The organism is Tenacibaculum sp. UWU-22, from assembly GCF_041021355.1.
GTDB lineage: Bacteria > Bacteroidota > Bacteroidia > Flavobacteriales > Flavobacteriaceae > Polaribacter.
This window is the reverse complement of sequence record NZ_JBFNGP010000001.1, coordinates 230,686-288,356: the sequence shown is the minus strand read 5'-3', so window position 1 is coordinate 288,356 and position 57,671 is coordinate 230,686. Positions and strand designations below refer to the sequence as shown.

The window sequence follows — 57,671 nt, the reverse complement described above, 5'->3', positions numbered from 1 at the left end:
AAGAAATATAAATTAAAAATTAACTTTGTCGATTAAATAAAGAACTAATTAATAATAACGTTAAATAATGAAAATACAAAAAGTACTGGTTGCAAATAGGGGAGAAATCGCTATCAGGGTATTTAGAGCTTGTGTAGAAGTTGGTATAAAAACGGTAGGTGTTTACACTTATGAAGATCGATATTCTTTACATCGTTATAAGGCAGATGAATGTTATCAAATAGGTGATGATAATGAACCTTTAAAACCGTATTTAGATATTGATGTTATTATTAAGGTTGCCTTAGAAAATAAAGTAGATGCTATTCATCCTGGATATGGATTTTTATCTGAAAATGCAGAATTTGCTCAAAAATGTGAAGATAATGGTATTATTTTTATAGGTCCTAAAGTTTCTGTTTTAAAAGCGTTAGGAGATAAAATAACAGCAAAAGAAGTTGCGGTAAATAATAATATACCAATTATAAAAAGTAGTGAAGAAGATTTAACTTCTGTAGAAATAGCATTATCAGAAGCCGAAAAAATAGGCTACCCTGTTATGTTAAAAGCTGCTTCAGGTGGTGGTGGTAGAGGAATGCGCGTAATTCGTGATCAAGAAGAACTAAAAAAGGCTTATCCAGAATCGAGAAGAGAATCTTTAAATGCCTTTGGAGACGATACGGTGTTTTTAGAAAAATATGTAGAAAACCCCAAACATATTGAAATTCAAATTGTTGCCGACTCTCATGGCAATATTGTGCATTTATATGAAAGAGATTGCTCGGTACAAAGACGTTATCAAAAAGTAATAGAATTTGCACCTTCTGTAGGATTATCAGAAGAAATTAAAAACAAACTATATCAGTATGCGATTGATATATGTAAAGCAGTAGATTATAATAATATTGGTACAGTTGAATTTTTGGTTGATGATGATGGTAGTATTTATTTTATAGAGGTTAACCCACGTATTCAAGTAGAGCATACGGTAACAGAAATGATAACCAATATTGATTTGGTAAAAACTCAATTATTTGTTGCTGGAGGATATAAATTATCAGACAATCAAATAACAATACCAAGTCAAGAAAACATTACTATTTCGGGTTATGCGTTACAGTGTAGGGTTACAACCGAAGATCCAGCCAATAATTTTAAACCTGATTATGGAACTGTAACTACTTATAGAAGTGCCTCAGGTTTTGGTATTCGATTAGATGCGGGGAGTATTTATCAAGGTGTAAAAATTTCACCTTTTTTCGATTCAATGTTAGTTAAAGTTTCTGCTAGAAGTAGAACATTAGATGGTGCTTGTAGAAAAATGATGCGTGCCTTGATAGAATTTAGGGTTAGGGGTGTAAAAACAAACATAGCTTTTTTACAAAATATATTACAACATAGTACCTTTAGAAAAGGTGAGGTTACTGTTAACTTTATAAAAAACGAACCCAAGCTTTTTAAGTTTACAGAACCTAAAAATAGAGCGAATAAATTAATTGATTTTTTAGGGGAAGTAATTGTAAATGGTAATCCAGATGTAAAAAAAACAAATCCAAGTCACCAATTTTCACTTCCTGCAGTACCTAAATATCCTAAATTAGAAAAATATCCCTTAGGAACAAAAGATAGATTAACGGAATTAGGACCAGAAAAATTTGCACAGTGGTTAAAAAATGAGAAAAAAATTCATTTTACCGATACCACTATGCGTGATGCGCACCAAAGTTTATTAGCTACTCGAATGCGTACTATAGATATGCTAAAAGTTGCAGAAGGGTATGCAAAAAATCATCCAGAAGTATTTAGTATGGAAGTTTGGGGAGGTGCTACTTTTGATGTTTGTTTACGCTTTTTACAAGAAAACCCATGGGAGCGTTTAGCTTTATTAAGAAAAGCGATGCCAAACCTATTATTACAAATGTTAATAAGAGGTTCTAATGGAGTTGGTTATACGGCTTATCCAGATAATTTAATTGAAAAATTTGTAGAAAAATCGTGGGAAACAGGAGTAGATGTTTTTAGAATATTTGATTCGTTAAACTGGATGAAATCTATAGAACCTTGTATTAACCATGTAAGAAAAAGAACACAAGGTTTAGCAGAAGGCTCTATTTGTTATACAGGAGATATTTTAAACCCTGCAAAAACAAAATACGATTTAAAATATTACTTACAACTAGCTAAAGATATTGAAAATGCAGGAGCTCATATATTAGGTGTAAAAGATATGGCTGGGTTGTTAAAACCTGAAGCTGCTTACGAATTAATTAGCGCATTAAAATCAGAAATTAATATACCTATACATTTACACACTCACGATACTTCATCAATTCAATCAGCTACCTATTTAAAAGCAATTGAAGCAGGAGTAGATGTGGTTGATGTTGCACTTGGTGGGTTATCAGGTCTTACCTCACAACCAAACTTTAACTCGTTAGTTGAAATGTTGCGATTTAATTCGAGAGAAAATAAGATAAACACTCAAAAACTTGCTGAGTACTCAAATTATTGGGAAACCGTAAGAGGGTATTATTATCCTTTTGAATCGGGCTTAAAATCGGGTACTGGTGAAGTATACGAACATGAAATACCAGGAGGGCAATACTCTAACTTAAAAGGGCAAGCCATTGCTTTAGGATTAGAAGATAAGTTTACTGAGGTTACTAAAATGTACGGAGAAGTAAATAAACTGTTTGGCGACATTGTTAAAGTAACGCCAAGTTCTAAGGTGGTGGGCGACATGGCGCAATACATGATAAGTAATAATTTAACGGTTCAAGATGTGATGGAAAAAGGCGATACCATTTCGTTTCCTCAATCTGTAATCAGTTTCTTTAAAGGTGATTTAGGGCAACCTGTTGGAGGGTTTCCTAAAAAACTACAAAAAATTATCTTAAAAAATGAAAAACCATACACTAGTAGACCAAACGCTCATTTAAAACCAATAGACTTTGAAAAAGAATTTAAAGTATTTAAAAAAGAGTTTGCAAAAGGTATGGGGCGCGATTTAGAAATTACCGATTTTCTATCGTATAAACTATATCCAAAGGTGTTTACCGATGCTTACAACAACCATTTAAAATATGGTAATGTAATGAATATTCCTACAAAAAACTTTTTGTTTGGAATGAAGGTCGATGAAGAAATAATGATTGATATAGAACCTGGTAAACGAGTGTTAGTTTCACTGGTGCATAAAACTGAAGCAGATGAAACAGGGCATGCAATGGTTTTCTTTAAAGTAAACGGGCAAATGCGAACAGTTTTAATAAAAGATAACTCTGTAAATGTCGAAAAAATAGAAAATTTAAAAGTAGATACTACCGATAAAAAACAAATAGGGGCACCTTTACAAGGATTATTATCTACTGTATTAGTTAAAAAAGGAGATCAAGTTAAAGAAAATCAACCTTTATTTATTATTGAGGCTATGAAAATGGAAACGACTGTAACCGCTGTAAATACAGGGGTAATAGCCAAAGTACAATTACCAGCAGGAACTTTAGTTGATGCCAACGATTTGATTATAAAATTAGAATAATACAAGTTCGAATAGTCGATTAAAAATGTTAGTTTTGCAGTTTAAAAATAACATGTAATTATGACAAAAGATTTATTTGAAAGAATTAGACAAGATAAAGGGCCATTAGGTAAATGGGCAAGTGAAGCAGAAGGATACTATGTGTTTCCTAAGTTAGAAGGACCTATATCTAACCGAATGGGTTTTAATGGTAAAAAAGTAATTACTTGGAGTATTAATGATTATTTAGGTTTAGCAAATCATCCAGAGGTGTTAAAAGTAGACGGAGAATCGGCTGCAACCGATGGTATGGCATACCCAATGGGGGCTAGAATGATGTCTGGCCACACAAAATATCACGAGCAATTAGAACAAGAATGTGCTGAATTTGTTGGTAAAGAAGCAGCGTATTTGGTTAATTTTGGTTATCAAGGTATGGTGTCGGCTATCGATGCATTAGTGTCTAAAGACGATGTTATTGTATATGATATGGATACCCATGCTTGTATTATTGATGGAGTTCGTTTGCATGCTGGCAAGCGTTTTGTTTATAAACACAACGATATTGAAAGCTGTGAAAAAAACTTAATGCGAGCAACAAAAATGGCTGAAAAAACAGGAGGAGGAATTTTATTAGTCTCTGAAGGTGTTTTTGGTATGCGCGGAGAGCAAGGAAAATTAAAAGAAATAGTAGCCTTAAAAGAAAAATATAATTTTAGATTTCTAGTTGATGATGCTCATGGATTTGGAACATTAGGCGAAGGAGGAAGAGGAACAGGCTTTGAACAAGGTATTCAAGACGGAATAGATGTTTACTTTGCAACATTTGCAAAATCGATGGCAGGTATTGGAGCTTTTTTTGCAGGTGATAAAGACATTATACAATATTTACAGTACAACATGCGTTCGCAAATGTTTGCTAAATCATTGCCGATGCCAATGGTTAAGGGTGCATTAAAACGATTAGACATGATTCGTACTATGCCTCAATTAAAAGAAAACCTTTGGAAAATAACCAATGCTTTACAATCTGGATTACGAAATGCAGGTTTTGATTTGGGTACAACACAAACCTGTATTACGCCTGTTTATTTAAAAGGAGATATACCTGAAGCAATGGCAATGGTGTATGATTTACGTGAAAATCATAATGTGTTTTGTTCAATTGTAGTATATCCAGTAATACCAAAAGGTTTAATTATTTTACGATTAATACCAACTGCTCGTCATACTCAGCAAGATGTAGATGATACTATTAAAGCTTTTTCAGCGATTAGAGAAAAATTAGCTAAAGGGGCATATAAACGTACGCTTGTTAACGAATAAGCGTACGTCAATTTTTTGTTAGCATAGTTTAGTGTGTTGTTTACCTAAAATAAATCTGAAGGTTCAATATTTAAATAGGCAATAAAATTTTCAGCATTTTTAATATCGTTATGTAATACACGATCTTCGTTAACTAACGGAACATCCTCTCTAAAAGCTTTAACAAAAGTTTCTAAAAACGGAGAGGTTTTTTCTTTTCTATAACTTAAGGCTTGAGAAGCATTTAATAGCTCAATTGCTAATACTGTGGTAACATTATCAATTACCTTTTTAGCTTTTGTAGCAGCATTTGCTCCCATAGAAACATGGTCTTCTTGCCCATTAGAAGAAACAATAGAATCTATAGTTGATGGGGTGCAATATTGTTTGGTTTGACTTACAATACTGGCGGCGGTATATTGCGGAATCATAAAGCCACTATTTAATCCTGGGTTTGTAACCAAAAATGCGGGCAATCCTCGTAAGCCAGCAATTAATTGGTATATTCTTCTTTCAGAAATAGAACCAAGTTCTGCCACAGCAATAGCTAAATAATCTAAAGCTAAGGCTAGTGGTTGACCGTGAAAATTTCCGCCAGAAATTATAGCGTCTTCTTCTACAAAAATATTAGGGTTATCGGTTACCGAATTTATTTCGGTTAAAAATGTTTTGGTAACAAAGGTTAACGTGTCTTTTGTAGCGCCATGTACCTGAGGCATACAGCGAAAAGAGTAGGGATCTTGTACGTGTGTTTTGGGTTGTGTTATTAATTTACTGTCGGTTAAAAAATGGGTTATACGTTTGGCTGTTTTTAGTTGTCCGTTATGAGGGCGTATTAAGTGTATTAACTCGTTAAAAGGTTCTATTCTACCATCAAAAGCCTCTAATGAAATAGTACCAATAACATCTGCTAAATACGATAGTTTATATGCTTTTAAAAGTGTAAAAATACCATAGGCACTCATAAATTGGGTTCCGTTTAGTAAAGCTAACCCTTCTTTAGATTGTAGGTTTATTTTTTTCCACGAAAATTGCTCAAGCATTTTTTTGGTAGCAAATTTTTCTCCTTTAACATATACTTCGCCTAAGCCAATTAAAGGTAAAGCTAAATGTGCTAACGGAGCTAAATCGCCCGAGGCCCCTAGTGAACCCTGAGTATATACTACGGGTAAAATGTCATTATTGTAAAAATCGATTAAGCGCTCTACGGTACTTAATTGAACTCCAGAATGTCCAAAACTGATAGCCTTGATTTTTAACAATAGCATTAGTTTTACAATCTCTTGAGGTACTTCTTCGCCTGTGCCACAAGCATGACTCATTACTAGATTTTCTTGTAGTTGTTGTAAATTAGTTCCGTTTATTTTAATGTTGTATAACGACCCAAACCCAGTGTTAATTCCGTAGATTGGTTCGCTATGTGTTTTCATTTTTTCATCTAAATATGCACGACATTTTTTTATTTTATTAATTGACTCGTCAGCTAATTTTAATTTTTTATTAGTGCTTGTAATATTATGGATAGCTTCTAAATCTAACCTGTCTGAATTTATGTAGTGATACATGTTTATGCTAGTTAATTTAGGTTGAAATATAAAAATTAATATGTTAAAAAAACAATATAGTTGTCAAGTTATATAACGTTATATAAACCTGCATTTTTAATGGTGCTATATTACTCAAAATTATTTTTATTTTACCAAATAACAAATAGGCCTATTTTCTTTGTATATATTTGTACTTTAAAATATAAAAGATAATGAAAAAAATAGGTTTTATACTTTTAGTGAGTATAGCAATGGCTTCTTGTAAAAAAGAATCGTTAAATAAGTATGTAACATTACAAGGAAAATTTACTAGTAATGCCGATTCGATTATTACCATCTCTGCGAGAGATAATAATTTTTCTAAAACCATAAAAATAAATACAGATGGTACTTTTAAAGATACGTTAAAGGTTGTTAAGGGCGATGTGTATTTTATGCAAACAAATGTTCAAAATAGAGTACCTATTTATTTAAAAAACGGCTATGATTTAACCTTAAATGGTAAGATGAGCGATTTTTTAAATACCTTTTCGTATTCAGGAAATGGTTCAGAGAGTAATAAATTTATATTGGCACAAATAGCTTTTAGTAAAAAAATGGGAAGTCCAATAAATTTGTTTGCCTTAGATAAAGATGCCTTTACTGCAAAAATTGATAAAATTAATAAACAAATGGATAGCTTAGTAAATCGTTATTCTGATGCTGATAGTGTTTTAATATCAAATACAAAGTTACAACAACAACAAATGATTAGTTATTTTAGAAATAATTATGATGTGCAGCATGAATCGGCAATGAAACGAGTTTCGGCTTTAGAAAAACTAGCAAAAGGAAACATTTCTCCTAGCTTTGTAGATTATGAAAATTTTAAAGGAGGAAAAACATCTTTGAGTGATTTAAAGGGTAAATATGTATATATCGATGTTTGGGCAACTTGGTGCGGGCCATGTGTTCGAGAAATACCTGCGTTAAAAGCGCTAGAAAACCAATATCATGGCAAAAATATTGAGTTTGTTAGTATTTCAACGGATAAGAATACAAGAAATGGTGGTAGTTGGGAAAAAGCTCATGATAAATGGAAAAAATTTGTCGCAGATAAACAACTATCAGGTATTCAATTATGGTCGGGTAAAGATTATTCGTTTCAACAAGCATATCAAATTAATTCGATACCTCGTTTTATTTTAATTGACCCACAGGGTAAAATTGTTGATAAAAATGCGCCTAGACCTTCTAGTCCAGAAATTAAAAACTTGTTTAATGAATTAGGTATTTAATAGGAAAGAAAATATTTTTAACCGATTGATAGCATAAAAAAACCTCGAAGATTTAATCTTCGAGGTTTTTTTATAATGGTATAAAAAATTGAAATATTAATTGAATAGTTTGTCTATTTTTTCTTTTTCTTCAGCAGCCAGTGCAGCATCTACTAAAATACGACCACTATGTTCATCGATAGTAATTTTTTTGCGATTTGCAATTTCTAGTTGTACTTGTGGTGGTATGGTAAAGAAAGACCCTCCTGAAGCACCACGTTCAATAGAAACTACAGCAAGTCCGTTTTTTACTTTATTTCGAATTCTTTGGTATGCATTTAATAAATAATCATCGATAGATTTTGAAAACTCTTCAGATTTTTCGTTCAGTAACTTTTCTTCTTTTTCAGTTTCTTTTAAAATAGCATCAAGTTCTGATTTTTTATGTTGTAAGTGACTTTCTTGCTTTGCTAATTTTTCTTTTGTAGCATCAATAATTTCTTTTTTCTGCTCTATTTTTGCTTTGAATTCTTTAATTCTTTTTTCAGCTAATTGAATTTCTAATTCTTGAAATTCAATTTCTTTAGCTAATGAATCAAACTCACGATTGTTACGTACGTTTTTTTGTTGTTTTTCGTATTTTTCTATTAACGTGCCACTTTCGTCAATAGCTAATTTTTTATTTTTTATGTCTGTTTCTAAATTAGTAACATCTTGAGTTAAATTGGTAACTCTAGTGGTTAATCCGGCAACTTCATCTTCTAAATCTTGCACTTCTAATGGTAATTCGCCTCGAACGTTTCTAATTTCATCTATTCTAGAATCGATTAATTGTAAATCGTATAACGCTCTTAATTTTTCTTCTACCGTTATTTCTTTCTTTTTTGCCATTGTTTATAAGTAATAAATTGGATTTGTACTTTTCTCTGATAAAACGATGGCAAAATTAGTAATTTTTTTTGTAAGATACTCAACTAAAAGGTTTTTTGTAAACTGTTCACTTTCGTAATGACCAATATCGGCTAACAGAATACTATTTTCGGCTTTAAAGAACTCATGATATTTAAAATCGGCACTAATGTATGCGTCGGCTTTAGCACGTATGGCGTGGGAAATTGCAAAACTTCCTGCCCCCCCTAAAACAGCCACTTTTTTTATAGGTTTATTAATAAATTTTGAATGACGTACACAACCTGTTTTAAAGGTGTTTTTTATAAATTTAAGAAACTCTTTTTCTTCCATTTCTTTATAAAGCTCACCTAACATTCCCATACCTATATTCTGATTTGAGTTATCTAAGGTAATTATTTCATAAGCCACTTCTTCGTATGGATGGTGTTTAAAAAGGGTGTTTAGTATTTTTTTTTCTAAGTAATCTTCAAAAGTTATGGTAATGCAGGTTTCTTTTTCAAAAATTAATTCTCCTTTTTTGCCAATAGTGGGGTTTGAGTTTTCGTTACCTTTAAAACTGCCTTTTCCTTCTATATTAAAACTACAATTGCTATAGTTACCAATATTTCCACCACCTACTTCAAATAATTGATTGCGTAAAGCATTAGCATTACTTGTAGGTACATAAGTCGTTAACTTTTTAATAACTCCTTTTTTAGGAATTAATATTTGTGTATTGGTTAACTCTAAAACATCACACATTTTTGCTGAAACTCCATTTTTTGAATTATCTAAAGCGGTATGAGTTGCATAAATAGCAATGTCGTTTTTAATAGCTTTTAGCACAGTACGCTCCACATAATTAGAGCCATTTATTTTTTTTAATCCACTAAAAATAATAGGGTGAAAACTTACAATTAAATTGCAGTTTTTAGCAATAGCCTCTTCAACGGTTTCTTCTAAAGTGTCAAGGGTAACTAAAACCCCTGTTACTTTGGTGGTATAGCTGCCTACTAGTAACCCTACGTTATCAAAATCTTCAGCATACGAAAGCGGAGCAAGCTCTTCTATATAGTTGGTAACATCGCGTATAATCATAATTTTATTTTTAGTAAACCTCAAAGTTAAGATTTTTAATTACTTTCGTTGTAATAAATTCGGGTAGTGAAACTACATGAATAAAATTAAATTCCTAATAAAAGGACGTTTAATATTATGAGGCATCAAAAATTATAAATTACATGAAATTTATACGTCTTTTATTATTTCCGTTTGCAATTTTGTATGATTTAATTACTTCTATTCGTAATTTTTTATTCGATAAGCAAATTTTTAAATCTACTTCTTTTAATGTGCCAATTATTGTTGTTGGAAATTTAAGTGTTGGCGGTACAGGCAAAACCCCTCAGATAGAATATTTAATTAATTTACTACAAAACACGTATAAAGTAGCTGTTTTAAGTCGAGGATATAAGCGAAAAACAAAAGGTTTTTTATTAGTAGATCAATCACATTCGGTTGCCGAGGTTGGAGATGAACCCTTACAGTTTTTTAAAAAATTCAAAAATATTCAAGTAGCGGTAGATGCTGATAGAGCTCATGGTATACAGCAATTATTAAATCAAAAAAATAGCCCAGAAGTTATATTGTTAGATGATGCTTTTCAGCATAGAAAGGTAAAGGCTAATTTTTATATTTTGTTAACAAAGTACGACGATTTATATTGTGATGATTTGGTGTTGCCTAGTGGTAATTTACGCGAAAGTAAAAGAGGGGCTAAACGGGCTAATATAATTATTGTTACGAAATGTCCTGAAAATTTAACCGAAAAGCAGCAAGAAAAAATAAAAAACAAACTCAGGGTAAAATCAAATCAGCAGGTGTTTTTTACTACAATTTTGTACGACACAAAATTAAAGGGGGCGCAAGAGTTGGTTTTGGATCAATTAAAATCGTATCAAGTTGTATTGGTTACAGGAATAGCTAATCCGAAACCTTTAGAACAATATTTACAGTCTTTACAAATATCATATCAACCTATGCGTTTTTCAGACCATCATTATTTTTCAGATAAAGATATTGAGGCTATTAAAGAGCGGTATTTAAAAATTGAAGCATCTCGAAAAATAATTTTAACTACTGAGAAAGATTATGTTCGTTTAGAAAAAAAGCTCAAAAATTTAAGTTATATACCTATTAAGACTTTTTTTGTTGACGATAAAAATATGTTTGATACAGCAATAAAATCTTTCTTAAAGAATTGATTTTTTAATAAATGGTATTATTTTTGATTAATAGAAAAATAAAATAATTAATAATGAGAAATATTTTTTTAGTTTGTTTTGTTTTCTTAGCAGGTTTAACGGTAGGTAAAGCTCAAGAAACCTTAGAAAAAACAGATGAAGATATAGAGCAAGTGGTAGATACGGTAGTTGTAGATACTATTGCTGCGATAAAAATTAATTGGGTGTATTCTTATAATGATGCTTTAAAAAAAGCAAAGCAAGAAAATAAACCATTATTAATATATTTTACGGGATCAGATTGGTGTGGTCCGTGTAAAAGTTTAGATAAAAATTTATTTGAAACTGAAAAGTTTAAAGACTATTCTGATAAAAATTTAATTCTTTACATGGCTGATACCCCAAGAAATACAGATTTAATAGATAAGAAGACTCAAAAAGTAAATGATAAGTTGGCTGATAAGTTTGGTCAATCTAAATTTCCTACACTATTGATGGTAGATGGCGATGAAAAAGAATTAGGAATTAGAGAGGGTATTTACTTATTAGATTATTATTATATGTTCTTCGATTCTGTTGTTAACACCTATCATTAACCTATTTTTTTAATACCGTTTAAGTTTATTTGCTGTCTTGTTTATTCAAAAGCAAGATGTATAAAAACACCTCGAGTGCCAAGGTAATTTATTGGGTCAGTCCATTGGCTTGGAGAGGTGTCGTCGTATTTAATTTCGTTGTTTATGGCAAATATTCCTCGAATAGATGGCGAAAACTTAAAATAATATAAGTAAATATCGATACCGATACCAATTTCGTACATAAAATTACTTGTTTGCATTCTAAAGCTACCGCTAAAGTTATCGTCTGGATTTTTTTCATTACTCGTAAAGTTATGATCAAAACTAACCCCTCCAAGTACATAGGGTCTAACATTATCTAGTCTATCAGTACTAAATTTTAAAATAAGAGGTAAATGCAAAAAGGTAGAACCCACATTGTCTCTAATTTTTTCACTATCGGGACCTGTAATATATTCAAAGGTTAGTTTTTTGGAATTGGTTACTAACCCAGGTTCAAAACGTAAATTAATATTTTTATGTAGGCGTAAATCGGCAATTAATCCTACATTAAAGCCTGTTTTTGGTTCTACAATAACGTTTGGGTTGTCGGTAATTGAATTAGGGCGGTAATCTACTTTAAAATCATTTCTATTTAAACCTAAATAAAACCCATAGTGAAACATCAGTTTATCAAAGTTAGGGCGGTTTTCGATACGTGTTCTATGTTTTTGCGAAAAAACACTAAAGGTTAGTAACCATAGAAAACTTATAGTAAGAAAAAATTTCGTCATACTTCTATTTCGTGGCAGTATAAATGGATGCAACTCCAAAAGTTACCGGTTTGTTCTTTGCATTCTTAAACCCATTTTTTTCTAAAATATTGTTGAAAGCCTTACCAAAAGGAAAAGAATTTGCACTTTTAGACAAATATGTATAGGCTACTTTATCTTTAGAAAAGAGTTTACCTATTAGAGGAAGTATAATTGAAGTGTAAAATTGATACCCTTGTTTAAACGGAAATTTTGTAGGGTTAGAAGTTTCTAAAACAACAAAAATTCCATTAGGCTTAAGCACGCGATTAATTTCGGTTAGCCCTTTGTTTAAGTTTTCAAAATTTCTTACACCAAATGAAACGGTAATAGCATCAAAAGTATTGTCTTTGAAAGGTAAATTTTCACTATCGCCAACAAGCATCTCTATGATGTTTTCTAAATTGGCTTTGGCAACCTTTTTTTTACCAACAGCCAACATGCCTTCCGATATGTCTAAGCCAATAATTTTGTCGGGTTGTGTTTTTGAAAGCATAATGGCTAGGTCACCTGTTCCAGTGGCAATATCTAAGATTTGCTTAGGGTTATTTTTACCAACAATTTTCACTACTTTTTTTCGCCAACTTGTATCAATTCCAAAAGAAATAACACGGTTTAATCCGTCGTAATCTTTAGATATGTTGTCGAACATTTGAGTAACCTGTTCTTTTTTGCCAAGATTAGAATCGGTATAAGGTTTTACTATTTTATCCATTTAAAGCAATTACTTCATTAATTTTATTAGGCAGCATTTCTTTTAACATGGTTTCGATACCATTTTTTAAGGTAACGGTCGATGAAGGGCAGCCACTACAAGCCCCTTTTAATATAACACTAACTCGTTTATTTTCTTTATCGTATGACTCAAAAGTAATATTTCCACCATCCGAAGCTACTGCTGGGGCAATATATTGATCTAAGATATCAATAATTTGTTTGGCGGTTTCTGATAAATTTTCTTCTGATGTTTTTTGGTTTTGGGCGCTATTTAAATTAGGTATTTCCGTTATAATTGGTTTACCATCTTGTAAATAAGAACGAATAAATGTACGAATTTCTTGATACATTCCATTCCAATCTGCGGTATCTTGTTTGGTAACAGAAACATAGTTTTTTGCAATAAAAACTTCTTTTACCGCTGAAAAATTAAAAATAGCTTTAGCTAAAGGCGATGATTCATTGGCTTGTTCAATCGTTTTAAATTCAACAGGGGTGTTGGTTAGCATTTTGTTGGTGCCAAATTTCATTACCTCTGGATTTGGGGTTACTTCGGCAAATACTTCTACCGCTTCTTTTTTTGCCGTTGCATTTTTTTGCACAATTGTTTTTTCAGACTGTAAATAGTTTTCTATTTTTTGACGAACTTCTTCTTGTACATCATTCCATTGTACAATATCATATCGCTGTATGGCAATAAAATTTGCCGAGATAAAAACTTTTTTTACAAAGGGTAGGTAAAATAGCTCTTGTGCTAAAGGTGCATTTTTTGCTTCGTCAATATTTGCAAACTCGTAACTTCCGCCATCAATTAAAATGGTATTGCTTACAAATTTTAAAATAGTTGTGTTTGTTGTTTCTTCGATGTTTATTTTAATTGTTTCCATTACTTCAATAAAATGAGTAGCAAAATTACATTAATTTAAAAAGCTAGTACGTAAAAAAAGAAAAAAACCCGCTAAGTATAATTTAGCGGGGTTTTTGGTTATGCTTTTATTACAGGTTAAATGTTAATGTACCTGTAATTCTAGATATGTTGGTGTTTAATTCAGCTGAATTTACATTTACATAAGGGCTATTATATATTGCATAAGGAGAGGTGTAGGTTGAGTTTGAATAGGCAAAATCAAATTTCATGTTTTTGAAACGGTAACCTAACCCTAATGAAAAGCCATCTATATTGTCGGTATCTATAACATCTTTATAAGGAGTTTGTTCGTAATGATATCCGCCTCGTACGCTTAAATTATTAAAAAGCCACTCGGTACCAATATTAATAGCATGTGTGCTTCTAAAGCTATTAGTATAGTTGTTATTTACATCAAAGAAATCTCCTGAAGAAAATCGAGTGTTTTTGTAATTTTTATAACTGTAATCAATACTAATAAGGCCGTCTTTATTGAATATAAATGCTCCGCTTATTGTTAATTTACTTGGTGTTTTTAAATTATATATGTAGGTGCTATAATATTCACCACTATTAATATCGGGCGAGATATTATTCGAAGAAATTTCGGTGTAACCTAACCAATCATCATAAGTACTGTCGTTGGGGTCAAAAACGGCTAAGTTGTTATCTTCGTTAATTTCTTGATACCAAGTGGGCGATTCATAAGAAAGACCAAGTCGAAAGTTTTGTTCTGGTTTGTATATAAACCCTAATCCAAGCGAAAATCCGCTACCTCCAAAATAACTAATTTGTTCGTTATATGCACGTAATGTATTTCCGTTATCATCGTTATTTACTTCGCGTAATTGGGTGGTTTGAGTAAAATGAATATCATGAAAATTTAAAGAAACCCCCAGAAATAACTTATTTAAATGCGCTGCTGAAAAACCAAAACTAAGTGCACTTGTTTCACCATTAGTAATATTGGCAAAACGTTGTTGTTGTGCATTGTTAAAAGGGGTTTTAGGGTCTGAGGTGTCGTTTGGATGCTGGTTAAAAAGAGCTTGTCCACTATTTCCTGCGAGGTTAAAATCACCATCAAAATCGTTTTTTATTCGATAATTAAAAGAAAGGGCAAAACGATTCCAATTTGTTTTGTTGTTGGTACTAAAAGATAAAATACTACCTACTTGCGAAATATTAAAAAAATTGTCTTGAGTGTTTGTTGTATTACCATAATAAGTAGCATCTATGCAGTTGTTTCTATTGCCTAGGGTAATAGAAAATGTACTATTTAAGGCAACAGCTGTACCCGCAGGGTTAATGGCTAATGAAGAAACATCACTTCCTAGTGCTCCAAAGGCTCCGCTCATTGCATTAAATCTTGACGATCCGTAGTTGTGGTCTTGACCAAAAAGAACACCTAAATCGTTGTATCCTAGCGATTGAGAAAATGACGTGAAGCCACTAGCTATTATAATAGCCAATAGTATAATTTTTTTCATGGTATTGCTAATTTATTTTGAAACAAATTTATTAAAAGATTTGGCTCGAAATTATCTTCTAGATCGGCTATTTGAATAACTTCTTGTAGAACTACGACCACTACTGCTAGGGGTGTAGCTTCTTGAACTATTAGAAGATGGTGAATAGCTTCTTGAGCTATTTTCGTAGCTAGGGCTATAACTTCTTGTATTAGAAGGACTGTAATCTCTTTCGTTTGGGGTATAACTTCTTGTATTAGGTGTATAACTTCTAGTGTTTGAGGGGGTGTAATTTCTTGTGCTAGTTCTTGTAGAATTAGTGCTTCTAGGGGTATAGTTTCTAGAAGATGATGTACTTCTAACAGAACTTTGATTGTTGTTTCTTGTAGAAGTTGTTGCGCTTCTAGAGTTTTGAGTAGAAGTATTTACGCTATTACGATTTCTTGTATTGTATCGCGTAGCTTCTCTATTTTGGTTGCTGCTAGTAACTCTATTATTTCTGTAACTAGATGATGAGTTTCTAGTAGAGCTATTTCTGTTGGTAGTGCTATATCTATTTCTTGAGTTTGATGTTACACTATATCCACGACGCGAATCACCACCTCGTCTGTAATTGTAATGGTTGTGATGGTTGTAATAGTATGGATTGTGATAGTAAGGGCGGTAATAATTTCCGTAATAATAACCACCATAATAAGGGTAGCAATTGTAATATCCCCAATTACTGTAAAGTCCAAAGTTCCAATAAGCTCCAGAATACCATGGGTCATAGTATGCATACCCGCCTCCCCAACGCCAAGGTCTGTAATAGTTGTATCCATATCCGTAGTAATATGGATTATACCAGTAAGGGTTGTATCCGTATCCAAATCCAGAATTTATATTGATAACCACATCCGAATTTTGATCGGTATATCCCCAAGGGGCATTGTAATTAATACGGGCTTGAGTGGCATTGTCTACATTTTCGTCTAGGTATTCATCATCATTGTATGATGATTTATAGCTGTCAATATCAGTAATAATATCAGTATTGTTTAAATCGTCTAAACGCTGTAATTCTCTAGTAAAGTAATTTTCATTGTATTGCTGGTATTAGCTACCGTTTGCAACCACAACTTTACGGGTAGGTTGTTCGATATTGTTTGAATATATACCGTCTTCATTTGTTACGCTTTGTGCTGTTCCGCAAGAAACCAAAGTAGTAACCATTAAAAACGACAAGGTGTATATCGAGAGTCTGGTGTTAGCGGAAAGTAACTTCATTTTTTATTGTTTTAGAGTTGTACTATTGTGTTTATGCTGTGAATTTACAAAAAATAAAACCGCTAATAGGTATTATATTCTTTTTTAACGTAGTTTTGTGGCGATTTTTTTAACCGAAAAAACAACTAAATTCATTAAAAAATAGCAACATTTGTGCCAAACTTATTAGTATGAGTAAAAAATTAACAAAGCGTTCTGAAGATTATTCAAAGTGGTATAACGAATTAATCATAAAAGCCAACATGGCAGAAAACTCGGCTGTTCGAGGCTGTATGGTAATTAAACCTTACGGATTTGCTATTTGGGAAAAAATGCAAGCTGTTTTGGATAAGATGTTTAAAGAAACAGGTCATGAGAATGCTTATTTTCCGCTTTTTGTACCTAAAAGTTTGTTTGAAGCAGAAGAAAAAAATGCCGAAGGTTTTGCTAAAGAGTGTGCTGTGGTTACTCATTATCGTTTGCAAAATGACCCTGAAAATGCTGGGAAATTACGAGTAGATCCGCAAGCCAAATTAGAAGAAGAGTTAGTGGTTCGACCAACTTCTGAAGCAATTATTTGGAACACCTATAAAGGCTGGATACAATCTTATCGCGATTTACCCTTGTTAATTAATCAATGGGCAAATGTTGTGCGTTGGGAAATGCGTACCCGTTTATTTTTACGTACAGCTGAATTTTTATGGCAAGAGGGGCATACTGCTCATGCAACGAAAAAAGAGGCTTTAAAAGAAGCACTACAAATGCAAGAGGTGTATGCGGTATTTGCAGAAAAATATATGGCTATGCCTGTAATAAAAGGTTCTAAGAGTGAAAGTGAGCGTTTTGCAGGTGCCGAAGAAACGTATACCATAGAGGCCTTAATGCAAGACGGAAAAGCTTTGCAAGCAGGAACATCGCATTTTTTAGGGCAAAATTTTGCGGAAGCATTTGATGTAAAATATACCTCTAAAGAAGGAAAGCAAGAGTATGTTTGGGCAACTTCATGGGGTGTTTCTACACGTTTAATTGGTGGTTTAATAATGACTCATTCTGATGATTTTGGACTTGTTTTGCCGCCTAAATTAGCTCCAATACAAGTTGTGATTGTTCCTATATACAAAGGTGAAGAGCAATTGCAAGCAATATCAAAAGAAGTAAATAATTTAGTGGTAGCGTTGCAAGGTAAAGGTGTTTCGGTAAAATATGATGATAGAGATACCTTGCGCCCTGGAGCAAAATTTGCTGAATATGAGCTAAAAGGAGTGCCAGTAAGAATTGCGATAGGAAATCGTGATATTGAAAACGGAACGGTTGAGGTTGCTCGTAGAGATACCTTTGAAAAACAAACTGTAGCAAAAGATGGTGTTGTTGACTTTGTTGTTGATTTGCTAGAAAAAATTCAAGAAAATTTATTTACCAAAGCGGTTTTATTTAGAGATGAGCATATTACCAAGGTAGATACGTTTGAAGATTTTAAAGATGTTATAGATAATAAAGGTGGGTTTGTAGCAGCTCATTGGGATGGAACTAGCGAAACGGAAGAAAAAATAAAAGAATTAACAAAGGCAACCATACGCTGTATACCTAACGATGCTAAAGAAGAAGCAGGGCTTTGTGTTTTTACAGGAAAACCATCGCGCAGACGTGTGTTTTTTGCAAAAGCATATTAGGTTGATAGGGGTAAAATAGTTTTCAATTTTTAAAATTTGATAATTGCGTAAAAAAAGTTTTGGTTAGTCAAATTCAGTATTTATATTTGCGCCCCGATAATCATAAAATAAAATGGTCCGTTCGTCTAGGGGTTAGGACGCCAGGTTTTCATCCTGGTAACACGGGTTCGATTCCCGTACGGACTACAAGAGGTGGATTTAATTAAAAAATCTTTTTTTAAACAGATTGTAATTAAAACTATTGCATATAAAAAAAAGAGTTGTATATTTGCACCCGCAATCAAAAAAAGAGATTGTATTTTGGTCCGTTCGTCTAGGGGTTAGGACGCCAGGTTTTCATCCTGGTAACACGGGTTCGATTCCCGTACGGACTACAAGTTTTTTATAAACAATTTAAGAAATTAATATAATGGCAAATCATAAGTCTGCACTAAAAAGAATAAGAAGTAACGAAGCTAAAAGATTACGTAATAAATATCAGCATAAAACTACTCGTAATGCTGTTAGAGATTTACGTGCTACGACTGATAAGAAAGAGGCACAAGAAATGTTGTCTAAGGTTACTTCGATGTTAGATAAATTAGCAAAAAACAATATTATTCACAAAAATAAAGCAGCTAATTTAAAATCTAAATTAACAAAACATATAGCTGCCTTATCATAGTGTAGGTTATCGTTTATACAAAATACTAAAAGCCCTAAGAGTTTTCTCTTAGGGCTTTTTTGCGTTTTATTTAGTGATTTCTTATTGGTGTTTTTCTTTGTAGTAAAATTGTTAAACATACTTTTTATTGCATAAAAAAAGACGAGTTTCCCCGTCTTAAATGTTTTCACAACGGAATAATCCTTATTGTGAATTGCTTTCAAAGTTTACTGCTTCAAATATAAGATTATTTTTTTGATTCTAAATAATCTTCTTAATCTAAAAAAATATTATAATTTTAAAGAAAAAAATTATGAAAAAAATACTCTTAACTTTTTCGATTTTGGTAAAAAACTGGAGAAGAAAAATTCTCCTCCAGTTCGATAAACAAAAAAAACAATTCACAAGCCCTTCCAAAGGTTAAATAAATTTCTTTATTTAAAATTAAAAGGGGCTTGATTTGAAATAAGTAACAAAGCTTGGGGCTTTGAAAAACTTGGATTGGCGCCCAAGTAAAAACCTTTCGTCAAAAGTTTTCTAATTTCATGATGCAAATATAGAGTAAAATATATACCTTTGGAAGAGGAATCTGTTAATTTTGTAAAAATTATGAAAACAATACTAGAACTTGGGTGATACAAAAAAATAAAAATTATGAAAACAATACTAGGACTTGACATAGGTGTAGCTAGCATAGGCTTGGCAGTTGTAAATAAAGCCGAAAACAAAAATGAAAACTCAAAAATAATCAAATTAGGTGTACGGGTAAACCCTCTAACAGCTGACGAGCAACCGAACTTTGAAAAAGGAAAACCCATTACTACCAATGCAGGTAGAACCTTGGCACGTGGCGCAAGAAGGAATCTTCAGCGATTTAAGCTAAGAAGAAAAAACTTAATTAATGCCTTAAAAACGAATGGTATAATTCAATCGAGTTCCTTTTTAACGGAAGTAGGTAAAAACACCACTTTTGAAACTCAACGATTGAGAGCAAGAGCAGCTACCGAAAAAATTGAACTAGAAGAGTTTGCGAGAGTTTTGTTATTGATAAATAAAAAAAGAGGTTATAAAAGCAGTAGAAAAGTAAATAACGATGAGGAAGGGCAATTAATTGATGGTATGTCTGTTGCGAAGACTTTGTACGAAAAAGAAATAACTCCTGGTCAATTCTGTTACCAACTTTTAGTAGAAAATAAAAAGAAACTTCCTGATTTTTATCGTTCCGATTTACAAGCTGAATTGGATAAAATTTGGAATTTTCAGAAACAATTTTATCCTGATATTTTAACAGATAGTCTCAAAAAAGAGATTGATGGAAAAGGAACTAAAGCTACTTGGGCTATTTTAAAAGAACCGTTTCAAATAGAAGGAATTATCCAAAAAGGAACTCCTTTAGAAAAAAAACTGGAAAAATATCTTTGGAGAGCCAATGGGGTAACTGAAAAATTAGAGTTAGAACACTTTGCTATAGTTTTGCAAGATATCAATGGAAATTTAAAAAAATCAAGTGGGTATTTAGGGGCAATATCTGACAGAAGTAAAGCCTTGTTTTTTAATAATCTCACGGTAGGGCAATATTTGTATAGCCAACTTGAAAAAGACCCACACGCAAGATTAAAAAATCAGGTATTTTATCGTCAAGATTATTTAGATGAGTTTGAAAAGATATGGGAAACGCAATCCTCCTTTTACCCAATGTTGACTTCTGAATTGAAAAAGGAAATACGGGATATTATTATCTTTTACCAACGTAGGTTAAAATCCCAAAAGGGACTTATCAGTTTGTGTGAGTTTGAGCAAAAAGAGATTACCATTACAAAAGATGGAAAGAAGAAGAAAAAATACATAGGCAGTAAAGTTGCTCCGAAATCCTCTCCGCTATTTCAAGAATTTAAAATTTGGCAAATCCTTAATAACATTGAGTTAAAGAGTAAAGAAGGCAAACGCTTGTTAAGTGATGAAGAAAAAGAGGTGCTGTTTCAAGAAGTAAATATAAAAGGTACAATTACGGCAAAGAGCGCTCTTGAAGTGATAGGTCAAAAACCTACAGAAGTAAAAATAAACTATCGATATATCGAGGGAAACCAAACCAATAAAGCATTGTACGAAGCCTATTTAAAAATCTTGTATATGGAAGGATATGACATACAAGATTTACTAAGTGTAAAATCCGAAATAGAAAAAATAGATTTGCCTAAGCTTCAAATGGAATCCGAAGCTATAAAGACACTTATAAAAGACATTTTTAATGTATTGGAAATTAATACCGAGATATTGGATTTTGATGCAGACCTTGAAGGAAATGACTTTCAACAACAAAAATTCTATCAATTATGGCATTTGCTATATTCTTATGAAACAGATAACTCTATCTCTGGAAATGACACTTTATATAGACTTCTACAAGAGAAATTCAACTTTAAATTGGAACATGCAAAAATCTTAGCACAGGTTACATTTTCTCAAGATTATGGAAGTCTAAGTAGTAAAGCCATGCGCAGAATATTCCCCTATATTAAAGAAAACAAATTTAGCGATGCATGTGAGTTAGCAGGGTATAAACACTCTCGACTTTCATTAACGAAAGATGAGTTAGCAAATAGGAAATTAAAGGATGCGATGGAAATATTACCTAAAAATGCGCTGCGAAATCCTGTAGTAGAAAAAATACTTAACCAAATGGTTAATGTAGTCAACGAAGTAATTAAAGAATATGGTAAACTCGATGAGGTACATATTGAACTTGGTCGTGAGCTGAAAAAAAGTGCAGAAGAAAGGGAAAAAATGACCAAAGACATTAATGAAGCTACTAAAAAATATGAAAATTATCGTCAAATTTTACAATCAGAGTTTGGAATAGCCATGCCTTCTCGTAATGACATTATACGTTATCGGTTGTATTTAGAATTAGAGAAAAACGCGTTTAAAGACCTCTATACCAATACGAAGATTGAAAAAGAAAACATATTCTCTGACAAATATGATATTGACCATATTATCCCACAATCAAGATTTTTTGATGATAGTTTTTCCAATAAAGTATTAGTACCTCGTGGCGCAAATTTGAAAAAAGGAAATATGACAGCCATAGACTATATGGAAACCTTAGGGAAAGATGCTGAAAACAAGTTTTTATCGGTGATAGAAGACTTGTATAAGTCAAAAGAGATTACAAAAGCCAAGTATGAAAAACTTAAAAAAACGGGTGCTGATATTGGAGATGGTTTTGTAGAAAGAGACTTGCGAGATAGTCAATATATTGCCAAGGTAGCTAAAAATATGTTGTTTGAAATTACCAATACAGTAGTTCCTACCTCAGGAAAAGTAACAGCTAAACTTAGAGAAGACTGGGGATTGGTAAATGTGCTAAAAGAATTAAACCTACCCAAATACAAAGCCATAGGACTTACCGAAATAGTGGAAAACTCCAAAGGAGAAAAGAAAGAAGTTATAAAAGACTGGACGAAAAGAAACGACCAAAGGCATCATGCCATGGATGCTCTAACTATTGCTTTTACAACACATAATCACATACAATATCTTAATTATTTGAATGCTCGAAAAGATAAAAATCACAAAAAACACACTATAATAAGTCGTATTGAAGATGTGATAACAGAAGAAGTTGAAACTAAAAACGGTAAGAAGAAAAGAAAATTCATCAGACCAATAAAAAACCTACGACAAGAAGCAAAAAATCATCTGGAAACGGTTTTGGTGTCTTATAAAGTAAAAAATAAAGTAGTCACAAAAAACATCAATAAAACGAAGAAAAAAAATGGAATACTCTCAAAAGTAGAACTAACTCCAAGAGGGCAATTGCATAATGAGACGATTTATGGTAGCAGCTTATTCCTCAATAAAAAGGAAGAAAAAATCAATGCTAAATTTAATGAAGAGACCATCCAAAAAGTAGAAAACAAAATATATAGAGAGGCTCTTTTAAAAAGGCTGAAAGACAATGATAACGATCCTAAAAAAGCTTTTACAGGGAAAAATTCGTTGACCAAGAACCCAATACAGCTATCTGAAAAAGAAGTTTTACCTGAAAAAGTAACCATAGCTTGGTACGAAAAGGGGTTTACAATACGAAAGCCCATTAACCCAGATAACTTTAAAGATTATAAAAACATAGAAAAAGTTACCGATGAAGGAGTAAAACGTATTTTAAAAAAACGATTAGACGAATTTGAGGGCAAGGCAAAAGAGGCATTTTCAGATTTAGAAAACAACCCAATATGGCAAAATGAAGAAAAAGGAATTGCTATAAAATCTGTAACAATTACTGGGGTAAAAAATGCAGAGGTATTACACGTTAAAAAAGACCACTTTGGCGAAGATATTTTAGATGCCAATAATAACACTATACCTGTAGATTATATAAGTACAAGCAATAACCACCATGTAGCTATTTACAGAGATAAAAAAGGCAATTTACAAGAAAGTGTGGTAAGTTTCTATGAGGCAGTGGCAAGGGTAAATAAAGAACTACCCATAATTGATAAAGCACTCAATAAAGATTTGGGGTGGGAATTTTTGTTTACGATGAAGCAAAATGAAATGTTTGTTTTTCCATCCGATGATTTTCATCCTCATGAAATGGATTTATTAAATGAAAGCAATGCAGAACAAATTTCTAAACACCTGTTTAGGGTACAAAAAATTGCAACAAAAGATTATTTCTTCAGACATCATTTGGAAACAAATGTAGAGTCATTTAAATCATTAAGAAATATTACTTGGAAAAGAGATGGATTGTCAGGATTAAAAGGTGTTGTAAAGGTGAGGACCAATCATTTAGGAAAAATTGTACAAGTAGGAGAATATTAAAATTGACACAATGAAACGAAGAGATTTTATAAGGTCTATTGGCGTTGCGTCGGGAAGTATTTCCCTTCCCACACCGTTTTTTCATCAAAAATCAGTCAAAATTTATGATAATTATTTAAGTGGTTTAAATTATTACCAATATAAAAAAATTAAGAAAAAATTACGTCAAGGAACAGAAATTACCTTACAAAGAGATTCTAAAAATCTATATGATTCTTTTGCTGTTGAGGTATATTTAAAAAATGATATATTAGGTTATATAAAAGCTTTCGAAAATATATGTATTGCAAACTTATTAGATGCAGGGGCTAAACTTTCTGCTGAAGTGAGCAGCCATGTTGAGGGAGACAAGTATTTGCAACAAACGCTTTCGGTAGCGATATATGTTGATATTATTTCTGCAACGGATAGGTTAATTACCGAACTACAAACCATTCGTGCGGATAATGCCCATGATATATATAGAAAAGGATCAGAACCATGATAACCCGAACCATTTATATTGGTAACCCTGCTTACATTAAGCTGAAAGATAATCAACTAAAAATTATTTGTCCGAAAACCCAAGAAACAAAGGGGAGTGTTTCTGTGGAGGATATTGGGGTATTGCTGCTTGATCACTTTCAAATTACGCTTTCCCATAAAGTCATACAACAACTGATGGGAAATAATACCGTAATTATCAGTTGCGATGCTCAACATTTACCTTTTGGTTTAATGTTGCCACTTTACGGGCACACCGAACATTCGGAAAGAGTAAAAGTACAGACCCAAGTCAGCGAACCACTTAAAAAACAGCTTTGGAAACAAACGGTGGAATGTAAAATTGAAAACCAAAAACGGTTGCTAGAGAAAAATGGCTTATACTTTGCTCCCATGTTAGAGTATCTTGCTAAGGTAAAATCAGGAGATAGTACTAATATGGAAGGTATCGCAGCCCAACATTATTGGAAATATTTGATTTCTACGGATTTTATTCGAGATCGTTTTGGAGAAATGCCAAACAACCTACTTAATTTTGGATATGCGGTTTTGCGTAGTACGGTTGCCAGAGCCATTGTAGAGACAGGATTGTTGCCTGTATTGGGAATATTTCATCGCAACAAATATAACCCCTATTGTTTGGCAGATGACCTAATGGAGCCTTATCGACCCATGGTGGATGCTGTGGTATATGAATGGATACAAGAAGGCAATGAAGAAAATTTGACCAAAGACGCAAAAGTATATTTGCTGCAATCGCTTACTATGGATGTGCAAATAGATAATAAAATACGACCATTACTTGTAGCGATAAAACAAACAGTGGTATCTCTGTATAAATGCTATACAGGTGCGAAACGAAAAATAGATTACCCTATGTTACTATGAAAACCAACCGATTTAATGCTTATAGAATTATGTGGGTACTTGTGTTATATGACTTACCAACCGATACAAAAACCAATCGAAGAGCGATGCAAAAGTTTAGAAAAGTATTGTTAAAAGATGGTTTTAATCTGTTTCAATTTTCGATGTATATACGCCATTGCCCTAGTAGAGAAAATGCAGCAGTACATATAAAACGAGTTAAAAGCCATTTGCCTAAATATGGTAAGGTTGCGGTAATGACAATTACCGACAAACAGTTTGGAAGTATGGAAATTTTTCATGCTACAATAAAAAAAGACCCGCCACCTACCTGTCAACAGTTAGAGTTATTCTAATTTTTAGAATTCTAAAAAACAAAAAAATCCACTGAAAATCAGTGGATTAAATTTTGAGGCTGTGACTTATCACAAAAATAGTAAAACTTGAAAGCAATTCACAACAGATCGTACTTCTTCTGATAACATAATGCAGCTGTGACTTATCACAAAAATAGTAAAACTTGAAAGCAATTCACAACAGTTATAGGGGAATATTATCCCCTAATCAGGCTGTGACTTATCACAAAAATAGTAAAACTTGAAAGCAATTCACAACCAGTTTTTAACGGTATCTATATGTACTTCGGCTGTGACTTATCACAAAAATAGTAAAACTTGAAAGCAATTCACAACGTTAAACCTAGTGTTTCGTGTATTTTCATTGCTGTGACTTATCACAAAAATAGTAAAACTTGAAAGCAATTCACAACGCAAAAGAAATTGAAACTACTGCTCCAGTTGCTGTGACTTATCACAAAAATAGTAAAACTTGAAAGCAATTCACAACAGTTTGTAATTAACCTTTTTACGATATTTTGCTGTGACTTATCACAAAAATAGTAAAACTTGAAAGCAATTCACAACACTTTTACAAGTTCTATAAACTCTTGTTTAGCTGTGACTTATCACAAAAATAGTAAAACTTGAAAGCAATTCACAACGCTGTCAGATACCGCTGTTATAAAGCTACGCTGTGACTTATCACAAAAATAGTAAAACTTGAAAGCAATTCACAACAATTTAGTTGATCTAAAAATTTTTGAGGATGCTGTGACTTATCACAAAAATAGTAAAACTTGAAAGCAATTCACAACATACTTACGGTTTTATTAATTCGAAGTGAGGCTGTGACTTATCACAAAAATAGTAAAACTTGAAAGCAATTCACAACACTTTCTTTAAAAATGAAAAAGACGATAATGCTGTGACTTATCACAAAAATAGTAAAACTTGAAAGCAATTCACAACGCCTTTATGAAAGCCTAAGCCCTGAAAGTAGCTGTGACTTATCACAAAAATAGTAAAACTTGAAAGCAATTCACAACAATATTAAACTTAGCAATCAGAAATTTTATGCTGTGACTTATCACAAAAATAGTAAAACTTGAAAGCAATTCACAACCATAGCCGTTCTCGTTAGGCAACATAAGACGCTGTGACTTATCACAAAAATAGTAAAACTTGAAAGCAATTCACAACACCTGACTTAAAAATCACTAAAAACTACACGCTGTGACTTATCACAAAAATAGTAAAACTTGAAAGCAATTCACAACAACTTCGGTGTTTTCTAACCTTATAATGCTGCTGTGACTTATCACAAAAATAGTAAAACTTGAAAGCAATTCACAACTCGGATACTGCCGATAAATGCGTATCTAACGCTGTGACTTATCACAAAAATAGTAAAACTTGAAAGCAATTCACAACTGGGTTGGTGGTGGTGGTTTTGCGAAACCAGCTGTGACTTATCACAAAAATAGTAAAACTTGAAAGCAATTCACAACTGAAGATTATGGTTGGATATACAGTAAGGAGCTGTGACTTATCACAAAAATAGTAAAACTTGAAAGCAATTCACAACCGGAAGCCACGATGTCCCCTCAGAGTTCTCGCTGTGACTTATCACAAAAATAGTAAAACTTGAAAGCAATTCACAACAAATTGTGAATTACTATTAAAAGTATAAATGCTGTGACTTATCACAAAAATAGTAAAACTTGAAAGCAATTCACAACTGCTGTGCTTTTATTTTGTATTGTTTAGCAGCTGTGACTTATCACAAAAATAGTAAAACTTGAAAGCAATTCACAACATGAAACTATTTCCGGTTAAATTATCCGACGCTGTGACTTATCACAAAAATAGTAAAACTTGAAAGCAATTCACAACCATTGTATATATACCAAAAAACATATTAACGCTGTGACTTATCACAAAAATAGTAAAACTTGAAAGCAATTCACAACGGGAATCGAAAACCTCTTTGCCTACGTTTTGCTGTGACTTATCACAAAAATAGTAAAACTTGAAAGCAATTCACAACCGAAAATAAAACGTCAGGGTAGCTTCCATTGCTGTGACTTATCACAAAAATAGTAAAACTTGAAAGCAATTCACAACGTACCAACATTGCAGTATTTCAAAACAATAGCTGTGACTTATCACAAAAATAGTAAAACTTGAAAGCAATTCACAACGGTTATGAGGCACAAGAAGAAAATAGCAGAGCTGTGACTTATCACAAAAATAGTAAAACTTGAAAGCAATTCACAACTGTAAGATACATTCATTGAGGGCTGTGTTGGCTGTGACTTATCACAAAAAAAAGTAAAATTTGAAAGCAATATACAACGATGAATCGGAAGAGAGAAATAACCTTTTAGTTGTAATTTATTACAAAAATACTAAAAATGTAAATAAAATAATAACGTAAATTAAAAAAAAACTATATTTTTAAAAGTTATAAATCACTAAAAAGAATAAAACTTGAAAAGTAACTTATAGCAGTTGTTTTTTTATTGTTTATGTGTACAAGTTAAGCAATCTAATCCTTTGTTTGTCATTACATAATATTTTCCAGGTATGTTTTTGTCGTGTATGTTGGTTGTGTTTTTTATATCGTACAAAAATCGTCGTGTAGAAAAATCGAGATAAACAGTTGTTTTTTCAGGAATAAACACGGTGATAAAAATTTGTTCATTTTGATAAAGTTTTTTAGAACTACCCGTAAAATAATTGTCTAAGATTAATTCATTATTGGTTTTACTAAAGTGATAGTTTAAATCTCGGGCATTTTCAAATGCTTTTTTTCGATTTCTACCTCTAGACTTTTTTTGTATCTCTATATAGCTTTCTGTAGCATCACTTTTTTTAACAGTTACATAAATTTGGTTAGATTTATTGTCGATATCATCGTAATAAAAATCTAAATTGTCATTTTTTGCTATTTTAATAGTAAGGGTGTCTTTTTGAGTTGTAGGTAAGCTTTCGGTTAAGATTTTTGTACCCGTTGAAGCTCTTGAGGTTCCATATTCTATAAGCGAAAAGCTTAAGCCTAAAACGGCTAATATCCAAACACCTAATAAAACTAGTGAGGTAGTTTTGCTAATACGCTTTATGTTGTTTGATAAAATACGTAAGCCTAGTACAAATAGTACAAAAAAAGGAATGCCTATTGCAAAAAACAGAAAAGATGTTAGTACCCACAAAGGAAGCATAGAGCTATAAAAAAAAGGGGGGTATTTTATAAATTGATCAGAGACGTTTAAAATTTCAAAACTACCCATTGAAAATAGTCCTGCAATAAATGATATAAGAGCTAACCCCGAGATAATGATTAATAGTATTCCGATAAACTTGCCAAAAACTTTAAATACCGATTCTATAATTTTAGCAATGGTGTCAATAAAACTTTGTAATCCAGACTTTGACTGTTGTTTTAGTTTTTCATAATCAATACTTGAAATTTTATCACTCACTTCACTAGCACCGTTTTTTACTTTTGCTGAAAGGTTTTCAATTTCATCACGAATTTTTTTTTCTATGTTGTCGATATTTACGGGTTCGCCTTCCATTTCTAATTTTTGAGCAGTAGTTTTTGCTTCGGGCAATAAAATCCACATAATAATGTATAAAATAAATCCAAAACCAGCACCAAACATTAATATAAGGGTTAATAATCGAACCCATATTACGTCAATATCAATATAATGAGCAAAACCAGCACATACACCGCCTAATAGCTTGTTGTCACCATCTCTATAAAACTTTTTAGTTTTGGTATTTCTTTTCTCGTAAGTGTTGTAATTAGTATATTCTTCTTCTGCTTCGGCATAATCTTCGGGTTGCCCCATAATGGCAATTATTTCGTCGATATCATGCTCGTTAACTACTTGTCTAATATCGGTTATGCGTTCAGAAAGTAATTCGCTAATACGCGCTTCAATGTCAGCAATTATTTCGTTTTTTCCTTGCGGGTCGTCGCTTAACGATTTGGCAATAGCATCTAAATAGCGTCTTAATTTTGTGTAAGCATTTTTATCGATATGAAAAAAAAGACCACCTAAGTTTATATTAATAGTTTTATTCATTTTTAGTTGATTTTGTAGAAGTTGTTATTTGGGTTACAGCATTTACTAAGTTGTTCCATGTTTTATCGAGTTCTTTTAAAAATAAGGCACCGCTTTCGGTTAAAACATAGTATTTTCTTGGCGGTCCAGCGGTTGATTCTTCCCAGCGATATGATAATAATCCTGCATTTTTTAAACGTGTAAGCAAGGGGTATATGGTGCCCTCAACCACAATCATATGCGCATTTTTTAGTGTTTTTAATATTTCAGAAGTATAGGCGTCCCCATTTTTTAAAATAGATAAGATGCAATATTCTAAAACACCTTTACGCATTTGGGCTTTTGTGTTTTCTTTCTTCATTTGGGTGGTTTATGGCGTTATTTGATAAATTTAATAGTTAGTGGGTAGTGATATATTTCTCCTTCGTTAGCTTTTAGAGCAGCCAAAATAATTAAAACAATTTTTATAAAATACGCAACGCTTATTAGAGAGATGCTACCTAAAAAAAGCGAAAAATCTGGAATAATATTTACGCCAAAATCAATACGATTTAAGTTTTTAAATAAGTTGAAAAACGAACCAAAAAATAGCGGAATAAAAAAAGTAGTAGAGATTATAAAAAGGTATAAAGCAAAACTGATATTGAAATTTACGGCTTCTTTACCTTGTTGATCAAGAAAGAAACTACGTTCTTTTAACGATTGCCATAATATTAATGGGGTTATAATACTGCCAAAAGGAAATAAATAACCTGTAAATGCAGATATATGTATTAAAAGTGCTTTAGCGTTTTCGTTGCTGTTTTTCATTCTTATAAAATATATAAATAATACTTTCTAATGCAAATATATGTTTTTTAGAAGGTATTATGCAATACATAATACTATAAATTAACACAATATTAACATATTTTACAAAAGTATCGTGTGTGTTGAATAAAATAATTACATTGCTGCAAAATAGATGGTAAATTGAAATTCACACCTAAAAAGATAAATCGGTTTTTATTGTTTAAACTTCCTTTGGCTTTTATTGCAGGAATTCGTGTACAAGAAATTTCAGAAAAAAAGGCTATTGTAAAGGTAAAACATCGATGGATAAGTCAAAATCCGTTTAAAAGTATGTTTTGGGCGGTACAAGGTATGGCATCTGAATTGTCTTCAGGTATTTTAGTAATGCAAGCTATTGTTAATTCAGAAAAAAAAGTTTCGATGTTGGTTACCCAGCTAAATGGAAATTTTTTTAAAAAAGCAACGGGTCAAATTCAATTTGTATGTAATGATGGAGTAATTATAAAAAATGCAATTCAACAAGCTGTTAAAACAGGTGAGAGCCAAACCGTTTTAGTAACTTCAAAAGGAATAAATCAGCAAGGCGATGTGGTTGCTGTTTTTGAATTTGAATGGAGTTTAAAGTTAAAGGGGTAATAATAGGAGATAGAAATACTTTGTAAAAATAATTTTTGCTCATTATAATAAAAGTTGTATCTTTGCCTTCCTGAAAAAAAGCAAAAACAATAGGGTTTAACTCTTTAAAAGATACAATACACAGATGAAAGGAGGTGCAAAAAAATGTTAATTATTCCAGTTAAAGAAGGGGAGAATATAGATAGAGCGTTAAAACGTTTTAAAAGAAAATTCGACCGAACTAAAACAATGAAGCAATTGCGTAACAGAAAGCAATATACTAAGCCGTCTGTAGAAAAAAGAGCGCAAAAAATAAAAGCATCTTATGTTCAAAGATTAAAAACAGAAGAAGAGGTAGGTTAAACCAACTGAATCGAAATGTTAGAATATAAAAAATCCTGTATTGTAAATTTACAATACAGGATTTTTTTTGTGGTAAATTTATTAACTTTGAAAGTAAACCGATAAAGTATGCTTATTAATGCTTTTTTAGATTATCTTTTGTATGAAAAAAACTATTCTAAACATACTGTTTTAGCTTATAAAACAGATCTTTTTGAGTTTAAGAATTTTTGTGTTACTGAATTTAATCAAGAAACTATTCAAGATGTGCATTACAATCAAATTAGAAGTTGGATTGTGAGCTTGGTAAATCAGCAAATATCAAACACAACTATTAATAGAAAAATATCTTCATTAAAAACGTTTTATAAGTTTTTGCAAAAAACCAATCAAATAACAATAAACCCATTAGCAAAGCACAAGGCGTTAAAAATGCAAAAGAAAGTGCAGGTACCTTTTACTAAAGAAGAAATAAATCAAGCTATTACATTGATAGAAGAAACTGATGACTTTATTGGGGTGAGAAATAAATTGATGGTAGAGTTATTTTATTCGACAGGAATAAGAAGAATTGAGTTGATAAATTTAAAAGAAAGAGATATAAATTTTTATGATAAAACAATAAAAGTGCTTGGAAAAAGAAATAAAGAGCGTTTTGTGCCTTTATTATCTTCTGTGTTAGAAACCGTAAAAAAGTACCTGTTTTTAAAAAAAGAATATCCTACAAGTTGTGAAGCACTTTTTATTACAGAAAAAGGAAATAAAATATACGAAACTCTTGTATATCGAGTTATAAATTTATATTTTAGTGAAGTCTCTACAAAGGTAAAAAAGAGCCCGCATATATTACGTCATTCGTTTGCAACTCATTTACTAAATCAAGGGGCAGAATTAAGTTCGGTTAAAGAATTACTAGGGCATTCAAGTTTAGCCTCCACCCAAGTATATACTCACAATAGCTTGGAAACTCTAAAAAAAGTGTTTAACTCGACCCATCCTAGAAGTGGTCAAACAAAAAAGTAGTTTTATGAAAGTGTTCACTCAATCGGTAAATTTTAATGCAGACAAAGATTTGTTAAAATTCATTGAAAAAAAATTAACGGGATTAGAAAAATTTCATGACAAAATTGTTGATGCAAATGTGTTTTTGAAAGTTCAAAAAACAAGTGATAAAGAAAATAAAGTTATAGAAGTAACAATCAAAATACCTAGAAACGAATTAGTTGTGAAAAAAGAAACTAAAACCTTTGAAGAAGGTGTGAGTTTGGCAGTGGATTCTCTCAAAAGACAGTTAAAAAAATCAAAAGAGAAGCATCGAGATTCTTTAGCATCATAAAAAGTAAAAAAATATTCATTAAAAGTTTTTTGAAATAAAAAAAACTTTATACATTTGCAATCCGTTAGAAATAGCGGATTGTTTTTTTATGCAAAAAGCCGATGTAGCTCAGCTGGCTAGAGCAGCTGATTTGTAATCAGCAGGTCGTGGGTTCGAGTCCCTCCATCGGCTCAAAAAAACAAAAGTTCTTTTACAAGAAAAAAATATTAGGGGAGATACCAGAGTGGCCAAATGGGACGGACTGTAACTCCGTTGTCTTTCGACTTCGCAGGTTCGAATCCTGCTCTCCCCACAATAGATTTTTGAATTATGTAATACATGATTTTTAGGTTTTAAACCTAAAAATCAAATTGCGGGAGTAGCTCAGTTGGTAGAGCGTCAGCCTTCCAAGCTGAATGTCGCCGGTTCGAACCCGGTCTCCCGCTCTAAGAACTGAGTAATTCGTTTTTAGTAACGTATTAACAACAGGCACTTTTAACTTAGACTTAGCCTAAAACAAGCCGGTGTAGCTCAGTTGGTAGAGCGCATCCTTGGTAGGGATGAGGTCACGGGTTCAAATCCCGTCATTGGCTCGATTTTAAAAGTAAAATTAGACACTAAATATATTTATAACTAAGAATTAAAATTAATAATCATGGCAAAAGGAACTTTTGACCGTTCGAAACCACACTTAAATATAGGTACTATCGGACACGTAGATCACGGTAAAACTACTTTAACTGCTGCAATTACTAAAGTATTAGCAGATGCAGGTTTATCTGAAGCAAGAGACTTTGATCAAATAGATAATGCTCCAGAGGAGAAAGAAAGAGGTATTACTATTAATACATCTCACGTAGAGTATCAAACAGAAAACCGTCATTACGCACACGTTGACTGTCCTGGTCACGCCGATTACGTAAAAAACATGGTAACTGGTGCTGCTCAAATGGATGGTGCTATTTTAGTAGTTGCTGCAACTGATGGACCAATGCCTCAAACAAGAGAGCACATCTTATTAGGTCGTCAAGTTGGTATTCCTCGTATCGTTGTTTTCTTAAACAAAGTTGATATGGTAGATGATGAGGAGTTATTAGAGTTAGTTGACATGGAAGTTAGAGAGTTACTTTCTTTCTACGATTATGATGGTGATAACGGACCTGTAATTTCTGGTTCTGCTTTAGGTGCTTTAAATGGAGAGCAAAAATGGGTAGATACAGTAATGGAATTAATGGATGCTGTTGATAACTGGATTGAAGAGCCTCAACGTGAAGTTGATAAGCCTTTCTTAATGCCTATCGAAGATGTATTCTCAATTACTGGTCGTGGAACAGTTGCTACTGGACGTATCGAAACAGGTATTGCTAATACAGGAGACCCAGTTGAAATTATCGGTATGGGAGCTGAAAAATTAACTTCTACCATTACAGGTATCGAAATGTTCCGTCAAATCTTAAATAGAGGTGAAGCTGGTGATAATGCAGGTATCTTATTAAGAGGTATTGAAAAAACAGATATTAAAAGAGGAATGGTTATTTGTAAACCAGGTTCTGTAACACCACATGCTAAATTTAAAGCAGAGGTATATATCCTTAAAAAAGAAGAAGGTGGTCGTCACACACCATTCCACAATAACTACCGTCCTCAATTTTACGTGCGTACAACTGACGTAACAGGTAATATTAACTTACCAGACGGAGTAGAAATGGTAATGCCAGGTGATAACTTAACAATTACTGTTGATTTAATTCAACCAATTGCCTTAAACGTAGGTTTACGTTTCGCTATCCGTGAAGGAGGTAGAACAGTTGGTGCAGGTCAAGTAACTGAATTATTAGACTAATTTAAATAATTAGTTTATTAAGATAAAAATTTTTAAGGGTGTCCCGATTTTTTCGGGACGCCTTTATAAATGAAATAAACAAACGGGTTTAGCTCAGTTGGTAGAGCACTGGTCTCCAAAACCAGGTGTCGGGAGTTCGAGCCTCTCAACCCGTGCAAATAACACGAGATAATAAATTTACTCTAAAAAATAAGGTAATCTTAGTTGAGTTTGTTTTTTTCTCATCTGTGTAAAAAATAATCGTAATGAATAACTTTATACAATATATTAAAGAATCTTTTGACGAATTAAGCAACCATATCACGTGGATTTCTAGAGAAGAAGCACAGAAATCTACCGTAGTTGTGGCTGTTTTTACAATTATTTTTGCAATAGCAGTAGCGGCAATTGATAAAGTTTTTCAAACGGGTTTAGACGAATTTTTTAAAATATTTTAAAAATGGCTGATTCGGTAATGAAATGGTATGTAGTAAGAGCCATTGGAGGAAAAGAAAATAAAGTAAAATCGTATATAGAAACAGAAATTGCCCGTTTTGGATTGTCAGATTATGTAAGTCAAGTGATTGTTCCAACAGAAAAGGTTATTCAAATTAGAAATGGAAAAAAAATAAACAGAGAACGCGTTTATTTTCCAGGTTATATAATGATTGAAGCTAATTTATCAGGTGAGGTACCTCACGTAATACGATCAGTAACTGGAGTGATTGGTTTTTTAGGAGAAACCAAAGGAGGTGATCCGGTACCTATGCGTAAATCGGAAGTTAACCGTATGCTAGGTAAAGTAGATGAGTTGGCTATACAAGACGAAAATATAGCTATACCCTACACCGTAGGAGAAACAGTTAAGGTTGTTGATGGGCCTTTTAATGGTTTTGACGGTACGGTAGAAAAAGTAAATGAAGAAAAACGTAAATTAGAAGTAATGGTAAAAATTTTCGGTAGAAAAACACCATTAGAGCTAAGTTATATGCAAGTAGAGAAAATATAATTGTTACACCTAAATATATTAAAAGATGCGTTTATAGCTTCCAAATTTAAACACATCGATTAAACATTTTTTAAAATGGCAAAAGAATTAAGTAAAGTAGTTAAATTACAAGTTAGGGGAGGTGCAGCGAATCCATCGCCACCGGTTGGACCCGCTTTAGGTGCTGCTGGAGTTAACATTATGGAGTTCTGTAAGCAGTTTAATGCTAGAACACAAGACAAACAAGGTAAAGTATTACCTGTTGTTATTAATGTTTACAAAGATAAATCGTTTGATTTTGTTGTAAAAACTCCACCTGCTGCAGTACAATTAATGGAAGCGGCCAAAGTAAAGAAAGGATCAGGTGAGCCTAATCGAAAAAAAGTAGCTAGCGTTACTTGGGATCAAATAAAAGCAATTGCAGAAGATAAAATGGCAGATTTGAATGCCTTTGAAATCGAATCGGCAATGCGTATGGTTGCTGGTACTGCTCGCTCTATGGGATTAACCGTTAAAGGAGATGCTCCTGCTTAAACTTTAAAAACAGAGAACAATGGCAAAATTAACTAAAAAGCAAAAAGAAGCTTATGCTAAAGTAGATCGTTCTAAAGTTTATGACTTAAAAGAAGCATCTACCTTAGTTAAAGATATAACAAATGTAAAATTTGACGCATCTGTTGATATAGCTGTACGTTTAGGAGTAGATCCTCGTAAAGCAAATCAAATGGTTCGTGGCGTGGTAACTTTACCACACGGTACTGGTAAAGATGTAAAAGTTTTAGCATTAGTTACTCCAGATAAAGAAGCTGAAGCTAAAGAAGCAGGTGCTGATTATGTTGGATTAGATGAATACCTTCAAAAAATAAAAGGAGGATGGACAGACGTTGACGTTATTATTACAATGCCTAGCGTTATGGGTAAATTAGGACCTTTAGGTCGCGTGTTAGGACCACGTGGTTTAATGCCTAACCCAAAAACAGGTACCGTAACTATGGATGTAGCTAAAGCAGTACAAGAAGTAAAAGCTGGTAAAATCGACTTTAAAGTTGACAAAACAGGTATTGTACATGCTGCTATAGGAAAAGTATCTTTTGATGCTGATAAAATCCAAGATAATGCAAACGAATTACTTCAAACATTATTAAAATTAAAGCCAACAGCGGCTAAAGGAACTTATATTAAAAGTATTTTTATATCTTCTACTATGAGTCCAAGTGTTGCTGTAGATGTAAAATCTGTATCGTAGGCAGTTAAAACTATTAATTATGACCAGAGAAGAAAAATCACAAGTAATACAAGATTTAACGGCACAATTAGCAGATACTAATACCATCTATTTAGCAGATATTTCTGGTTTAGATGCATTAGCTACATCTAACTTACGTAGAGCTTGTTTTAAAGCAAACGTAAAATTGGCTGTTGTAAAAAACACATTGCTTTCAAAAGCAATGGAAGCTTCTGATAAAGATTTTGGTGAATTACCAGATGTATTAAAAGGAAATACTTCAATGTTAATTGCAGAGGCAGCTAACGCACCTGCAAAAGTTATTAAAGAGTTTAGAAAAAAATCGAAAAAACCTGTATTAAAAGGGGCTTATGTAGAAGAAGCCGTTTATGTTGGTGATGACCAATTAGATGCTCTTGTAAACATTAAGTCTAGAGAAGAACTTATTGGAGATATTATTACCTTATTACAATCGCCTGCTAAAAATGTTATTTCAGCATTGCAATCAGGTGGCGGTAAATTATCAGGTATACTTAAAACATTATCAGAAAAGTAAAAACGCGCACTAATAAACTAAAATAAAACAAAATTAAAAACAATTAAAATGGCAGATTTAAAAGATTTCGCAGAACAATTAGTTAATTTAACCGTAAAAGAAGTTACAGAATTAGCTGACATATTAAAAGAAGAGTATGGTATTGAGCCTGCAGCAGCAGCTGTAGCCGTTGCTGGTCCAGTAGCTGGTGGTGGCGGAGAAGATGCTGAAGAAAAATCAGAATTTGACGTAATCTTAAAAGCAGCAGGAGCTTCTAAATTAGCAGTTGTGAAATTAGTTAAAGAATTAACTGGTTTAGGCTTAAAAGAAGCAAAAGGTATCGTAGATAGCGCACCAGCAGCAGTAAAAGAAGGAGTATCTAAAGATGAGGCTGAAGGTCTTAAAAAATCTTTAGAAGAAGCTGGGGCTGAGGTAGAGCTTAAGTAAGCATTACACTCCCGATAATACACGGGAAAAAACAATAAAGGTTTAGGTACTAAAAACATGTGTTTTTAGTCCTAAACCATTTTGTGTATATATTCGTTCTTTATTTTTTACAATTTTCTAAATTGTGATTTTACGATTATAAATAATTGATATTTAATCAATTAAAGCAATGATAAATTGCAATATTGAACCGCAAGGTTTCAAAAAATAATATTTTTAATTTAAAAATAGCATCTCTTTTGGCAACGATAAACACTACTGAGAGAATTAATTTCGCATCTTCTAGGCTAGGAGCTGATTATCCTGATTTTTTAGACATTCAGGTAAAATCTTTTCAAGATTTTTTTCAACTACAAACTAAAGCAGAAGAGCGAGGAGAAGAAGGTTTGTACAAAACCTTTATGGATAACTTTCCAATTACAGACACTCGTAATCAATTTGTATTAGAATTTTTAGACTATTTTGTTGATCCACCAAGGTATAGCATTCAAGAATGTATCGAGCGTGGTTTAACCTATAGTGTGCCTTTAAAAGCAAGGTTAAAGCTTTACTGTACCGATCCAGAACACGAAGATTTTGAAACAATTGTTCAAGATGTGTATCTAGGTACAATTCCTTATATGACCAACTCAGGTACCTTTATAATTAATGGTGCAGAAAGAGTTGTGGTATCGCAATTACACCGTTCACCAGGGGTGTTTTTTGGGCAATCTTTTCACGCAAACGGAACCAAATTATATTCAGCAAGGGTAATACCTTTTAAGGGTTCTTGGATTGAATTTGCTACCGATATCAATCAAGTAATGTATGCTTATATTGATAGAAAGAAAAAATTACCTGTAACTACATTATTCAGAGCCATTGGTTTTGAAAGAGATAAAGATATTTTAGAAATTTTTGATTTAGCAGAAGAAGTAAAAGTTTCTAAAGCAGGATTAAAAAAAGTATTAGGGCGTAAATTAGCCGCTAGAGTGCTAAAAACATGGCACGAAGATTTTGTTGATGAAGATACAGGAGAAGTAGTGTCTATTGAGCGTAACGAAATTATTTTAGATCGTGACACTATTTTAGATAAAGAGCATGTCGAAGAAATTATCGAATCAGGTGCAAAAACAATTTTATTGCACAAAGAAGATAATCAAATGGCCGATTATGCTATTATTCATAACACTTTACAAAAAGATCCTACCAACTCAGAAAAAGAAGCGGTAGAACATATATATCGTCAATTACGTAATGCTGAACCACCAGATGAGGAAACAGCTAGAGGTATTATTGACAAATTATTCTTCTCAGAACAACGTTATAATTTAGGAGAAGTAGGTCGTTTTAGAATGAATACAAAACTTGGTTTAGAAGAAGATATCGACCAAAAAGTATTAACTAAAAACGATATTATAACCATTATTAAATACTTAATAGAGTTAATTAACTCTAAAGCAGAAGTAGATGATATTGATCACTTATCAAACCGTCGTGTTCGTACCGTTGGTGAGCAATTAGCAGGACAGTTTGGTGTAGGTTTAGCACGTATGGCGCGTACCATTCGTGAGCGTATGAATGTGCGTGATAATGAAGTATTTACACCTATCGATTTAATTAATGCAAAAACATTATCATCGGTAATTAATTCATTTTTTGGTACAAACCAGCTTTCTCAGTTTATGGATCAAACCAATCCATTAGCAGAGATTACACATAAACGTCGTTTATCAGCCTTAGGACCTGGAGGACTGTCTCGTGAAAGAGCAGGTTTCGAGGTTCGTGATGTACACTATACACATTATGGTCGTTTATGTCCTATTGAAACACCTGAAGGACCTAATATTGGATTAATTTCTTCATTAGCAGTATTTGCTAAAGTTAATAACTTAGGCTTTATTGAAACCCCATATAAAAAGGTGGAAAATGGAGTGGTTTCTGGTGAAAACCCTATATATCTTTCTGCAGAGGAAGAGGAAGGAATGAAAATAGCCCAATCTAACCTACCTGTAGCAAATGATGGTAAAATAGAAACTGAACGAGTTATTGCTCGTGAAGAGGGTGATTTTCCAGTAGAAACACCTGAAGCTATTAACTATATGGATGTGGCACCTAATCAAATTGCTTCTATTTCGGCATCGTTAATTCCGTTTTTAGAGCATGATGATGCTAACCGTGCCTTAATGGGATCAAACATGATGCGTCAAGCAGTACCATTATTACAACCCGAATCACCAATTGTAGGTACAGGGTTAGAACGTAGAGTTGCTAAAGATTCACGTATCTTAATAAATGCAGAAGGTACTGGAGTAGTAGAGTATGTTGATGCAAACACCATTACAATTAAATACGATCGCACAGAAGAAGAACGCTTAGTAAGTTTTGATTCTGATGAAAAATCGTATGATTTAATTAAGTTTAGAAAAACAAACCAAGGTACTAATATCAACTTAAAACCAATTGTTAAGGTTGGTGATAAAGTTGAAGAAGGCCAAGTTCTTTGTGAAGGTTATGCAACTCAAAAAGGAGAGTTAGCCTTAGGTAGAAATATGAAAGTAGCTTTTATGCCTTGGAAAGGGTATAACTTTGAAGATGCTATCGTAATTTCAGAAAAAGTAGTTCGTGAAGATATTTTTACCTCTATCCATATCGATGAGTATTCTTTAGATGTTCGCGATACTAAATTGGGTACAGAAGAATTAACCAATGATATTCCTAATGTTTCTGAAGAGGCAACAAAAGACCTTGATGAAAATGGAATGATTCGAATTGGTGCCGAAGTAAAACCTGGAGATATTTTAATTGGTAAAATTACACCAAAAGGAGAATCAGACCCAACTCCAGAAGAAAAATTATTGCGCGCTATTTTTGGTGATAAAGCAGGTGATGTAAAAGATGCGTCGTTAAAAGCCTCACCATCGCTAAGAGGGGTAGTAATTGATAAAAAATTATTTAAACGCGCTGTAAAAGACAAGCAAAAAAGAGCTAGAGATAAAGAAGCTATTGAAGTTTTAGAAGCTTCATATATTTCTAAATTCGAAAGTTTAAAAGATCGATTAGTTGAAAAATTATTTGGTTTAGTTAGCGGCAAAACATCGCAAGGTATTTTTAACGATTTAGGAGAAGAAGTTTTACCTAAGGGTAAAAAGTTTACTCAAAAAATGTTAAACTCTGTTGAAGATTTTACCCACTTAAATGGCGCTTGGACCACCGATAAAGATTTAAATAAGTTAATCGTTGATTTAGTACACAATTATAAAATTAAAGTAAACGATTTACAAGGAGTTTTACGACGTGAGAAATTTACTATTTCTGTTGGAGACGAATTACCTGCAGGAATTTTAAAACTAGCTAAAATTTACATTGCTAAAAAACGTAAGTTAAAAGTAGGTGATAAAATGGCGGGTCGTCACGGTAACAAAGGTATTGTAGCACGTATTGTACGTCAAGAAGATATGCCTTTCTTAGAAGACGGAACACCAGTAGATATTGTTTTAAATCCGTTAGGGGTACCATCGCGTATGAATATTGGTCAAATTTATGAAACTGTTCTTGGATGGGCAGGTCAAAAATTAGACAAAAAATACGCAACGCCAATTTTTGATGGTGCGTCATTAGATGAAATTAATAAATATACCGATGAAGCTGGAATACCTAGATTTGGTCATACTTATTTGTATGACGGTGGTACAGGTAAGCGTTTCGATCAACCTGCAACTGTTGGTGTAATTTATATGATTAAGTTAGGACACATGATTGAAGATAAAATGCATGCACGTTCTATAGGACCATATTCGTTAATAACGCAACAACCTTTAGGCGGTAAAGCACAATTTGGAGGTCAGCGTTTTGGAGAAATGGAAGTTTGGGCATTAGAAGCCTATGGTGCATCTAGTATTTTACGTGAAATTTTAACTGTAAAATCTGATGATGTTATGGGTAGAGCTAAAACCTACGAAAGTATTGTAAAAGGTGAAGCAATGCCAGAACCTGGTTTACCAGAGTCGTTTAATGTATTAATGCACGAACTAAAAGGTTTAGGATTAGACGTTAAACTAGAAGAATAATTTTAATAGTTGGTAGTTGCTAGTTACTAGCTTTTAGGTTTACCTAAAAACTAAAAAACTAAAAACCAAAGACTAAAGACTATAAAAGACATGGCAAGAAAAAACGAAAAGTACACCGTTAAAAAGTTTAATAAAATTTCAATTGGTTTATCATCACCAGAATCTATTTTAGAAGTTTCAAAAGGAGAGGTGCTAAAGCCAGAAACGATTAATTATCGTACACATAAACCAGAAAGAGATGGGTTGTTTTGTGAGCGCATTTTTGGTCCTGTAAAAGATTACGAATGTGCCTGTGGCAAGTATAAACGTATTCGTTACAAAGGTATTGTTTGTGATCGTTGTGGAGTAGAAGTTACCGAGAAAAAAGTACGTAGAGATAGAGTAGGGCATATTAACTTAGTAGTGCCTGTAGCTCATATTTGGTACTTCCGTTCGTTACCCAATAAGATGGGATATCTTTTAGGATTACCCTCTAAGAAATTAGATATGATTATCTATTACGAACGTTATGTGGTAATTCAACCAGGAGATGCTAAAAATGCCGAAGGAGAACCGTTACAAAAGTTAGACTTTTTAACAGAAGAAGAATATTTAGATATTTTAGATACCTTACCACAAGAAAATCAGTATTTAGAAGATACAGATCCTACTAAGTTTATCGCTAAAATGGGAGCTGAGTGTTTAATTGATTTATTAGCACGTATTGATTTAGATGAATTATCATATGAATTACGTCATAAAGCAAATACTGAAACTTCAAAACAACGTAAAACAGAAGCTTTAAAACGATTAAATGTTGTAGAATCATTTAAAGAGTCGCAAAAAAACAGAGAAAATAAACCTGAATGGATGATTATGAAAGTGATTCCGGTAATACCACCCGAATTACGTCCATTAGTGCCTCTAGATGGAGGCCGTTTTGCAACATCTGATTTGAATGATTTATACCGTAGAGTTATTATTCGTAATAATCGTTTAAAACGATTGATGGAAATTAAAGCTCCAGAAGTAATTTTACGTAATGAAAAACGTATGTTACAAGAATCAGTAGATTCATTATTTGATAACACACGTAAATCATCAGCAGTAAAAACAGAATCAAACAGACCATTAAAATCATTATCTGATAGCTTAAAAGGTAAACAAGGTCGTTTCCGTCAAAACTTATTAGGTAAGCGTGTTGATTATTCTGCTCGTTCAGTAATTGTGGTTGGACCAGAATTAAAATTATACGAGTGTGGATTGCCAAAAGATATGGCTGCTGAGTTATACAAACCTTTTGTAATTCGAAAATTAATTGAAAGAGGTATTGTTAAAACTGTAAAATCTGCTAAAAAAATAATAGATAAAAAAGAGCCTGTTGTTTGGGATATATTAGAAAACGTAATTAAAGGACACCCCGTTTTATTAAACCGGGCTCCAACCTTACACCGTTTAGGGATACAAGCTTTTCAACCTAAATTAATAGAGGGTAAAGCCATTCGTTTACACCCTTTAGTATGTACAGCGTTTAATGCCGATTTTGATGGTGACCAAATGGCGGTACACTTACCTTTAGGGCCTGAAGCAATATTAGAAGCTCAATTATTAATGTTAGCTTCTCATAATATCTTAAATCCTGCTAATGGTGCGCCAATTACAGTACCATCACAAGATATGGTTCTTGGGTTGTATTATATGACTAAAGAACGTAAGTCTACTAACGAAGTGCCTATTAAGGGTGAAGGTTTAATTTTTTATTCTCCAGAAGAAGTAACTATAGCTTTTAATGAAGAAAAAGTTGACTTAAATGCTAGAATTAAGGTTAGAACAAAAGATTTTAATGAAGCAGGAGAGTTAGTAACAAAAATTATAGAAACTACTGTTGGTAGAGTGCTATTTAATGAAGTAGTGCCAGAAGAAGCAGGCTATATTAATGAAGTTTTAACTAAAAAATCTTTACGAGGTATTATCGGTAAAATCTTAAAAGTTACAGATATTCCTTCTGTAGGGAAGTTTTTAGACGAAATTAAAAATATGGGATATAAATTCGCCTTTCAAGGTGGTTTATCATTCTCATTAGGTGATATTATTATTCCAGAAGAAAAACATGCCATGATTGCTGAAGCAAATAAAGAAGTAGATGGCATTGTTATGAACTATAATATGGGTATGTTAACCCAACAAGAGCGTTACAATCAAGTAATCGACGTTTGGGGTTCTACAAACAACCGATTAACAGAGTTGTCAATGAAACGCCTACGTGAAGACCAACAAGGGTTTAACTCAGTTTATATGATGTTAGATTCTGGAGCACGGGGTTCAAAAGAACAAATTCGCCAGTTAACAGGTATGCGTGGATTAATGGCAAAACCTAAAAAATCAACTGCGGGTGGTGGTGAAATTATTGAAAACCCAATTTTATCAAACTTTAAAGAAGGGTTATCAATTTTAGAATACTTTATTTCTACACACGGTGCGCGTAAAGGTCTTGCCGATACGGCTCTTAAAACAGCGGATGCAGGGTATTTAACACGTCGTTTAGTAGATGTTTCGCAAGATGTTATTATTAATGAAGACGATTGTGGTACATTACGAGGACTTGAAGTAACTGCTTTAAAGAAAAATGATGAAATTGCTGAGTCGTTAAGCGATAGAATTCAAGGGCGTGTAGCATTATATGATGTGTATGCTCCAGATTCTGACGAAGTTTTAGTAAAAGCAGGAGAAATCATTACAGGTCAGTTAGCCGATAAAATAGATAATGCAGGTGTTGATATGGTAGAGGTTCGTTCGGCTTTAACATGCGAATCTAAACAAGGTATCTGTGCAAAATGCTACGGACAAAGTTTGTCTACAGGTAAAAAAGTTCAAATTGGAGAAGCTGTTGGTGTAATTGCAGCACAGTCTATCGGAGAGCCAGGTACTCAGTTGACCCTTCGTACTTTCCACGTAGGTGGGGTTGCAGGAAATATTTCTGAAGAAAATAAACTCATCGCTAAATTTAACGGTAAAGTTAGAATAGAAGACTTACGTACTGTTAAAGGTAAAGATGCTGAAGGTAATAGTGCTGATATTGTAATTTCTCGTACAGCAGAAATTAAAATTTTAGACCCTAAAACAGAGGTGGTATTAAGTACTAACATTATACCATATGGTTCTGTAATTTTTGATAAAGATAGAACTACAGTTAAAAAAGGAGAAGCGATTTGTCAGTGGGATCCTTTTAATGGTGTTATCGTGTCAGAATTTAGTGGAGAAGTAAAATTTGATAATTTAGAACAAGGAATTAACTATACTGTTGAAATAGATGAACAAACAGGGTTCCAAGAAAAGGTAATTACGGATTCTAAAAACAAAAAAATTATTCCATCTTTAATTATTGTAGATAAAAAAGGAAATGCTTTACGTTCTTACAGTTTACCTGTAGGAGCGCATTTAATAGTTGATGATGGTGATACAATAGAAGAAGGTAAAGTTTTAGTTAAAATTCCACGTAAATCAGGTAAAGCAGGTGATATTACAGGAGGTTTACCAAGGGTGACAGAGTTGTTCGAAGCTCGTAACCCATCTAACCCTGCAGTAGTTGCAGAAATAGATGGTGTTGTTTCTTTTGGTAAAATTAAACGTGGTAACCGTGAAATAATTATAGAGTCTAAAACAGGTGAAATAAAGAAATATTTGGTAAAATTATCTAATCAAATTTTAGTTCAAGAAAACGACTTTATTAAAGCAGGTATGCCACTTTCTGACGGAGCTATTACACCAGATGATATTTTAAGTATTAAAGGTCCTTCTGCCGTACAAGAGTATTTAGTAAACGAAATTCAAGAAGTATATCGTTTACAAGGTGTGAAAATTAATGACAAACATTTTGAAGTTGTAGTACGTCAAATGATGCGTAAAGTTAAAATTATTGATTCTGGAGACACGTTATTTTTAGAAAATCAATTAGTGCATAAAAATGACTTTATCGAACAAAATGATGCTATCTACGGAATGAAAGTTGTAGAAGATGCTACAGATTCTGAAAACTTAAAAGTAGGTCAATTAATTACGGCGCGTCAATTACGCGATGAAAACTCATTGTTACGTAGAAATGATAAACAATTAGTAATAGCAAGAGATGCAGAACCAGCAACAGCTGAGCAAGTGTTACAAGGTATTACTAGAGCGTCGTTACAAACTAAATCATTTATCTCAGCGGCATCATTCCAAGAAACTACCAAAGTACTAAATGAAGCAGCTGTAAATGGTAAAGTAGATAGTTTAGAAGGCTTGAAAGAAAATGTAATTGTAGGTAAACGTATACCAGCAGGTACAGGAATGAGAGCTTACGAAAACTTAATTGTTGGTCCTAAAGACGAGATTGAACAAAGTTTATAATTACTAAGTTAAAAGACTTAGAAATTTATCATGAATGTAAACGTCATTGCGAACGAAGTAAAGTAATCTTTATATATTAAGGTTATGATATTTTTATCGGCAATGACGTTTTTTAATACCATAGAAGACTATTCTATATTTTTAAACTAAAAAACACAAAATAATATGGCAGATACTAATCAGAAAAATGAATCGCAATTAAATATAGAATTAGATCAAGACGTTGCTGAAGGAACCTATAGTAATTTAGCAATTATTAATCATTCAGTATCAGAGTTTATTGTAGATTTTATTAATATAATGCCAGGAGTGCCTAAAGCTAAAGTAAAATCGCGTATTATATTAACACCACAACATGCTAAACGTTTAGCCAAAGCATTGGCTGAAAATATACGAAAGTTTGAACAAGATCACGGCGAAATAAAAGACTACGAGCAACCGCCTGTACCGCTAAATTTTGGGCCTACAGGACAAGCCTAATAAAATACTTTAATTAGTGTATAAAAAATAGATGAAGAAATTTTATCTATTTTTTTTTGCTTTAATTTTGTCGATAAAATTTTGAAGCTTTTCACCATACAAAGAGTTTTTAACTTTGTTTGATAGCGAATTATTAATTGTATCTAATAATTTAATATTGGCATTTGTAAGTTCTGTTAAAGCAATATATGGGGCTACTTGACTGTTTTTATTATTTAGGGCAAATTGAGTGGTAAATAAATACCGTTTACGAATTAAATTTTGATAATCAATATCTAATTTTTGTATTAATTTCTGGTCTTTTGCTCTTTTAGCTTCTAAATCTTTTTTTATTAAATCTAAATATTCATTCGAAAATCGTTTGTTAAGTTGTAAAAAATTATTGTATACTTTTTGGTTTTCAGACCCTGTTATTTCGGGGTGTAAACCAAATTTTTTTAAATCATCATTTATGGTAATTTCACCTTTTTCACCAAAAAACATAATGCGTTTTTGGGTAACCTTATCATCAAGGGTTAAATAATATACCACAGGAGAAGTTATGTTGTCGGTTAATAAAAAATTACCATTACCCATTAATGTTAAAGAATCAACAGAAACTAATATTGTGTCTTTCATTTTTTGTAGGTATAAAGTACCTTTTTTTAATCCTTTAATTTGTCCTTTAACAATCATATTGCCTTCTTTTTTAGAAGAACAAGAAAAAATAGCAAAGGCAACTATCAAAAAAGCAATAATTTTTTTCATTGGTTTTTTAAAATTTTAAGAACTACAAATATGCAGAAACTTGTTAAACTTTCGAGGCTAATTCCATTAAAATTGTACAAAAAATTGCTCCAACAGTTCCAATAGCATAGCCTAAAACAGCTAATAATACCCCAACAGTAGCTAGCGAAGGGTGAAAGGCTTGAGCAACGATGGGAGCTGATGCTGCTCCACCAACATTAGCTTGACTGCCTACCGCTAAAAAGAAATAAGGAGCACGAATTAATTTAGCTACTAAAATTAATAATGCTGCATGAATAGTCATCCAAACTAAGCCAATAGCAATAAGCCCTACATTATCAAAAATTAAGGTTAAATCCATTTTCATACCAATGGTAGATACCAGTATATAAATAAAAATACTACCTATTTTACTAGCTTGAGCACCTTCGTAATTTTTAGCTTTAGTAAACGATAGTAATATGGCAACAATAGTTGAAATGCTAATTAGCCAAAAGAAACTAGAATCTAAAAACGATAAAATATTTCGCCATGTTTGCGATTGAATTTTAGCAACTATAGTACTAAAAAAAGAGCTTAAATACTTGGCTAAAAAATGCCCAAAACCAACTGTACCAAAAGCTATAGCTAACATAATAATATAATCGGTTAAAGTAGGCGTTCTTTTAACACTTTGTGTAAAATTAGAAACCCGTTGTTTTAAATTTTCTATAGCAGTAGTATCTGCTTTTAACCAATTGTCTATTTTGTTTTTTTTACCTATGCCAATTAATAAAATAGCCATCCAAATATTAGCAACTACAATATCAACAAATACCATTCCACCATATTTTGCAGAGTTATATTGGTAAATTTCGAGCATAGCAGTTTGGTTAGCGCCACCACCAATCCAGCTACCAGCAAGGGTTGATAAACCTCTCCAGACGGCATCAAATCCAACGCCACCAACAGTTTCTGGCGAAATCGCTGAAATTAATAAAATAGCAATAGGACCGCCAATAATAATACCAACAGTTCCTGTAAAAAACATAATTAAGGCTTTAGAGCCTAAATTAGAGATAGCTTTTAAATCAATACTAAGGGTCATTAAAACTAGCGCAGCGGGTAATAAAAACCTGCTGGCTACATAATATAATTGCGATTTGTTTTTTATAACTTCTCCAATAGCATTTTTAGTTTCCCATTCGGGCGAAATAATACCCAAGGTAGTACATAAAGCAGGTATAAAATATGCCATAAATAAACCTGGAACTATTTTGTAAAATTTGTGCCAAAATCCAGAAGTTTTCGATTCGGTATAAAAAACAAAACCTAACGAAATCATTAAAACACCAAATATAACGGCATCATTAGTAAAAATAGGGGTTTTCATGTTTATTTGTTTTATGCTAAATCTAATTTTTTCAGTTTTTTACTCATGGCATACGACAGGGGAAGATACAACAAAATAAAAAAACACTTAGTTATATCTAATAATACGTTTAGGATTTATATACTTTTGTTAAAAACTACATTTACTTATTTTTAGTATGAAGATTTATCTATAAAATCAAAAGATACTTCCATACCATTACTAGAAGAAGCAAATTTTGCGTCGCTGCCTAATTGATTTATAAGTCTTTTTATTAAATAGATACCCATAGATTTTGTTTTTTTGTTTACATCAAATCCAACTCCGTTATCGGTATATTTAAAAAATAATTTATCGTTGTTTCTCGTAAAAAAAATAGCGATAATATTGTTTTTGTCTTTATTTATAAAAGCATATTTGTATGAGTTGGTCACTAATTCATTAATTATTAATCCAATAGTTACGGTTTGGTCTATATGGATAAATATGTTTTCTTGTATGTTTAATTTAAACTCAACGTTTTTGTTTTGATCGTAAAAAGTTTTTAAGTCTAAAACTATTTCATTAATATATTCGTCTAAATGTATTGTATTTAAGTTATTGTTGTTGTCGTAAAGTTTATGGTGTATTTTAGAGAGTACAGCAATTCTATTAATAGAATGCTGAATGGTTTCTTTAGCTTTTTCACTTTTAATACTTTTTAACCGCATGGTTAGCAAACTTTTAATGGTTTGTAGGTTGTTTTTTACTCGATGTTGTAGTTCTTTAAGTAAAATATTTTTTTCTTCTAAGTTTGATTCAATTATGTTTTTTTGAGAAGAAATTATTTTTGTTTGTTTCTTTTTTTGATAAAAGAAATAAACCAATATTAATACGGTAACAATAGCTAAACTAAATAAAGCCACATATAAATGGAGCTGTTTTTTTGTGTTTATGTTTTCAGATTTTATAGCTTTAATTTCATGTAATTTTTCGATTATAGAAAACTCTAAATCTAAAAAATTTATGAGCGTTTTATTAAGATCCAATTTTTTGTTCGTAATAACAGAATCGTTTATTTTATTATATAGTTCAGTATATAAGTTGACAGAGTCTGTTACTTTTAACCCTTTGTAATATTGTTTTTTAAGATTGTAATATTTTAGGCGGTCGTTATAAATAAAAAGGCTATCTATATATATTTTTGCTAATTTGTAGTTTTTTAATTTTAAATAACAATCAGCAACTTGCTCCCAGTAGTATTTTTCTCCGTACCATTTAGAACTGGAACCTTTGTAAAATATTTTAGCAGATTTTTGTTCTTCATTAAGAAAAGTGATAGCTTTTTTATAATTACCATATTTTTTATAACAATCACCAATATTTCCTTTTATTAAGCCAACCCAAAATAGCACTTCTTTTTCTCTTTTGCTATTTTTTTTGTAGGGTGCTTCTTTTTTGTAATCTAATATTAAGTCTAGTGCTTTATTATAATAATAAAATGCAGAATCTATTTGATTGTCTTTTTGAAAGTAAAACCCAATGTTATTTGTATGTTGTGCCCAATTGTATTTAGTTTGTTTTGTTTGGTCTAAACTGTTAATATACACTCTATAACTTTTCAGGGCTCTTTTTGGCAATCCCATTTTAGAATATAACCTGTAGAATTGATACATTTCGACATTACAATATTTGGTTTTTTGCTTAATAATTTCTAGCAAGTTTTGTATGTCTGCTTCTTTCTCGTAATTGTTTCCTAATAGGTATAAAAGGTCACAAGTGAGCGATTCAGAGTAAAAATCTTGTTTGTTTTCTAGTAAGTAGTTTGCTATTTTGTTAGATTCTTTATATTGTTCTGAATCAGAGTATAGTTTTGCTAAAATATAATTAATATAGGTGACGTCTTCAGTATTTTTTTTATACTTTTTAAGTTCGTTTTTGAAATAAAGAATCCATTGTTGTTCCGTTTTTATAGCCGTTTTTTTGCGGATACTTAAAAAATAGACTGCTTTATTTTTGTATAGTTTTTCTTTTTTAAAATTAGCATATTTTATAGAATCTTCAGGATTAAGTTGTGCAAAAAGGGCTAAGTTTAAGAAGAAAAATAAGGGGATAATATGTATGCTTTTTATGTGCATTAAATCAGTACTTATTTAGTAGTGATTTGATAATAGGTTTAAATTCTTTTGAAATGGGTATTTTTTCATTATTAATAAAAACATATCCAGAACTAAAACTGTCTAAATAATTAATATTTATAATATACGATTTGTTACACTTATAAAAATTATTAGGTAATTTTAAAATTATGTTTTTTAAAGTAGATCGTAAAATATGCTTTTTATTGTTAATAGTATGTATTTCTAAATAAACGTTGTCAGATTTTATATAGGTAATGTTTTTAATTAATATTTTGCAATAAATATTTTTGTTTTTAATAAAAAAACTGTCTTTAAAAAAATGCTTTGTGGTGTCTTTTGCATTGTAGTTTGCTAAAGCTAGTTCTATGGCTGTATATATGTTGTTTTTGTCAAAAGGTTTTACTAAGTAAGCATATGGAAAAGTTTTTGTTGCTTCTTCAATGGTTTCACTGTCAGAATTTGAGGTTAAATAAATAAAAGGAATTTTATAGTTGGCATTTATGTAGTTGGCTAAGTCAATTCCTGTTTTTTTAGTTGCCAAAAAAACATCAAGAAACACTAAATCGATAATGTTATTTTCTAATGATTCTAAAGCTTTTTCAAAAGAGATAACTTTGTCAATTACATTATATCCAATTTCTTGCAGCGTAGATTCAAGGTCGTCAGCTATAATTACATTATCTTCAACAATTAAAATGTTGATATTTTTTCCCATTTAATTTTTAATTTAAGTTTATTAAGACAAGCTAAAGATAAGAAATAAGCTTTAAACTGTAAAATATGACTAAAAAAAACATCCCCTAAAAGTGTTTTTTCTGTTGTTTATTTATTAATTATTTTTAACTAGGTATAATTTTAAAGTTTGCTTTTCAAATAATAACCAGTATATGATTTTTTGTTTTTTATAAGCTCTTCTGGGGTTCCGCTAAAAATAAGATTTCCTCCTTTTTTACCTCCTTCTAAACCTAAATCGATAATATAATCAGCGCTTTTAATTAATTCGAGGTTATGTTCAATTACAATTATAGAATGTCCTTTTTCAAGAAGTGAGTTAAACGAGGTTAGCAGTTTTTTAATGTCGTGAAAATGTAAGCCTGTAGAGGGTTCGTCAAAAATAAACAAGGCCTTGTCTTTTGTGTTTCCTTTAGTTAAAAAAGAACCTAGTTTTATGCGTTGTGCTTCTCCACCAGAAAGTGTAGAAGATGATTGCCCTAATTGTATATACCCTAAACCAACATCTTGCAGGGGTTGTAGTTTTTTTGCGATTTTAGAAGCTGAGTTTTTTGTGAAAAAAGTAATAGCATCATCAATTGTTAAATTTAAAACATCATTAATTGATTTGTTAGCAAATTTTACGGCTAAAACTTCTTTTTTAAAGCGTTCTCCATTACAGGTTTCACATTTTAAATGTACATCAGCCATAAATTGCATTTCTATTGTAACTTCTCCTTCTCCTTTACAAACTTCGCATCTTCCACCTTCTACATTAAATGAAAAATGTTTAGGTTTATAGTTTCTGATTTTTGATATTTTTTGATTTGAAAACAAGGTTCTAATATCATCATAAGCCTTTATATAGGTAACAGGGTTAGAACGCGAAGAGCGCCCTATAGGATTTTGGTCGATAAACTCAATATGTTTTAGCGTATTGCTATTTTCGGTTATTTTAGTGTGTTGTCCAATTTTGTTTCCATACCCAATTATTTTTTTCTGCATGGCAGGATATAAAATATTTTTTATTAAGGTACTTTTTCCACTGCCCGAAACCCCTGTTACTACGGTGAGTGTATGTAATGGAAAGGTAATATCAATATTTTTTAAATTATTTTCACGAGCTCCAGTAATTTGTATCTTTTCGCTAGATTTTCTTCTTTTTTTGGGAATTTCAATAGTTAGTTCTTCGTTTAGGTATTTAGCTGTTAATGAGTTAGATTTTAAAATTTCATCAAAAGTGCCTTCTGCAACAATATTGCCTCCGTGAGTACCTGCTTCAGGACCAATATCGATAATATAATCAGCAGCACGCATAATATCTTCATCGTGTTCTACTACAATTACAGTATTACCCAAATTGCGCAGGTTTTTTAGCACATCAATTAATTTTTCAGTATCTTTTGGGTGTAAGCCTATACTAGGTTCATCTAAAATATACATAGAACCAACCAATGAGCTTCCTAGTGAAGTAGCTAGATTAATACGTTGACTTTCACCGCCTGAAAGAGTATTTGAAGTTCTATTTAGCGTTAAATAATTTAGACCAACATTGGTTAAAAACTGTAATCGACTATTGATTTCGGTAAGTAATCGTTTTGCAATTTTTTTTTCGTACGAGGTTAAAGTTATCTTTTTAAAAAAAGCAGCTAATTCATCTAGAGGAAGTGTAACTAAGTCAGCGATTGTTTTTTTGTTAATTTGCACATAGTTGGCTTCTTTTCGTAATCGTTTGCCATTACAGGTAGTGCATCGAGTTTTACCACGGTAACGTGATAACATTACTCTGTTTTGTATTTTATAACTTTTTTCTTCTAAGGTTTTAAATAAATCAGCTATTCCTTTAAATTTTTTTGTTCCATCCCAAACTAACTGTTGTTGTTTTTCGGTAAGTTCAAACCAAGGTTTGTGAATAGGGATTTGATAAGCTTCAGCATTTAAAATTAAATCAGTTTTGTATTGTTTAAAACTATCTGTTTTAAAAGGGAAAATTGCGTCTTCATAAATTGATAATCCTGTATTAGGTATTACTAATTTTTCGTCTATGCCCACTACACTGCCATAACCCTCACAAGTAGGACATGCACCGTACATATTGTTAAAACTAAATAAGTGAGTGTTGGGTTCTAAAAAAGAAATTCCATCTAATTCAAACTTATTGCTAAACTCATTTATTTTAGTTGTTTCTAAATTTTCAATATAGCAAACCCCTTTACCTTCAAAAAAAGCAGTTTGTATAGCGTCGGCTAAACGATTGTAAAAGTCTTCATTGCTTGTGGTAACAATTCGATCAACTACTAAAAATAATTCATCATTATTGTATTCTTTTATAGGAAATTCAGTTATTTTTAAAACTTTATTTTTATACTTTAATCGGGCATATCCTTGTTGAGTTAGTATTTGCAATACAGCTTTTATATTTTTGTTTTTGCCAATGTTTATTGGAGCTAAAAGCAATAATTTTACACCGTCATTAATTGTTTTTACAAAATTAATTACATCGGTAACAGTGTGTTTTGTTACTTCGTTTCCAGAAATAGGAGAAAAAGTTTTGCCTATGCGTGCATAAAGTAATTTAATATAATCATAAATTTCTGTAGAGGTGCCAACGGTAGAGCGAGGATTTGTTGCATTTACTTTTTGTTCAATGGCAATGGCAGGAGCTATGCCTTTAATATAATCTACTTTAGGTTTATTTAATTTTCCTAAAAATTGGCGTGCGTAAGATGATAAGCTTTCTACATAACGCCTTTGCCCTTCAGCATATAAAGTGTCAAAAGCTAATGTTGATTTTCCAGAGCCTGAAAGCCCTGTAATAACAACTAATTTATTACGCGGAATAACAGCGTCAATATTTTTTAAATTATGAAGTTTAGCTCCTTTTATAATAATATTGTTCTTAGGATTTATTGTAGAAATATCAGTTTTCAATCGAATTATTTAATTTAAAGATTTGAGATTATATCCAACTAATGAAAAATAGTTTTTATAGCTAAGTAAAGCTTACTTTTTTTATTCAAATTTTAGCTATTTTAAGATATAAAAATAGGCTCTAAAATACTATTTTTTGAAATAATAATAAGTTTATTTTATATAAATAAAAGACACTTTTTGTTTTAAAATACTAAGAGAGTGATTATAATATTTGGATATATAAAAAAAAAAGAGCATCTTTGTTAATAATTCATATTAAATCAAAACGCTTATAGGCAAAAAATTACTTTAAACCATTATATATTAATAATAATCAAAAAAGCACTCCGCTTTTTTTAAAGTAGTTTCATATGCGTAATGATGTAGTTAGCGATAGTATTTTAGTTAGTAATTATATTGGAGGAGACGAGGGCGCTCTTGCCATTTTAATTAATCGCCATAAGGGGCAATTATATAACTTTATTTATAGTAAAATACAAGATAAAGATCTTACTGAAGATATTTTTCAAGACACTTTTGTTAAAGTGATACGAACCTTAAAAAAAGGTAATTATAATGAAGAAGGAAAATTTTTGCCTTGGGTAATGCGTATTTCGCATAATTTGGTCATTGATTATTATAGAAAATCAAATCGGATGCCCATTTTTAGAAATACAGAAGAGTTTGATATTTTTTCAATATTAAGTGACAATGAGTTAGATACTGAAAAAAAAATGGTGAAAGAGCAAATTTTGATAGATGTTAAAGAGTTGGTTGAGGAATTGCCTGAAGACCAAAAAGAAGTTTTAAAAATGCGTATTTATATGGATATGAGTTTTAATGAAATTTCTGAAAATACAGGGGTAAGTATTAATACAGCCTTAGGAAGAATGCGTTATGCACTTATTAATTTGAGAAAAATTATTGAGAAAAATAAAATAATATTGATGACATAACAATAAATATACCTGTAATAACGTTAGATAGTTGTAATCAATAAAAAACGTTTATGGTGCAACTCTACTCTAAAAAGTCATCCAATCAAAGGATGCAACCCAAAAAAGAAACAATTCAATTTTTACTAGATTTTTCACAATCATTAAAAGTGGTAAAAACGAAATCGGATGATTTTATTGAATTAAACTTGAATTAATAAAATAATAGAAACAAAAGGCCTCGACAAAAGTTGAGGCTTTTTTTTCACCACCAAATAATAAAAAACTTAAATAATTCACCATTAGGCTTTTTAAGCCAACACAGAGGAGTATTTTTTTCATCTAAAAAAACGTCAACAGCATTTGTAAAATGGTTAAAAGTTAACCAATTTACATGCGAATAGGGTTTTACTAACCAGTTGTGTTTATTAGGTATGTAAAACTTACAGTTGTTAAATTGTTGAAGTTGTTTAGGTTTAATATAAAACCCATAAATGCATTGGTTATTTATTGTTATAAATGAAAAAGGAGGTTTGTAGTGTGAAAGAGGTACAAACAATTGTGCTTTAAAATACACATATTGTTTGAATTTTGATGAGTTTAACCCCAAACTTTGTAAATATTTTTCGCACTCGGCACTATAGAGTAGGGGTAGTTGCTTTTTTTTTAACTTGGTGAGTTTTTGTATTAGAGTGTCTTGTTTATTAGGGCCTATCCAACAAGTTAACTCATCTTTTTTAGTTGTGTCTAATAAATAGAATTTATAAACAATTTCTAAATGAATTGGTTTATTTTGTTGTGTAAAAATACAATCTAATTCACCTAATGTTATATTGTTTTGTTTAATTTGAATGTTCTCGGCTAATATTTTAATAGACGGATTTTGTTCTAGTTCAAACGAGACAAAGCGTTCGACCAATTTGCCTAATCGTAGTTTTTGTAAATTTTTTGCGTTATATGTACTTGTTTTTATAGGTGTGTTTTCAAACTGTTCTAAACCAAAAAAATCTTTTTTCTGCCACAGAAATGGGGTTTGTGAAAATCCCTGATATTGTAATTGTATGCTTTTTATTTTTTGAGACATAAAAAATATAACTATTTCCGCATGAATTTGAGGGGTAAAAAATAATTTAAAGATATCAAAAGCTTTAAAGCCTTTGATATCTTATATTTTTATGTATTAATCTGAGTTGTTATATTTTCTCTATAAAAAAAGAAGAAGAGGGGGATAGTTTATCTTAAAATTACTTAACCCCGTGCATTAATTTTTTAATTATTGGGGTGGTTATAAAAGCCAATATACTTAGTGCTACAGATACAATGGTAAGGTACCAAAAAAAGGTGCTTAAGCCCGCTTCTTGTGATACTTTTTCTGAATATTCACCAAACAAACCTGCTAATTTCATACCAATAGCAACAGCTAAATACCACACGCCAAACATAATGGCTATCATGCGTCCAGGTACTAATTTGCTAACATACGAAAGCGCAACTGGCGATACACATAATTCGCCCATTGTGTGAAACAAGTATACTAAAATCAACCAAATTATACTTACAGAAGCTGTTTTTGCTCCAGCAGGTATACTACCCGCTCCAATAGCAATTACCGCCATTCCTAAACCTAATAACAACATACCAATAGCATATTTACCATTGGCTGTAGGGTTATATTTGCTTTCCCACCAACGAGAGAAAAATGGGGCTAAAGCTATAATAAACAATGAGTTAAGAATATTAAACCATGAAAAAGGAATTTCAACAGCGCTTTTCTTAGCGTTTACTACGGCATTTTTTCCAGATTTTGAGCCTGTTTTATTAAAATCGATACGATGGGTAATAAGTAAAGAAACAGGTTTGCCTATAGAGTAGTTATCTAATTTATTTTTGTCAATTTTTAATTCTTTTGTAAAGCTTCTGCCTTGTTGGTTTACCAGTTCAACAACAGCATTATTGGTCATAATACCTGCTCCAATTTTCTTTTCTTTTTTAATGCCTATAATTTTTCCATCGAAAACTTCACCACTTTCATTTCCGTCTATATATAAGGTATTGTTTTTGATGGTTTTTTCATTGTTTTCATTCGCAGTTTTGTTGTAAAAAGAAACATCTTCTATGTCAATTATCGGAATATTATCTCCATTTTTATATGGATTAGAAGAAACTACTTCGGCTGTTTTTTTAACGTCATTATTATTTAAATACGTTATTTCGTATGCTGCCGAATTATAATCGTTATGAACTTTCCAAATGGCAATACCCCAAATGATTAAAAAACTTAAGGCTAAAAATAGATTTGATAAAGGGTATTTAGTATATGTTTTTTGAAAAAGCCTAAATAATACATACGATATAATTGCTAACGGAACAAGTGTCATTAATGCATCTACTATTTTAAAAATAATACCCGCATCTTCTGTTAAAATTCGTTGTGTATAGTCTCTTGCAAATAGCGTTAATGAACCTGGTGCTTGTTCAAAAACTGCCCAAAAAAATATGGTTATAAAAGCAAAAAAGATAATGGCTAACATGCGATCTCTTACTACGGGTAAATACTTAGGTATTCGTATAGCAAGTAGTGTAATAAATAA

45 protein-coding genes, 7 tRNA genes and 1 CRISPR repeat array (1 of these 53 running past the window's edge) are annotated in these 57,671 nt (G+C 31.8%); of the genes, 33 read left to right on the top strand and 19 right to left on the bottom strand.

Annotation, left to right across the window (positions count from 1 at the left end; translation table 11 throughout):
• Positions 1–67 precede the first annotated feature (67 nt).
• Positions 68–3,520: a pyruvate carboxylase gene (locus tag AB2B44_RS01290; protein ID WP_369047745.1), complete on the top strand. Its 3,453-nt coding sequence runs from the start codon at positions 68–70 to the stop codon at positions 3,518–3,520.
• 60 nt (positions 3,521–3,580) lie between these two features.
• On the top strand, positions 3,581–4,825 hold the full coding sequence (locus AB2B44_RS01285) for an aminotransferase class I/II-fold pyridoxal phosphate-dependent enzyme (protein ID WP_369047744.1): 1,245 nt from the start codon (positions 3,581–3,583) through the stop codon (positions 4,823–4,825).
• 44 nt (positions 4,826–4,869) lie between these two features.
• On the opposite strand, the gene hutH is transcribed toward AB2B44_RS01285, so the two are convergent.
• Positions 4,870–6,369, bottom strand: coding sequence for a histidine ammonia-lyase (gene hutH / locus AB2B44_RS01280; RefSeq protein WP_369047743.1), 1,500 nt, complete (start codon positions 6,367–6,369; stop codon positions 4,870–4,872).
• A 194-nt stretch (positions 6,370–6,563) separates the two neighbouring features.
• Between hutH and AB2B44_RS01275 the strand changes: the two genes are divergently transcribed.
• Complete coding sequence (locus AB2B44_RS01275) at positions 6,564–7,628, top strand: TlpA family protein disulfide reductase (RefSeq protein ID WP_369047742.1); 1,065 nt, start codon at positions 6,564–6,566, stop codon at positions 7,626–7,628.
• 96 nt (positions 7,629–7,724) lie between these two features.
• On the opposite strand, the gene AB2B44_RS01270 is transcribed toward AB2B44_RS01275, so the two are convergent.
• Both AB2B44_RS01270 and AB2B44_RS01265 read right to left on the bottom strand, forming a co-directional pair.
• Complete coding sequence (locus AB2B44_RS01270) at positions 7,725–8,498, bottom strand: zinc ribbon domain-containing protein (RefSeq protein ID WP_369047741.1); 774 nt, start codon at positions 8,496–8,498, stop codon at positions 7,725–7,727.
• A gap of 3 nt (positions 8,499–8,501) precedes the next feature.
• The gene (locus AB2B44_RS01265; RefSeq protein WP_369047740.1) at positions 8,502–9,596 is read right to left on the bottom strand and encodes a Nif3-like dinuclear metal center hexameric protein; all 1,095 of its coding nucleotides are present in this window, start codon (positions 9,594–9,596) and stop codon (positions 8,502–8,504) included.
• 143 nt (positions 9,597–9,739) lie between these two features.
• Between AB2B44_RS01265 and lpxK the strand changes: the two genes are divergently transcribed.
• The gene (gene lpxK, locus AB2B44_RS01260) at positions 9,740–10,762 is read left to right on the top strand and encodes a tetraacyldisaccharide 4'-kinase (RefSeq protein WP_369047739.1); all 1,023 of its coding nucleotides are present in this window, start codon (positions 9,740–9,742) and stop codon (positions 10,760–10,762) included.
• Positions 10,763–10,815: 53 nt separating this feature from the next.
• Positions 10,816–11,337, top strand: a complete 522-nt coding sequence (locus tag AB2B44_RS01255; RefSeq protein ID WP_369047738.1) for a thioredoxin family protein — start codon at positions 10,816–10,818, stop codon at positions 11,335–11,337.
• 41 nt (positions 11,338–11,378) lie between these two features.
• Here AB2B44_RS01255 and AB2B44_RS01250 read toward each other — a convergent pair whose 3' ends face one another.
• The 6 genes from AB2B44_RS01250 to AB2B44_RS01225 form a co-directional block, all read right to left on the bottom strand.
• Positions 11,379–12,092, bottom strand: a complete 714-nt coding sequence (locus AB2B44_RS01250; protein ID WP_369047737.1) for a porin family protein — start codon at positions 12,090–12,092, stop codon at positions 11,379–11,381.
• Between the two features lie 4 nt (positions 12,093–12,096).
• The gene (gene ubiE, locus AB2B44_RS01245) at positions 12,097–12,825 is read right to left on the bottom strand and encodes a bifunctional demethylmenaquinone methyltransferase/2-methoxy-6-polyprenyl-1,4-benzoquinol methylase UbiE (RefSeq protein WP_369047736.1); all 729 of its coding nucleotides are present in this window, start codon (positions 12,823–12,825) and stop codon (positions 12,097–12,099) included.
• A complete protein-coding gene (locus AB2B44_RS01240; protein ID WP_369047735.1) occupies positions 12,818–13,714 on the bottom strand; it encodes a NifU family protein in 897 nt (298 codons plus the stop codon). Before AB2B44_RS01240 ends, ubiE begins: the two co-directional genes overlap by 8 nt.
• A gap of 109 nt (positions 13,715–13,823) precedes the next feature.
• Entirely contained in the window at positions 13,824–15,221 is a 1,398-nt protein-coding gene (locus tag AB2B44_RS01235) for an OmpP1/FadL family transporter (RefSeq protein WP_369047734.1), read from the bottom strand.
• 51 nt (positions 15,222–15,272) lie between these two features.
• A complete protein-coding gene (locus tag AB2B44_RS01230; protein WP_369047733.1) occupies positions 15,273–16,094 on the bottom strand; it encodes a hypothetical protein in 822 nt (273 codons plus the stop codon).
• 201 nt (positions 16,095–16,295) lie between these two features.
• Positions 16,296–16,466, bottom strand: a complete 171-nt coding sequence (locus AB2B44_RS01225; RefSeq protein WP_369047732.1) for a hypothetical protein — start codon at positions 16,464–16,466, stop codon at positions 16,296–16,298.
• Between the two features lie 170 nt (positions 16,467–16,636).
• Between AB2B44_RS01225 and proS the strand changes: the two genes are divergently transcribed.
• The 8 genes from proS to cas2 all read left to right on the top strand — a co-directional run bounded on the left by proS (position 16,637) and on the right by cas2 (position 25,294).
• The gene (gene proS, locus AB2B44_RS01220; RefSeq protein WP_369047731.1) at positions 16,637–18,115 is read left to right on the top strand and encodes a proline--tRNA ligase; all 1,479 of its coding nucleotides are present in this window, start codon (positions 16,637–16,639) and stop codon (positions 18,113–18,115) included.
• Between the two features lie 114 nt (positions 18,116–18,229).
• Positions 18,230–18,301, top strand: a tRNA-Glu gene (locus AB2B44_RS01215).
• A gap of 116 nt (positions 18,302–18,417) precedes the next feature.
• Positions 18,418–18,489, top strand: a tRNA-Glu gene (locus tag AB2B44_RS01210).
• A 35-nt stretch (positions 18,490–18,524) separates the two neighbouring features.
• Entirely contained in the window at positions 18,525–18,779 is a 255-nt protein-coding gene (gene rpsT / locus AB2B44_RS01205) for a 30S ribosomal protein S20 (RefSeq protein ID WP_369047730.1), read from the top strand.
• A gap of 633 nt (positions 18,780–19,412) precedes the next feature.
• Entirely contained in the window at positions 19,413–23,588 is a 4,176-nt protein-coding gene (gene cas9, locus AB2B44_RS01200; RefSeq protein ID WP_369047729.1) for a type II CRISPR RNA-guided endonuclease Cas9, read from the top strand.
• Positions 23,589–23,598: 10 nt separating this feature from the next.
• A complete protein-coding gene (locus AB2B44_RS01195; protein ID WP_369047728.1) occupies positions 23,599–24,072 on the top strand; it encodes an HIRAN domain-containing protein in 474 nt (157 codons plus the stop codon).
• On the top strand, positions 24,069–24,959 hold the full coding sequence (cas1, locus tag AB2B44_RS01190) for a type II CRISPR-associated endonuclease Cas1 (protein WP_369047727.1): 891 nt from the start codon (positions 24,069–24,071) through the stop codon (positions 24,957–24,959). Before AB2B44_RS01195 ends, cas1 begins: the two co-directional genes overlap by 4 nt.
• On the top strand, positions 24,956–25,294 hold the full coding sequence (gene cas2, locus AB2B44_RS01185) for a CRISPR-associated endonuclease Cas2 (protein ID WP_369047726.1): 339 nt from the start codon (positions 24,956–24,958) through the stop codon (positions 25,292–25,294). Before cas1 ends, cas2 begins: the two co-directional genes overlap by 4 nt.
• Before the next feature lie 58 nt (positions 25,295–25,352).
• Positions 25,353–27,400: a CRISPR direct-repeat array (repeat unit 47 nt; unit sequence GCTGTGACTTATCACAAAAATAGTAAAACTTGAAAGCAATTCACAAC).
• 395 nt (positions 27,401–27,795) lie between these two features.
• On the opposite strand, the gene AB2B44_RS01180 is transcribed toward cas2, so the two are convergent.
• From AB2B44_RS01180 to AB2B44_RS01170, 3 genes are read right to left on the bottom strand one after another with little or no spacing between them, the layout of a single operon-like run.
• Positions 27,796–29,370: a PspC domain-containing protein gene (locus AB2B44_RS01180; protein ID WP_369047725.1), complete on the bottom strand. Its 1,575-nt coding sequence runs from the start codon at positions 29,368–29,370 to the stop codon at positions 27,796–27,798.
• On the bottom strand, positions 29,363–29,710 hold the full coding sequence (locus AB2B44_RS01175) for a PadR family transcriptional regulator (RefSeq protein ID WP_369047724.1): 348 nt from the start codon (positions 29,708–29,710) through the stop codon (positions 29,363–29,365). The genes AB2B44_RS01180 and AB2B44_RS01175 overlap by 8 nt, the downstream gene beginning before the upstream one ends.
• Before the next feature lie 17 nt (positions 29,711–29,727).
• Positions 29,728–30,159 (bottom strand): DUF4870 domain-containing protein, encoded by a 432-nt coding sequence (locus tag AB2B44_RS01170; RefSeq protein ID WP_369047723.1) that lies wholly within the window; start codon positions 30,157–30,159, stop codon positions 29,728–29,730.
• 162 nt (positions 30,160–30,321) lie between these two features.
• Here AB2B44_RS01170 and AB2B44_RS01165 point away from each other — a divergent pair, with 162 nt between their 5' ends.
• From AB2B44_RS01165 to AB2B44_RS01075, 19 genes are all read left to right on the top strand, one after another.
• Positions 30,322–30,777: a DUF4442 domain-containing protein gene (locus AB2B44_RS01165; RefSeq protein WP_369047722.1), complete on the top strand. Its 456-nt coding sequence runs from the start codon at positions 30,322–30,324 to the stop codon at positions 30,775–30,777.
• Between the two features lie 144 nt (positions 30,778–30,921).
• Positions 30,922–31,119, top strand: coding sequence for a 30S ribosomal protein S21 (gene rpsU, locus AB2B44_RS01160; protein WP_369047721.1), 198 nt, complete (start codon positions 30,922–30,924; stop codon positions 31,117–31,119).
• Between the two features lie 108 nt (positions 31,120–31,227).
• Positions 31,228–32,121 (top strand): tyrosine-type recombinase/integrase, encoded by an 894-nt coding sequence (locus AB2B44_RS01155; protein WP_369047720.1) that lies wholly within the window; start codon positions 31,228–31,230, stop codon positions 32,119–32,121.
• A 4-nt stretch (positions 32,122–32,125) separates the two neighbouring features.
• Positions 32,126–32,434 (top strand): ribosome-associated translation inhibitor RaiA, encoded by a 309-nt coding sequence (raiA, locus tag AB2B44_RS01150; RefSeq protein ID WP_369047719.1) that lies wholly within the window; start codon positions 32,126–32,128, stop codon positions 32,432–32,434.
• A gap of 97 nt (positions 32,435–32,531) precedes the next feature.
• A tRNA-Thr gene (locus tag AB2B44_RS01145) sits at positions 32,532–32,605 on the top strand.
• A 38-nt stretch (positions 32,606–32,643) separates the two neighbouring features.
• Positions 32,644–32,726, top strand: a tRNA-Tyr gene (locus tag AB2B44_RS01140).
• Between the two features lie 60 nt (positions 32,727–32,786).
• A tRNA-Gly gene (locus tag AB2B44_RS01135) sits at positions 32,787–32,859 on the top strand.
• A 74-nt stretch (positions 32,860–32,933) separates the two neighbouring features.
• Positions 32,934–33,006: transfer RNA gene (locus AB2B44_RS01130), tRNA-Thr, on the top strand.
• Between the two features lie 62 nt (positions 33,007–33,068).
• Positions 33,069–34,256, top strand: coding sequence for an elongation factor Tu (tuf, locus tag AB2B44_RS01125; protein ID WP_369047718.1), 1,188 nt, complete (start codon positions 33,069–33,071; stop codon positions 34,254–34,256).
• An 82-nt stretch (positions 34,257–34,338) separates the two neighbouring features.
• A tRNA-Trp gene (locus AB2B44_RS01120) sits at positions 34,339–34,411 on the top strand.
• A 90-nt stretch (positions 34,412–34,501) separates the two neighbouring features.
• The gene (gene secE / locus AB2B44_RS01115; protein ID WP_369047717.1) at positions 34,502–34,693 is read left to right on the top strand and encodes a preprotein translocase subunit SecE; all 192 of its coding nucleotides are present in this window, start codon (positions 34,502–34,504) and stop codon (positions 34,691–34,693) included.
• A gap of 2 nt (positions 34,694–34,695) precedes the next feature.
• The gene (gene nusG, locus AB2B44_RS01110) at positions 34,696–35,244 is read left to right on the top strand and encodes a transcription termination/antitermination protein NusG (RefSeq protein WP_369047716.1); all 549 of its coding nucleotides are present in this window, start codon (positions 34,696–34,698) and stop codon (positions 35,242–35,244) included.
• Between the two features lie 75 nt (positions 35,245–35,319).
• Positions 35,320–35,757 (top strand): 50S ribosomal protein L11, encoded by a 438-nt coding sequence (gene rplK, locus AB2B44_RS01105; RefSeq protein WP_369047715.1) that lies wholly within the window; start codon positions 35,320–35,322, stop codon positions 35,755–35,757.
• Positions 35,758–35,776: 19 nt separating this feature from the next.
• Positions 35,777–36,469, top strand: coding sequence for a 50S ribosomal protein L1 (gene rplA / locus AB2B44_RS01100; RefSeq protein ID WP_369047714.1), 693 nt, complete (start codon positions 35,777–35,779; stop codon positions 36,467–36,469).
• Positions 36,470–36,488: 19 nt separating this feature from the next.
• Complete coding sequence (rplJ, locus tag AB2B44_RS01095) at positions 36,489–37,004, top strand: 50S ribosomal protein L10 (protein WP_369047713.1); 516 nt, start codon at positions 36,489–36,491, stop codon at positions 37,002–37,004.
• A gap of 48 nt (positions 37,005–37,052) precedes the next feature.
• A complete protein-coding gene (gene rplL, locus AB2B44_RS01090) occupies positions 37,053–37,430 on the top strand; it encodes a 50S ribosomal protein L7/L12 (RefSeq protein ID WP_369047712.1) in 378 nt (125 codons plus the stop codon).
• Positions 37,431–37,669: 239 nt separating this feature from the next.
• Positions 37,670–41,479 carry a DNA-directed RNA polymerase subunit beta gene (gene rpoB, locus AB2B44_RS01085; protein ID WP_369047711.1) on the top strand — a complete coding sequence of 1,270 codons (3,810 nt, stop codon included), beginning with the start codon at positions 37,670–37,672 and terminating at the stop codon, positions 41,477–41,479.
• Positions 41,480–41,569: 90 nt separating this feature from the next.
• The gene (gene rpoC / locus AB2B44_RS01080) at positions 41,570–45,844 is read left to right on the top strand and encodes a DNA-directed RNA polymerase subunit beta' (protein ID WP_369047710.1); all 4,275 of its coding nucleotides are present in this window, start codon (positions 41,570–41,572) and stop codon (positions 45,842–45,844) included.
• A gap of 165 nt (positions 45,845–46,009) precedes the next feature.
• Complete coding sequence (locus AB2B44_RS01075; protein WP_369047709.1) at positions 46,010–46,324, top strand: DUF3467 domain-containing protein; 315 nt, start codon at positions 46,010–46,012, stop codon at positions 46,322–46,324.
• Between the two features lie 42 nt (positions 46,325–46,366).
• Here AB2B44_RS01075 and AB2B44_RS01070 read toward each other — a convergent pair whose 3' ends face one another.
• From AB2B44_RS01070 to uvrA, 5 genes are all read right to left on the bottom strand, one after another.
• Entirely contained in the window at positions 46,367–47,071 is a 705-nt protein-coding gene (locus tag AB2B44_RS01070; protein ID WP_369047708.1) for a DUF4369 domain-containing protein, read from the bottom strand.
• Between the two features lie 43 nt (positions 47,072–47,114).
• Positions 47,115–48,422 carry a DUF819 domain-containing protein gene (locus tag AB2B44_RS01065; protein ID WP_369047707.1) on the bottom strand — a complete coding sequence of 436 codons (1,308 nt, stop codon included), beginning with the start codon at positions 48,420–48,422 and terminating at the stop codon, positions 47,115–47,117.
• A gap of 152 nt (positions 48,423–48,574) precedes the next feature.
• Positions 48,575–50,518 carry a sensor histidine kinase gene (locus AB2B44_RS01060; RefSeq protein WP_369047706.1) on the bottom strand — a complete coding sequence of 648 codons (1,944 nt, stop codon included), beginning with the start codon at positions 50,516–50,518 and terminating at the stop codon, positions 48,575–48,577.
• Between the two features lie 4 nt (positions 50,519–50,522).
• A complete protein-coding gene (locus tag AB2B44_RS01055; RefSeq protein WP_369047705.1) occupies positions 50,523–51,236 on the bottom strand; it encodes a response regulator in 714 nt (237 codons plus the stop codon).
• A gap of 140 nt (positions 51,237–51,376) precedes the next feature.
• On the bottom strand, positions 51,377–54,163 hold the full coding sequence (uvrA, locus tag AB2B44_RS01050; protein ID WP_369047704.1) for an excinuclease ABC subunit UvrA: 2,787 nt from the start codon (positions 54,161–54,163) through the stop codon (positions 51,377–51,379).
• 353 nt (positions 54,164–54,516) lie between these two features.
• Here uvrA and AB2B44_RS01045 point away from each other — a divergent pair, with 353 nt between their 5' ends.
• On the top strand, positions 54,517–55,101 hold the full coding sequence (locus tag AB2B44_RS01045; RefSeq protein WP_369047703.1) for an RNA polymerase sigma factor: 585 nt from the start codon (positions 54,517–54,519) through the stop codon (positions 55,099–55,101).
• Positions 55,102–55,345: 244 nt separating this feature from the next.
• Here AB2B44_RS01045 and AB2B44_RS01040 read toward each other — a convergent pair whose 3' ends face one another.
• A complete protein-coding gene (locus tag AB2B44_RS01040; protein WP_369047702.1) occupies positions 55,346–56,164 on the bottom strand; it encodes a DUF1853 family protein in 819 nt (272 codons plus the stop codon).
• A gap of 160 nt (positions 56,165–56,324) precedes the next feature.
• Positions 56,325–57,671 carry the 3' portion of an oligopeptide:H+ symporter gene (locus tag AB2B44_RS01035; RefSeq protein ID WP_369047701.1) on the bottom strand. The gene runs 873 nt beyond the window's last position, so only the last 1,347 of its 2,220 coding nucleotides appear in the window; its start codon lies off the right edge, out of view; it ends in the stop codon at positions 56,325–56,327.

Coding starts and splice junctions, on each gene's coding strand:
- AB2B44_RS01290 (WP_369047745.1), top strand. CDS start 68: ATGAAAATACAAAAAGTACTGGTTGCAAATAGGGGAGAAATCGCTATC.
- AB2B44_RS01285 (WP_369047744.1), top strand. CDS start 3,581: ATGACAAAAGATTTATTTGAAAGAATTAGACAAGATAAAGGGCCATTA.
- hutH (WP_369047743.1), bottom strand. CDS start 6,369: ATGTATCACTACATAAATTCAGACAGGTTAGATTTAGAAGCTATCCAT.
- AB2B44_RS01275 (WP_369047742.1), top strand. CDS start 6,564: ATGAAAAAAATAGGTTTTATACTTTTAGTGAGTATAGCAATGGCTTCT.
- AB2B44_RS01270 (WP_369047741.1), bottom strand. CDS start 8,498: ATGGCAAAAAAGAAAGAAATAACGGTAGAAGAAAAATTAAGAGCGTTA.
- AB2B44_RS01265 (WP_369047740.1), bottom strand. CDS start 9,596: ATGATTATACGCGATGTTACCAACTATATAGAAGAGCTTGCTCCGCTT.
- lpxK (WP_369047739.1), top strand. CDS start 9,740: ATGAAATTTATACGTCTTTTATTATTTCCGTTTGCAATTTTGTATGAT.
- AB2B44_RS01255 (WP_369047738.1), top strand. CDS start 10,816: ATGAGAAATATTTTTTTAGTTTGTTTTGTTTTCTTAGCAGGTTTAACG.
- AB2B44_RS01250 (WP_369047737.1), bottom strand. CDS start 12,092: ATGACGAAATTTTTTCTTACTATAAGTTTTCTATGGTTACTAACCTTT.
- ubiE (WP_369047736.1), bottom strand. CDS start 12,825: ATGGATAAAATAGTAAAACCTTATACCGATTCTAATCTTGGCAAAAAA.
- AB2B44_RS01240 (WP_369047735.1), bottom strand. CDS start 13,714: ATGGAAACAATTAAAATAAACATCGAAGAAACAACAAACACAACTATT.
- AB2B44_RS01235 (WP_369047734.1), bottom strand. CDS start 15,221: ATGAAAAAAATTATACTATTGGCTATTATAATAGCTAGTGGCTTCACG.
- AB2B44_RS01225 (WP_369047732.1), bottom strand. CDS start 16,466: ATGAAGTTACTTTCCGCTAACACCAGACTCTCGATATACACCTTGTCG.
- proS (WP_369047731.1), top strand. CDS start 16,637: ATGAGTAAAAAATTAACAAAGCGTTCTGAAGATTATTCAAAGTGGTAT.
- rpsT (WP_369047730.1), top strand. CDS start 18,525: ATGGCAAATCATAAGTCTGCACTAAAAAGAATAAGAAGTAACGAAGCT.
- cas9 (WP_369047729.1), top strand. CDS start 19,413: ATGAAAACAATACTAGGACTTGACATAGGTGTAGCTAGCATAGGCTTG.
- AB2B44_RS01195 (WP_369047728.1), top strand. CDS start 23,599: ATGAAACGAAGAGATTTTATAAGGTCTATTGGCGTTGCGTCGGGAAGT.
- cas1 (WP_369047727.1), top strand. CDS start 24,069: ATGATAACCCGAACCATTTATATTGGTAACCCTGCTTACATTAAGCTG.
- cas2 (WP_369047726.1), top strand. CDS start 24,956: ATGAAAACCAACCGATTTAATGCTTATAGAATTATGTGGGTACTTGTG.
- AB2B44_RS01180 (WP_369047725.1), bottom strand. CDS start 29,370: ATGAATAAAACTATTAATATAAACTTAGGTGGTCTTTTTTTTCATATC.
- AB2B44_RS01175 (WP_369047724.1), bottom strand. CDS start 29,710: ATGAAGAAAGAAAACACAAAAGCCCAAATGCGTAAAGGTGTTTTAGAA.
- AB2B44_RS01170 (WP_369047723.1), bottom strand. CDS start 30,159: ATGAAAAACAGCAACGAAAACGCTAAAGCACTTTTAATACATATATCT.
- rpsU (WP_369047721.1), top strand. CDS start 30,922: ATGTTAATTATTCCAGTTAAAGAAGGGGAGAATATAGATAGAGCGTTA.
- AB2B44_RS01155 (WP_369047720.1), top strand. CDS start 31,228: ATGCTTATTAATGCTTTTTTAGATTATCTTTTGTATGAAAAAAACTAT.
- raiA (WP_369047719.1), top strand. CDS start 32,126: ATGAAAGTGTTCACTCAATCGGTAAATTTTAATGCAGACAAAGATTTG.
- tuf (WP_369047718.1), top strand. CDS start 33,069: ATGGCAAAAGGAACTTTTGACCGTTCGAAACCACACTTAAATATAGGT.
- secE (WP_369047717.1), top strand. CDS start 34,502: ATGAATAACTTTATACAATATATTAAAGAATCTTTTGACGAATTAAGC.
- nusG (WP_369047716.1), top strand. CDS start 34,696: ATGGCTGATTCGGTAATGAAATGGTATGTAGTAAGAGCCATTGGAGGA.
- rplK (WP_369047715.1), top strand. CDS start 35,320: ATGGCAAAAGAATTAAGTAAAGTAGTTAAATTACAAGTTAGGGGAGGT.
- rplA (WP_369047714.1), top strand. CDS start 35,777: ATGGCAAAATTAACTAAAAAGCAAAAAGAAGCTTATGCTAAAGTAGAT.
- rplJ (WP_369047713.1), top strand. CDS start 36,489: ATGACCAGAGAAGAAAAATCACAAGTAATACAAGATTTAACGGCACAA.
- rplL (WP_369047712.1), top strand. CDS start 37,053: ATGGCAGATTTAAAAGATTTCGCAGAACAATTAGTTAATTTAACCGTA.
- rpoC (WP_369047710.1), top strand. CDS start 41,570: ATGGCAAGAAAAAACGAAAAGTACACCGTTAAAAAGTTTAATAAAATT.
- AB2B44_RS01075 (WP_369047709.1), top strand. CDS start 46,010: ATGGCAGATACTAATCAGAAAAATGAATCGCAATTAAATATAGAATTA.
- AB2B44_RS01070 (WP_369047708.1), bottom strand. CDS start 47,071: ATGAAAAAAATTATTGCTTTTTTGATAGTTGCCTTTGCTATTTTTTCT.
- AB2B44_RS01065 (WP_369047707.1), bottom strand. CDS start 48,422: ATGAAAACCCCTATTTTTACTAATGATGCCGTTATATTTGGTGTTTTA.
- AB2B44_RS01060 (WP_369047706.1), bottom strand. CDS start 50,518: ATGCACATAAAAAGCATACATATTATCCCCTTATTTTTCTTCTTAAAC.
- AB2B44_RS01055 (WP_369047705.1), bottom strand. CDS start 51,236: ATGGGAAAAAATATCAACATTTTAATTGTTGAAGATAATGTAATTATA.
- AB2B44_RS01045 (WP_369047703.1), top strand. CDS start 54,517: ATGCGTAATGATGTAGTTAGCGATAGTATTTTAGTTAGTAATTATATT.
- AB2B44_RS01040 (WP_369047702.1), bottom strand. CDS start 56,164: ATGTCTCAAAAAATAAAAAGCATACAATTACAATATCAGGGATTTTCA.